This is a genomic window from Streptomyces sp. NPDC033216, from assembly GCF_055577115.1.
The window spans coordinates 1-43,215 of the sequence record NZ_JBVIQK010000038.1 but is presented as its reverse complement, the minus strand read 5'-3'; the positions used below and the strand labels follow the sequence as shown (position 1 = coordinate 43,215).

At 71.7% G+C, this 43,215-nt stretch carries 31 protein-coding genes; 23 read left to right on the top strand and 8 right to left on the bottom strand.

The window, feature by feature from the left end:
* Positions 1-310 precede the first annotated feature (310 nt).
* Together ACZ5Y0_RS34900 and ACZ5Y0_RS34895 are read left to right on the top strand one after the other, a co-directional pair.
* Entirely contained in the window at positions 311-3,355 is a 3,045-nt protein-coding gene (locus ACZ5Y0_RS34900; RefSeq protein ID WP_469132674.1) for a helix-turn-helix transcriptional regulator, read from the top strand.
* Positions 3,356-3,390: 35 nt separating this feature from the next.
* A complete protein-coding gene (locus ACZ5Y0_RS34895) occupies positions 3,391-3,600 on the top strand; it encodes a DUF6191 domain-containing protein (RefSeq protein WP_469132673.1) in 210 nt (69 codons plus the stop codon).
* Positions 3,601-3,627: 27 nt separating this feature from the next.
* Here ACZ5Y0_RS34895 and ACZ5Y0_RS34890 read toward each other — a convergent pair whose 3' ends face one another.
* Both ACZ5Y0_RS34890 and ACZ5Y0_RS34885 read right to left on the bottom strand, forming a co-directional pair.
* Positions 3,628-4,782, bottom strand: coding sequence for a PQQ-dependent sugar dehydrogenase (locus ACZ5Y0_RS34890; protein WP_469132672.1), 1,155 nt, complete (start codon positions 4,780-4,782; stop codon positions 3,628-3,630).
* A 358-nt stretch (positions 4,783-5,140) separates the two neighbouring features.
* Complete coding sequence (locus ACZ5Y0_RS34885; protein ID WP_469132671.1) at positions 5,141-6,139, bottom strand: aldo/keto reductase; 999 nt, start codon at positions 6,137-6,139, stop codon at positions 5,141-5,143.
* Positions 6,140-6,215: 76 nt separating this feature from the next.
* Between ACZ5Y0_RS34885 and ACZ5Y0_RS34880 the strand changes: the two genes are divergently transcribed.
* The 6 genes from ACZ5Y0_RS34880 to serA all read left to right on the top strand — a co-directional run bounded on the left by ACZ5Y0_RS34880 (position 6,216) and on the right by serA (position 16,240).
* Positions 6,216-7,181 (top strand): 2-hydroxyacid dehydrogenase, encoded by a 966-nt coding sequence (locus ACZ5Y0_RS34880; RefSeq protein ID WP_469132670.1) that lies wholly within the window; start codon positions 6,216-6,218, stop codon positions 7,179-7,181.
* A 415-nt stretch (positions 7,182-7,596) separates the two neighbouring features.
* A complete protein-coding gene (locus ACZ5Y0_RS34875) occupies positions 7,597-10,623 on the top strand; it encodes a putative bifunctional diguanylate cyclase/phosphodiesterase (protein WP_469132669.1) in 3,027 nt (1,008 codons plus the stop codon).
* Positions 10,624-10,864: 241 nt separating this feature from the next.
* Positions 10,865-12,718 carry an acetolactate synthase large subunit gene (locus ACZ5Y0_RS34870; RefSeq protein WP_469132668.1) on the top strand — a complete coding sequence of 618 codons (1,854 nt, stop codon included), beginning with the start codon at positions 10,865-10,867 and terminating at the stop codon, positions 12,716-12,718.
* A gap of 20 nt (positions 12,719-12,738) precedes the next feature.
* Positions 12,739-13,266 (top strand): acetolactate synthase small subunit, encoded by a 528-nt coding sequence (ilvN, locus tag ACZ5Y0_RS34865; RefSeq protein WP_469132667.1) that lies wholly within the window; start codon positions 12,739-12,741, stop codon positions 13,264-13,266.
* A gap of 119 nt (positions 13,267-13,385) precedes the next feature.
* On the top strand, positions 13,386-14,384 hold the full coding sequence (gene ilvC / locus ACZ5Y0_RS34860; protein ID WP_467520120.1) for a ketol-acid reductoisomerase: 999 nt from the start codon (positions 13,386-13,388) through the stop codon (positions 14,382-14,384).
* A 266-nt stretch (positions 14,385-14,650) separates the two neighbouring features.
* Positions 14,651-16,240, top strand: coding sequence for a phosphoglycerate dehydrogenase (gene serA / locus ACZ5Y0_RS34855; protein ID WP_469132666.1), 1,590 nt, complete (start codon positions 14,651-14,653; stop codon positions 16,238-16,240).
* A gap of 61 nt (positions 16,241-16,301) precedes the next feature.
* Here serA and ACZ5Y0_RS34850 read toward each other — a convergent pair whose 3' ends face one another.
* A complete protein-coding gene (locus ACZ5Y0_RS34850) occupies positions 16,302-17,837 on the bottom strand; it encodes an MFS transporter (RefSeq protein ID WP_469132665.1) in 1,536 nt (511 codons plus the stop codon).
* Between the two features lie 83 nt (positions 17,838-17,920).
* On the opposite strand from ACZ5Y0_RS34850, the gene ACZ5Y0_RS34845 reads away from it, so the two are divergent.
* The gene (locus ACZ5Y0_RS34845) at positions 17,921-18,499 is read left to right on the top strand and encodes a TetR/AcrR family transcriptional regulator (RefSeq protein WP_469132664.1); all 579 of its coding nucleotides are present in this window, start codon (positions 17,921-17,923) and stop codon (positions 18,497-18,499) included.
* 280 nt (positions 18,500-18,779) lie between these two features.
* Here ACZ5Y0_RS34845 and ACZ5Y0_RS34840 read toward each other — a convergent pair whose 3' ends face one another.
* Entirely contained in the window at positions 18,780-19,967 is a 1,188-nt protein-coding gene (locus ACZ5Y0_RS34840) for a PucR family transcriptional regulator (RefSeq protein WP_469132663.1), read from the bottom strand.
* A gap of 163 nt (positions 19,968-20,130) precedes the next feature.
* On the opposite strand from ACZ5Y0_RS34840, the gene ACZ5Y0_RS34835 reads away from it, so the two are divergent.
* The 11 genes from ACZ5Y0_RS34835 to cimA all read left to right on the top strand — a co-directional run bounded on the left by ACZ5Y0_RS34835 (position 20,131) and on the right by cimA (position 33,017).
* Complete coding sequence (locus ACZ5Y0_RS34835; protein ID WP_469132662.1) at positions 20,131-21,102, top strand: proline dehydrogenase family protein; 972 nt, start codon at positions 20,131-20,133, stop codon at positions 21,100-21,102.
* Between the two features lie 39 nt (positions 21,103-21,141).
* Positions 21,142-22,773, top strand: coding sequence for an L-glutamate gamma-semialdehyde dehydrogenase (gene pruA / locus ACZ5Y0_RS34830; RefSeq protein WP_469132661.1), 1,632 nt, complete (start codon positions 21,142-21,144; stop codon positions 22,771-22,773).
* Between the two features lie 75 nt (positions 22,774-22,848).
* On the top strand, positions 22,849-23,709 hold the full coding sequence (locus tag ACZ5Y0_RS34825) for an alpha/beta fold hydrolase (RefSeq protein WP_469132660.1): 861 nt from the start codon (positions 22,849-22,851) through the stop codon (positions 23,707-23,709).
* Between the two features lie 365 nt (positions 23,710-24,074).
* A complete protein-coding gene (locus ACZ5Y0_RS34820) occupies positions 24,075-24,206 on the top strand; it encodes a hypothetical protein (protein ID WP_469132659.1) in 132 nt (43 codons plus the stop codon).
* A gap of 281 nt (positions 24,207-24,487) precedes the next feature.
* On the top strand, positions 24,488-25,531 hold the full coding sequence (locus ACZ5Y0_RS34815; protein ID WP_469132658.1) for a 3-isopropylmalate dehydrogenase: 1,044 nt from the start codon (positions 24,488-24,490) through the stop codon (positions 25,529-25,531).
* Between the two features lie 245 nt (positions 25,532-25,776).
* Entirely contained in the window at positions 25,777-26,865 is a 1,089-nt protein-coding gene (locus tag ACZ5Y0_RS34810) for a branched-chain amino acid aminotransferase (protein ID WP_469132657.1), read from the top strand.
* Positions 26,866-27,068: 203 nt separating this feature from the next.
* Positions 27,069-27,791 carry an urease subunit gamma gene (gene ureA / locus ACZ5Y0_RS34805; protein WP_469132656.1) on the top strand — a complete coding sequence of 241 codons (723 nt, stop codon included), beginning with the start codon at positions 27,069-27,071 and terminating at the stop codon, positions 27,789-27,791.
* On the top strand, positions 27,788-29,458 hold the full coding sequence (locus tag ACZ5Y0_RS34800) for an urease subunit alpha (protein WP_469132655.1): 1,671 nt from the start codon (positions 27,788-27,790) through the stop codon (positions 29,456-29,458). The genes ureA and ACZ5Y0_RS34800 overlap by 4 nt, the downstream gene beginning before the upstream one ends.
* Before the next feature lie 11 nt (positions 29,459-29,469).
* A complete protein-coding gene (locus ACZ5Y0_RS34795) occupies positions 29,470-30,507 on the top strand; it encodes an agmatine deiminase family protein (RefSeq protein WP_469132654.1) in 1,038 nt (345 codons plus the stop codon).
* A gap of 11 nt (positions 30,508-30,518) precedes the next feature.
* Positions 30,519-31,130: a TetR/AcrR family transcriptional regulator gene (locus ACZ5Y0_RS34790; protein WP_469132653.1), complete on the top strand. Its 612-nt coding sequence runs from the start codon at positions 30,519-30,521 to the stop codon at positions 31,128-31,130.
* Positions 31,131-31,412: 282 nt separating this feature from the next.
* Entirely contained in the window at positions 31,413-33,017 is a 1,605-nt protein-coding gene (cimA, locus tag ACZ5Y0_RS34785; RefSeq protein ID WP_469132652.1) for a citramalate synthase, read from the top strand.
* Between the two features lie 27 nt (positions 33,018-33,044).
* Here the strand turns inward: cimA and ACZ5Y0_RS34780 are convergent, their stop codons facing one another.
* Entirely contained in the window at positions 33,045-34,910 is a 1,866-nt protein-coding gene (locus tag ACZ5Y0_RS34780) for a lectin (RefSeq protein ID WP_469132651.1), read from the bottom strand.
* Positions 34,911-35,037: 127 nt separating this feature from the next.
* On the opposite strand from ACZ5Y0_RS34780, the gene ACZ5Y0_RS34775 reads away from it, so the two are divergent.
* Together ACZ5Y0_RS34775 and ACZ5Y0_RS34770 are read left to right on the top strand one after the other, a co-directional pair.
* Positions 35,038-38,079 (top strand): glycoside hydrolase family 3 N-terminal domain-containing protein, encoded by a 3,042-nt coding sequence (locus tag ACZ5Y0_RS34775; RefSeq protein WP_469132650.1) that lies wholly within the window; start codon positions 35,038-35,040, stop codon positions 38,077-38,079.
* A 45-nt stretch (positions 38,080-38,124) separates the two neighbouring features.
* Positions 38,125-39,504, top strand: a complete 1,380-nt coding sequence (locus ACZ5Y0_RS34770) for a hypothetical protein (protein WP_469132649.1) — start codon at positions 38,125-38,127, stop codon at positions 39,502-39,504.
* Positions 39,505-39,579: 75 nt separating this feature from the next.
* Here ACZ5Y0_RS34770 and ACZ5Y0_RS34765 read toward each other — a convergent pair whose 3' ends face one another.
* From ACZ5Y0_RS34765 to ACZ5Y0_RS34755, 3 genes are all read right to left on the bottom strand, one after another.
* Entirely contained in the window at positions 39,580-40,362 is a 783-nt protein-coding gene (locus ACZ5Y0_RS34765; RefSeq protein WP_469132648.1) for a serine protease, read from the bottom strand.
* Between the two features lie 509 nt (positions 40,363-40,871).
* The gene (locus ACZ5Y0_RS34760; protein ID WP_469132647.1) at positions 40,872-41,507 is read right to left on the bottom strand and encodes a hypothetical protein; all 636 of its coding nucleotides are present in this window, start codon (positions 41,505-41,507) and stop codon (positions 40,872-40,874) included.
* A gap of 387 nt (positions 41,508-41,894) precedes the next feature.
* Complete coding sequence (locus ACZ5Y0_RS34755; protein WP_469132646.1) at positions 41,895-42,503, bottom strand: YceI family protein; 609 nt, start codon at positions 42,501-42,503, stop codon at positions 41,895-41,897.
* 398 nt (positions 42,504-42,901) lie between these two features.
* Between ACZ5Y0_RS34755 and ACZ5Y0_RS34750 the strand changes: the two genes are divergently transcribed.
* Positions 42,902-43,215: carboxyl transferase domain-containing protein (locus tag ACZ5Y0_RS34750; RefSeq protein ID WP_469132645.1), on the top strand; the 314-nt coding region annotated here is incomplete at its 3' end.

The window sequence follows — 43,215 nt, the reverse complement described above, 5'->3', positions numbered from 1 at the left end:
TCGGGCCAGGGGGGGGGAAAGGGGGGAGGGGAGGGGTGGGGGGTCGGGGGGGGGGGGTGGGGGGGGGGGGGGGGGGGGCGGGGGGGGGTTCCCCCCCCCCCCCACGCCCACGACGACCACCGGGGCGGGGACGACGACCACCGGGGCGACGACGACCACCGGGGCGGCGACAACTCACGGGACACCCATCACGATCGGACGGGTGACGCGGACGGGGCCACCGGTCACGGCCGGACCGGCGACGCGCACGGGGCCACCGGTCACGGCCGGGCCGCCGATATCCAGTGGGCCGGCCTCGTACCGCCGTGCGATGCTCGCCCCCGTGGAGAACAGGTCCGTCAGCCCCGTCTTCGTCGGCCGCACCGACGAGTTGGACACCCTGGACAACGCGCTCGCCCGCGCCGCCGCGGGGGAGCCGCAGGCTCTGCTGATCGGCGGCGAGGCCGGGGTCGGAAAGACCCGGCTCGTCGAGGAGTTCGCCACCGCCGCCGACCGCCGGGGAGCCGTCGTCGCGCTCGGCGGCTGTGTCGAGATCGGCGCCGACGGACTGCCCTTCGCCCCGTTCTCCACCGCCCTGCGCGCCCTGCGCCGGGCACTGCCGGACGAGCTGGCCGCCGCCGCGGCCGGCCAGGAGGAGGAACTCGCCCGGCTCTTGCCCGAGTTGGGGGAGACGAGCGGAGGCAGGCACGACGAGGAGAGCATGGCCCGCCTCTTCGAGCTCACCGCCCGCCTCCTGGAGCGCGTCGCCGCCGACCGCACCGTCGTGGTGGCCCTGGAGGACCTGCACTGGGCCGACGCCTCCACCCGCCACCTCCTCTCCTACCTGCTGCGCACCCTGCGCACCGGCCGCCTCGTCGTCCTCGCCACCTACCGCTCCGACGACATCCACCGCCGCCACCCGCTGCGCCCCCTGCTCGCCGAACTCGACCGGCTGCGCACCGTCCACCGCCTAGAACTGGCCCGCCTCACCCGCGAGGAGGTCGGCCGCCAGATCGCCGGCATCCTCGCCGCCGAACCCGACCCGGCCCAGGTCGACGACATCTTCGAACGTTCCGACGGCAACGCCTTCTTCGTCGAGGAACTCGCCGTCGCCGCCCACGAGGGCTGCTGCACCGGCCTCACCGACACCCTGCGCGACCTGCTGCTCGTCCGCGTCGAGACCCTGCCGGAGAGCGCCCAGAAAGTCGCCCGGATCGTTGCCGAGGGCGGCTCCACCGTCGAGTACCGACTGCTCGCCGCCGTCGCGCGGCTGACCGAGGACGACCTCATCGAGGCCCTGCGTGCCGCCGTCGGCGCCAACATCCTGCTCGCCACTCCCGAAGGCGACGGCTACCGCTTCCGCCACTCCCTGGTCCGCGAGGCCGTCGGCGACGACCTGCTGCCCGGCGAACGCTCCCGCCTCAACCGCCGCTACGCCGAGGCCCTGGAGGCCGACCCGACGCTGGTCCCCGCCGACGAGCGCGTCACCCGCCTGGCCAGCTACTGGTACCACGCCCACGACCCGGCCAAGGCCCTGCCCGCCGTCCTGGACGCCTCCGTCACCGCCCGCTCCCGCCATGCCTACAGCGAGCAACTGAGGCTTCTGGAGCGCGCGATGGAACTCTGGGACTCCGCCCCCGAGGACGTACGGAACCGGTTGCGCCCCCTCGACTACGCCGAGGCGTACCCCGCCTGCGGCTGCGACCCCGAGACCACCCCGCTGCGCTTCCTCGACCTCATGGCCGAGGCCGCCGTCGCCGGCCGTCTCTGCGGGGAACGCGAACGCGCCCTGAAGATCACCAAGCGGGCGCTGCGGCTCCTGGAGGACGAGGACGACCCGCTGCGGACGGCCTGGTTCTGGGTGCAGCGCTCCCGGCTGGTGCGCTCGTTGGGCCGGGGCAGCGGCCGGGAGGAACTGACCACCGCACAGGACCTGGTGCGCGGCCTGCCGCCCAGCGAGGTGCACGCCGAGGTGCTCACCCATGTCGCCAACTGGTCCATGCTGCACGCCCCCGGACCCGACGCCTACGCCGCCGCCGAGCACGCCGTGGAGTACGCCCGCATGATCGGCGTCCGCGAGATCGAACTCGACGCGCGCCAGATCCTCGGCGTCCTCATGGTCGACGCAGGCCATGTCGAACCCGGCCTCACAGAGCTGTACGACGTCAAAGACCAGGCCCTCGCGGCGGACATCCCGTCCGTCGCGCTGAACGCCTACGTCAACCTCCCCTCCGAACTCGAGGCGGTCGGCCGCTCGCGCGAGGCCCTGCCGATCCTGGAGGAGGGCATCGCCTACGCGCGACGGCACGGACTGTCCGAGACGGAGGCCTGGATCTGGGGCAACCTCGCGGAGTCCCTCCTACCGCTGGGCAGATGGGACGAGGTGGACCGCGCCTGCGCCGCCGTCGGACGCATCGGCCAGGGCGTGGGCATCCGGGGCGGGCACGCCACCCTGCGCGCCGAACTCGCCCTCCAGCGCGGAGACCTCGCCGAGGCCGGGCGCCGACTGGCCGAGGCGCGGGCGTATTTCAGCTCGCACGACCGCGCGCCCCAGCACGACCTCCCCCTCACCCGCCTCGCCGTCGCCCTCGCCGCGGGCGAGGGCCGGCTCCCGGACGCCCGCGCCCACCTCGCCCGCGCCCTCGACCAGGGCTTCCCGCCCGGTGCCCAGCGGTACGCCTGGCCCCTGCTCCTCATGGGGGCCGCCGTCGAGGGCGACGCCCGCGCCCTGCCCGCCGCCGAACCGGGCCGCGCCGAACTCCTCGAACGCATCCGGGAGGCCGCGAAGAAGATCGTCGCCGTCGTGCCCGTCTGGCAGGCCCATGAACGCTGGCTGCGCGCCGAGCTGCTGCGCGCCGAGGGCCGCGGCGGCCCCGAGGACTGGGCCGAGGCGGTCACCGCCTTCGAGAGGATGGAGCGTCCCTACGACCTCGCCCGCGTCCGGTACCGCCTGGCCGAGGCCCTGCTGACCGAGGGCGGCGAGGACGAACGCGACCGCGCCGCCGAGCTGCTCCGCCTCGCCCACGCCGTCGCCGCCCACCTCGGCGCCCGCCCGCTCGGCGACGCCGTCGCCCGGCTCGCCCAGCGCGCCCGGCTGGCGCTCACACCCGGTTCCCGCCAGGTCCCGGCCGCCACCGACCCGGTCGAGGCCCTCGGTCTCACCAGCCGCGAGCGCGACGTGCTGCGCCTGGTCTCGGCCGGCCGCACCAACCGCCAGATAGCCGAGGCACTCTTCATCTCCCCGAAGACGGCGAGCGTCCACGTCTCCAACATCCTGGCCAAGCTCGGTGTCTCCGGGCGGGGCGAGGCGGCGGCGGTGGCGCACCGGCTGGGACTCTTCCCGGCCGGGTCTCTCCAGGCGCCGCCCGTGGGGTGAGGCGTACGCTGGCGGGAACCGGCAGGGGAGGCGCCGTGTTCAACATGTTCGACGAACTGTTCGCACCCGGCCGCAAGCACACCCGCGACGAGCACAACCGCCTCGAGCTGACCAGGCAGGACGTCGGTGACGCCGACCCCGGTCACGGGCCGATAGACCTGGCGTCCGGGCAGGTCGTCGTCCGAGCGCCCGACCCCATGGACGAGGAGGCCGACGGGGCACCCGCGCGGGAGCCCCGCCACTGACAGCGGCGCCCTCTGGCGCCTGAGCCCTCAGCTCACCTCCAGCTCCAGGATCCGGTCGTCGCCCTCCTTCGGCGTGCCACGCCCGTCCGTGTTGCTCGTCGTCACCCACAGCTTGTCCCCGCCCGCCGCCACCACGGTGCGGAGCCGGCCGTACTCACCTTCCAGGAACGGCTGCGAGTCCGCCGACGCCGTCGTCCCCTTCAGCGGGACGCGCCACAGGCGCTGCCCCCTGAGCCCGGCCATCCACATCGAGCCCTCGGCGTAGGCGACACCGCTGGGCGAGGCGTCGGCGGTGTCCCACTGCGCCACCGGGTTGCGGTACTTCCCGTCGTCGGACCTGCCCTCGGCCTCCGGCCAGCCGTAGTTGCCGCCCGGCACGATCGCGTTCAGCTCGTCCCAGGTGTTCTGGCCGAACTCGGCGGCGAACAGGCGCTGCCTGGCGTCCCAGGCGAGGCCCTGCACATTGCGGTGGCCGTACGAGTACACCGGGGAGTCGGGGAAGGGATTGCCCGGGGCCGGCTCGCCTTCGGGGGTCAGCCGCAGGATCTTGCCGCCCAGGGATCCCTTGTCCTGCGACAGGCCCTGCTGTCCGCTCTCACCGGTGCCCACGTACAGCATCCGGTCCGGGCCGAAGGCGATCCGCCCGCCGTTGTGGATCACGCCCTTGGGGATGCCCCGGAAGACCGTGTCCGGTGCGCCCAGCTGCTCGCCGGCCGGCCGCTCGGCGTCGTACAGCATGCGGACGACGCGGTTGTCGGACGCCGAGGTGAAGTAGGCGTAGACCATGTGGTCCGAGGCGTAGTCCGGGGAGAGGGCGATGCCGAGCAGGCCGCCCTCGCCGGCCGCCGAGACGCCCGGCACCTCGCCCAGCTCGGTCTTCCTGCCGCTGGCCGCGTCGACGAGGGTGATCGTCCCCTCGTCGCGGGAGGCCACGAGCAGGCCGCCCCCGGGAAGCGGCGCGAGGCCCCACGGCGTGTTCATGCCCTCGGCGACGGTGCGCACCACCTTCACGGTGCCTTTCGCCGGCGGGGTCTCCTCGGCCGCCGGTGAGGAGGTCGCGGCCGTGGGACTGGCGGACGGGCTCGGGGCGGCCCCGGGGGAGCCTCCGTCGTCCGAGGAGCAGCCTGTCGTCAGCAGGAACACACTCGCGGCCAGTACGGCCGTCACTGCGCGACGTTGCACGATCTTGGTCCCTTCGACGCGGCGGTCCTGCGGCAGGTTCTCCCTGTCATACACCGCTCGCGCCCCATGAGTTCCCGATCTCCGGAACCCGACTCGGTGCGGTCCTCAAATTCTCCGAGGTCGCGGCTTCCCCGTGGCTCCGGCTTCTTGCAGGTCACGGCTTCTCCGCGGCCCCGGCCTCCCGCAGCCGGGATTCTCCGAGGTTCGGCTTGCCCGTGCCCGGACTCCGCGGTGCCCGGACTCCGCCGTGCCCGGACTCCGCCGTGCCCGGACTCCGCCGTGCCGTGCCCCCGACTCCGCCGCGACCCCGGACACCCCAGGGTTCGGGCTCGCCGGCGCCGGGCGCCACGGTCCTCAGTCAGTCCCACGAGCCCTGGGCCGCCGGTAGCTCCGCCAGCTCCGCCAGATCCCGCCCGGTCAGCCGCAGAACGGCCGACCCCGCGTTCTGCGCGACCCACCGCTCCTGCTTGGTTCCCGGCACCGGTACCACGTGCGGCCCCTGCGCCAGCACCCAGGCCAACGCCACCTGCGCCGCCGTCACGCCCTCGCCGTGCCGGGCGGCCACCCGGCGCAGGCCGGCGACGATCGGCTGGTTCGCGGCCATCATCTCGGCGGTGAAGCGGGGGTGCCGGGCGCGCATGTCATCGGGTTCGAAGCCCTCACCCGGCGTCAGCGTGCCGGTGAGGAAACCATTCCCCAGGGGCATGGCCGCCAGGAAGCCGATACCGCGGGCCTCGCACCACGGCAGCAGCGCGTCCAGCGCCTCCGGCGACCACACCGACAACTCCGCCTCCACCGCGCTCACCGGAAAGACCTGCTGCACCCGCCGCAGCTGCCGGATCGTCGCGTCGTACAGCCGCCCGCCCGCACGGCGCCCGCCCCGCGCCCCCACCGCGCACAGCCCCAACGCCCGCACCTTGCCCGCCCGCACCAGGTCGGCCATCGCTCCCCAGGTCTCCTCGACCGGGACCTCGGGGTCCGCGCGGTGCAACTGGTAGAGGTCGATGACGTCCGTCTGGAGCCGTCGGAGTGAGGCGTCACAGGCCCGTCTCACATACCCCGGACGGCCGTTGGCGACGATGTGCTGCTCGCCGACCAGCAGACCCACCTTCGTCGACACGAAGGCGTCACCGCGCCGCTCCTTCAACACCCGCCCCAGCAAAAGCTCGTTGGTGAACGGGCCGTACATGTCGGCCGTGTCCAGCAGGGATACGCCCAGATCCAGAGCCCGGTGCAACGCCCTCAGCGACTCGTCACCCCGCTGCCGCGACCCGCTGTAGCCCCAACTCATCGGCATGCAACCGAGTCCGACGGCCCCCACCGCGAGCGCCGCCGCGCCGATCGTCCTGCGCTCCACCTGCTCGTGACCCTCCCTCGCCCGGCCCACCAACCTAACCTCTGCACGCGGGCGTGCCTGACATAGCCTCCTGACCATGACTGCTGACGTGTGGCTTCCCGTCCCGCCGGACGAGATCGAAGGGCTTCCCGAGGGGCTCAACCCCCTCTTCTGGGACGGAGGCCCCACCGGGGAACAGGGGTTCCCCGGCGACCCCGCCGACTGTGTCTTCTACGTGGTGCCTTACATGAAGCGGCAGCCCGTGAAGGTGCGTCCGCTGGCGCGGATGCGCAACGTCCGGGTCGTCCAGACGCTCACCGCCGGCGTCGACGACGTCACCGCGCACCTGACCGACCTCCCGCCGGGCGTACGGCTGTGCAATGCGCGCGGGGTGCACGAGGCGAGCACCGCCGAGCTGGCGCTCACCCTCACGCTGGCCTCCCTGCGCGGCGTCCCGAAGTTCGTGCGCGCCCAGCAACAGGGCCACTGGCGGAGCGAGTTCCACCCCGCGCTCGCCGACAAGAACGTCCTCATCGTCGGGTACGGCGCGATCGGCTCGGCGATCGAGGACCGGCTCGTGCCCTTCGAGGTCGCGCGGGTGGCGCGCGTCGCACGCTCCGCGCGCACTACGGAGCGCGGTCCCGTGCGCCCACTCACCGAACTGTCCGCACTGCTGCCCGAGGCGGACGTCGTCATCCTCTCCACGCCCCTGACCGAGACCACCCGCGGGTTGGTGAACGCCGATTTCCTCGCCCGGATGAAGGACGGCGCGCTGCTGGTCAACGTCGCCCGCGGCGCGGTCGTCGACACCAAGGCCCTGCTCACCGAGCTGGAGAGCGGCCGCCTCACCGCCGCCCTGGACGTCACCGACCCCGAACCCCTGCCGCAGGAGCATCCCTTGTGGCAGGCGCCGGGCGTCCTGATCAGCCCGCACGTCGGCGGGCCCACGTCCGCCTTCCTGCCCCGCGCCAAGCGTCTGCTGGTGGACCAGTTGGGACGATTCGTGAACCGTGAGCCCCTGCGCAACGTGATCCTCACGACGGGCGCCACCGGCGAGGCGTGACGGCCCCGGCACCCGCGCGACCCGGTTCGAGCACCCTCCGCAGTCCTTCGCGCGCGGTCCGACCGGCATAGTCGCTGGTCGTCACTGAGCGTAGAGAAGCTATGTCCCTGAGTGACGATCCTGGTGTATCGTCCCGACAGGGGCTGCGCCGTGCACCGTTCGGCGCCGGGGTTGGACGTTTCAGACTGTGAGGGGGGCGACGGGCGATGCACGGCCTACGGACGAACGACCTGACGCGGCGGAGCCGCCGACGACGGCCCTGGTGCACGGCGACGCGCGCGAGCGAGGGCCCCACCGGTCTCGGGAGCCGGCCCGGCGACCGTCACCACCGCGGTCGGAGCGGCCGCCGCGGTCCTACGCGCCCGGCGCACCGGGGCGGGCGGGACGTGGCAGCGGCACGGACCGGGAGGCCCCGGTGAGTTCGCCGCCGACCTCCACGACCCTCCTCGACGGAGCACTGCGGACGCAGGCCCCGACGGGAACGCCGCCGACCAGGCCGCCGTCCCCCGGCGGCCGGAGATCGAACACGGTCCACCAACTCCTGCTGGCGCTGGTGTGCGCGGGGTACGCCGTCGGTTCCGCGCTCGGCTGGGGGTCCGACCTGGTCGCCCGGATCATGGGCGACTTCGGCCTCTCGGCGGCCGCGGGCGCCGCCTCCGTGTCCTGCTTCCTCTACGCGCGCACCCGCCGCGTCAGCCTGCGCCCGGCCTGGCTGCTGTTCTCGTTCTCGTCGGCGATGGCGGCCCTGGGCAACCTTGTCTGGGGGTGGTACGAGGTCGTCCTGGAGCGGCCCGTGCCCAGCCCCAGCTACGCCGACGTGTTCTTCCTCTGCTTCGCGCCACCCGCGATCGTGGGGCTGCTGGTGCTCGCCGCCCGGCCCGTGACCAGGGCCGGCTGGGTCTGCCTCGCGCTCGACGCCTGGCTGATCGCCGGCTCGCTGATCACCCTCGCCTGGAGCCTCGCGCTCGCCCAGGCCGCGGACCTCGACGGACCGAGCGTGGCCCACGCGGCGCTCACCCTGGCGTATCCGCTGCTCGACATCGCCCTGGTCAGCATGGTGCTCGTGCTGCACTTCCGGCGCTCGCCGGTCAACCGCACGGCGGTCAACACCGCCGTCAGCGCTCTCGCGCTGACCGTCATGTGCGACGCCCTGTTCACCTCACCGCTGATGCACAACAACTACCGCTCGGGCCAGCTCCTCGATGCCGGCTGGTTCGCCGGTTCCCTGCTGCTCGCCTACGCCCCCTGGGCCGCCGGCCGGCACCGGCGGGCGCGCGCCACGGGGCACACGCGCGTGGTGCACGAGCATGTGCCCCGGCAGCACACCGGCGTCCGGCCGCCCCAGCCGCCCGTGCGGACGCCCGCGCCCGGAGCCGACCCGAGCCGTTATCCGGCCACCCGCCCCATCACCGGCTCCCTCGCCGCCCTCACGCCGTATCTCGCCGCCGCCGTCTGCACCCTGGGCATCCTCTACAACGTCCTCAACGGCCGCAGCGTCGACCGCGTCGTCCTGCTCACCGGCGGCGCCGTGGTGCTGGCCCTCGTGGTGCGCCAGGGCATCATGCTGCTCGACAACATCACCCTCACCCAGGAACTGGCTCAGAAGGAGAACCACTTCCGCTCCCTGGTGCAGGGCTCCAGCGACGTCATCATGATCGCCGCCCCCAGCGGCGTCCTGCGCTACGTCTCCCCGGCGGCCGCCGGTGTCTACGGACGGTCCGCCGAGGACCTGGTGGGCATCGAGCTGGCCGACCTCATCCATCCGGAGGACCTGGGGTGCGTGGTGCACGAGGTGCGCCGCTTCCTCGCCGCCAGTCCCCAGGAGGAGCCCACCACCCGTATCGAATGCCGCTTCCGCTCCGGCGGGGGCGGCTGGCTCAATGTCGAGTCCACCGTGAACCGGCACCACGGCGGCCTGATCTTCAACAGCAGGGACGTGACCGAGCGGGTGCGCCTCCAGGCACAGCTCCAGCACAACGCCGAGCACGATCCGCTCACCGATCTGCCCAACCGCGCCCTGTTCACGCGACGCGTGCAGCAGGCGCTCTCCGGCCGCCGCAGCTCCGACCGGGGCACCGCCCTGCGCAACACCGCCGTCCTGTTCATCGACCTCGACGGCTTCAAGGCCGTCAACGACACCATCGGCCATCAGGCGGGCGACGAACTCCTCGTCCAGGCCGCCCGCAGGCTCCAGGACGCCGTGCGGCAGGGGGACACCGCCTCCCGGCTCGGCGGTGACGAGTTCGCCGCCCTGATCGTCGGCGACGCCACCCGCGACCGCGGCGCCCACGAGGGTCACATACTGGAACTGGCCGACCGGCTGCGGCTCACCCTCTCCCAGCCCTATCTGATCGACGGCACCGAGGTGCGGGTGGCCGCCTCCATCGGTGTGGCCTTCGCCGAGGCGGGGTTCGGCGCCGGCGAGCTGCTGCGCAACGCCGACCTCGCCATGTACCGCGCCAAGGCGGGCGGCAAGGGCCGGGTCGAGCTGTACAGGCCGCAGATGCAGCAGGACGTCGTACGGAAGGCGGAGCTGGCGACACGGCTGCGGGCCGCTCTGCACGACGGCGAGTTCGCGCTGCTGCACCAGCCCGTGGTGCGGCTGGAGGACGGCCGGATCTCGACGGTCGCGGCCCAGCCCCGCTGGCGGTCCTCCCAGGGGGTGCTGTTCACCCCCGCCGAGTTCCTGCGGGTGGCGGCGGACGAGGGCGACCGGACCGCCGAGCTGGGCCGTTGGGTGCTGGAGCAGGCCGTCGAGCAGGCCGCGGACCGGTCCGCGACCGGGCTGAACGTACCGGTGGTGGTCCAGGTGGGCGCCCGGCGCCTGCTGGACCGCTCGCTGCCGCTGGGCTCCGTCGAGGCACTGCTGACCCGGCACGGGCTGCCGTCCGGGTCGCTGGTGATAGAGCTGTCCGACATCGATGCCAAGGTGTCGCTGGACGACCTGGAGCGCCGGCTCGCCGCGCTGCGGCGCCTCGGTGTCCGGATCGCGCTGGACGGCTTCGGCGGCGGCGTGGCCATCACAGCACTGCGCCGACTCCCCGTGGACGTGCTGAAACTCGACCGCGCCCTGGTCGAGGGGGTCGTGGAGTCCGCGCGGCTGCACAAGATCACCAGTGGGCTGCTGCGGATCGCCGGCGATCTCGGGCTCCAGACCGTGGCCGAGGGCGTGGACCAGCCCGAGCAGGTCCTCGCCCTGCGCGCGATGGGTTGCACGCACGGGCAGGGCATGGCGTTCGCCGGACCGCTCGACGAGTACCGGCTGCGCCGGGCGCTCGGCCGGGGCAGTTGTCCGGTGCCGCACGGCCCCGCCGAACCGGCGTTCGCCGGAGGCGGGACGGGGGTGTACACCGGGGGTGTGTCGGCGGTCCTGAGCGGCGGAAGCCTGGGTGGCGGGACGGCTCTGCGTTCACATGATGAGACCCCCGTCCCACCCACTTGACAGTCGATGCGTGCCGGGGGGAGGGTCAATGCCATGCGCACCCGAATTCTCGTACTTGGACAGCGCGTCGGCTGAGCTGGGACCCACCGGAGACGATCCGGAATCCCGGCGACCACCCCGGCGCGCTCCCCTCGCTTGCCTTTCGGCACGAGGGGTTTTTTGTTGCACCAGCACCTGTCGTCCAGCAGTCGAACACCGCACGAACCTCGCAAAAACCCTCAGCATCGAGAAGAGAATGCCGATGACCGAGCAGGCCACCGGGGCCCATCACCCGCAGCCGCGGCCCCGATCCGGAGGACAGAACTCCGTGTCCGTCGAGCACGTGACGGGTGCGCAGTCCCTCATCCGTTCTCTCGAGGAGGTCGGCGCCGACACGGTATTCGGCATTCCCGGCGGTGCGATCCTTCCCGCGTATGACCCCCTGATGGATTCGACGAGGGTCCGTCACGTCCTGGTCCGCCACGAGCAGGGTGCGGGCCACGCCGCCACCGGCTACGCGCAGGCCACCGGCAAGGTCGGCGTCTGCATGGCCACCTCCGGCCCCGGCGCCACCAACCTGGTCACGCCGATCGCCGACGCCCACATGGACTCGGTGCCGCTGGTCGCGATCACCGGCCAGGTCGCCTCCAAGGCGATCGGCACGGACGCCTTCCAGGAGGCGGACATCGTCGGCATCACCATGCCGATCACCAAGCACAACTTCCTGGTCACCAAGGCCGAGGACATCCCGCGGATCATCGCGCAGGCGTTCCACATCGCCTCCACCGGCCGCCCCGGCCCGGTCCTGGTCGACATCGCCAAGGACGCCCTCCAGGCGCGGACGACCTTCTCCTGGCCGCCCACCATGGACCTGCCCGGCTACCGCCCGGTGACCAAGCCGCACGCCAAGCAGATCCGCGAGGCCGCGAAGCTGATCACCGCCGCGAAGCGGCCGATCCTCTACGTCGGCGGCGGCGTCCTCAAGGCCCGGGCGACCGCAGAGCTGAAGGTCCTCGCCGAGCTGACCGGCGCGCCCGTGACCACCACCCTGATGGGGCTGGGCGCGTTCCCCGACACCCACCCGCAGCACCTGGGCATGCCCGGCATGCACGGCTCGGTGGCCGCCGTCACCGGACTCCAGAAGGCCGACCTGATCGTCGCCCTCGGCGCCCGCTTCGACGACCGCGTCACCGGAAAGCTCGACAGCTTCGCGCCGTACGCCAAGATCGTCCACGCGGACATCGATCCGGCCGAGATCGGCAAGAACCGCGCCGCCGACGTGCCGATCGTGGGTGACGCCCGCGAGGTCCTCGCCGACCTGATCCAGGCCGTGCAGAAGGAGCACGGTGAGACCGGTCCTGGCGACTACAGCGCCTGGTGGAAGGATCTGAGCCGCTGGCGCGAGACCTACCCGCTGGGCTACGACCAGCCCCAGGACGGCTCGCTCTCCCCGCAGCAGGTCATCGAGCGCATCGGGCAACTCGCGCCCGAGGGCACGGTGTTCGCGGCGGGCGTCGGCCAGCACCAGATGTGGGCCGCGCACTTCATCCAGTACGACAAGCCCGCCACCTGGCTGAACTCCGGCGGCGCCGGGACGATGGGCTACGCGGTCCCGGCCGCGATGGGCGCCAAGGCCGGCGTCCCCTCGAAGACGGTCTGGGCGATCGACGGCGACGGCTGCTTCCAGATGACCAATCAGGAACTGACCACCTGCGCCCTCAACAACATCCCGATCAAGGTCGCCATCATCAACAACGGCGCCCTCGGAATGGTCCGCCAGTGGCAGACCCTCTTCTACAACCAGCGCTACTCCAACACGGTGCTGCACAGCGGCCCCGACGCCGACGGCAGGCAGCCGAGCGCCGGCACCCGCGTCCCCGACTTCGTGAAGCTGTCGGAGGCGATGGGCTGCTACGCGATCCGCTGCGAGGACCCCGCCGACCTGGACAAGGTCCTCGAAGAGGCGAACTCCGTCAACGACCGCCCGGTCGTCGTGGACTTCATCGTCCACGAGGACGCGATGGTGTGGCCGATGGTCGCCGCCGGCACCTCCAACGACGAGATCATGGCCGCACGGGACGTCCGCCCCGACTTCGGCGACAACGAAGACGACTGAGCGAGGAAGACCCAAGAGACATGTCCAAGCACACGCTCTCCGTCCTGGTGGAGAACACGCCCGGCATCCTCGCCCGGATCGCCGCCCTGTTCTCCCGCCGCGGCTTCAACATCGACTCGCTCGCGGTCGGCGTCACCGAGCACCCCGAGATCTCGCGCATCACCATCGTGGTGAACGTGATCGAGGAGCTGCCGCTCGAACAGGTCACCAAGCAGCTCAACAAGCTCGTCAACGTGCTGAAGATCGTCGAACTGGAACCCGGATCGGCCGTTCAGCGCGAACTCGTTCTGGTGAAGGTGCGCGCCGACAACGAGACGCGTTCCCAGATCACCGAGATCGTCCAGCTGTTCCGCGCCAAGACCGTGGACGTCTCCCCGGAGGCCGTGACCATCGAGGCCACCGGCGGCAGCGACAAGCTCTCCGCCATGCTCAAGATGCTGGAACCGTACGGCATCAAGGAGCTGGTCCAGTCCGGCACGATCGCGATCGGCCGCGGCTCCCGATCGATCACCGACCGGTCACTGCGCGCACTGGACCGGTCGGCGTAACGACGGAGAACGGGCGGTCGCCGACACCGGCCGCCCGGATACCGAGACCCCGAGACTTCCCTTCCGCCCGCCGTCATACGGTGGGACGCAACACCTGCACACCAAGGAGAGAACCCAAAGTGGCCGAGCTGTTCTACGACGCCGACGCCGACCTGTCCATCATCCAGGGCCGCAAGGTCGCGGTCATCGGTTACGGCAGCCAGGGCCACGCCCACGCCCTGTCGCTGCGCGACTCCGGTGTCGACGTGCGGGTCGGCCTGCACGAGGGCTCCAAGTCCAAGGCCAAGGCCGAGGAGCAGGGTCTGCGCGTGGTGAGCCCGGCGGAGGCCGCCGCCGAGGCCGACCTCATCATGATCCTGATCCCGGACCCGATCCAGGCCCAGGTCTACGAGGAGTCCATCGCCCCGAACCTGAACGACGGCGACGCGCTGTTCTTCGCGCACGGCTTCAACGTCCGCTTCGGTTTCATCAAGGCCCCGGCCGGCGTGGACGTCGCCCTGGTCGCCCCGAAGGGTCCGGGCCACCTGGTCCGCCGCCAGTACGAGGAGGGCCGCGGCGTCCCCGCGATCGCGGCCGTCGAGCAGGACGCCACCGGCAACGCCTTCGCGCTGGCCCTGTCGTACGCAAAGGCCATCGGCGGCACCCGCGCCGGTGTCATCAAGACCACCTTCACCGAGGAGACCGAGACCGACCTCTTCGGCGAGCAGGCCGTGCTGTGCGGTGGCACCTCGGCGCTGGTGAAGGCGGGCTTCGAGACCCTGGTCGAGGCCGGCTACCAGCCGGAGATCGCCTACTTCGAGTGCCTGCACGAGCTGAAGCTGATCGTGGACCTCATGTACGAGGGCGGCCTGGAGAAGATGCGCTGGTCGGTCTCCGAGACCGCCGAGTGGGGCGACTACGTCACCGGCCCGCGCATCATCACGGACGCCACCAAGGCCGAGATGAAGCAGGTCCTCGCCGAGATCCAGGACGGCACCTTCGCCCGGAACTGGATGGACGAGTACCACGGCGGTCTGAAGAAGTACAACGAGTACAAGACGGCCGACTCCGAGCACCTGCTGGAGACCACCGGCAAGCAGCTGCGCAAGCTGATGAGCTGGGTCGACGAGGAGGCGTAGGCCTCACGCCGGGGGCCGGAGCGGATCGCTCCGGCCCCTTCGGCTAACCCGGGGTAACGCCGTGTGTCATGGTGTTGTCCAACCCGTCCGGCCACGGACGGGTGATCCTTCCGCAGAGGCGCAGGACGCTCCTCGCCCCGGCACTACACTGCTGCATTAATACGCGTCAGGCCCACAGCGTCGTGCGTCTTCCACGCGGCTAGCCCCTCCTCCGCCTGCGGCCGTCGGGACGGCCGTCCGCACGCTCTGGACTTGTGAGGACTCACGTGAGCTCGAAACCTGTCGTACTCATCGCTGAAGAGCTGTCGCCCGCGACCGTGGACGCGCTTGGCCCGGACTTCGAGATCCGGCACTGCAACGGAGCGGACCGGGCCGAACTGCTCCCGGCCATCGCCGACGTCGACGCGATCCTGATCCGCTCCGCCACCAAGGTGGACTCCGAGGCGATCGCCGCCGCCAACAAGTTGAAGGTCGTCGCACGAGCCGGTGTCGGCCTGGACAACGTCGACGTCTCCGCCGCCACCAAGGCCGGCGTGATGGTCGTCAACGCCCCCACCTCCAACATCGTGACCGCCGCCGAACTGGCCTGCGGCCTCCTGCTCGCCACGGCCCGCCACATCCCGCAGGCCAACGCCGCGCTGAAGAACGGCGAGTGGAAGCGGAGCAAGTACACCGGCGTGGAGCTGGCCGAGAAGACCCTCGGTGTCGTGGGCCTCGGCCGCATCGGCGCGCTCGTCGCCCAGCGGATGTCCGGCTTCGGTATGAAGGTCGTCGCCTACGACCCGTACGTGCAGCCCGCGCGCGCCGCTCAGATGGGCGTCAAGGTGCTGTCGCTGGACGAGCTGCTCGAGGTCTCCGACTTCATCACCGTCCACCTGCCCAAGACCCCCGAGACGGTCGGGCTGATCGGCGACGAGGCCCTGCGCAAGGTCAAGCCGAGCGTGCGGATCGTCAACGCCGCCCGTGGCGGCATCGTCGACGAGGAGGCGCTGTACTCGGCGCTGAAGGAGGGCCGGGTCGCCGGCGCCGGCCTCGACGTGTACGCGAAGGAGCCCTGCACGGACTCCCCGCTGTTCGAGTTCGACCAGGTCGTCGCCACTCCGCACCTCGGTGCCTCCACCGACGAGGCGCAGGAGAAGGCCGGTATCGCCGTCGCCCGCTCGGTGCGTCTCGCCCTCGCCGGTGAGCTGGTCCCGGACGCGGTGAACGTCCAGGGCGGCGTCATCGCCGAGGACGTCAAGCCCGGCCTGCCCCTCGCGGAGCGCCTCGGCCGCATCTTCACCGCCCTCGCCGGTGAGGTCGCCGTCCGCCTCGACGTCGAGGTCTACGGCGAGATCACCCAGCACGACGTGAAGGTGCTGGAGCTGTCCGCCCTCAAGGGTGTGTTCGAGGACGTCGTCGACGAGACCGTGTCGTACGTCAACGCCCCGCTGTTCGCCCAGGAGCGCGGCGTCGAGGTGCGGCTGACGACCAGCTCGGAGTCGGCCGACCACCGCAACGTCGTCACCGTGCGCGGCACGCTCGGCAACGGCGAGGAGGTGTCGGTCTCCGGCACGCTGGCCGGCCCGAAGCACCTTCAGAAGATCGTGGCGGTCGGCGAGTACGACGTGGATCTCGCCCTGGCCGACCACATGGTCGTGCTGCGGTACGAGGACCGTCCGGGTGTCGTCGGCACCGTCGGGCGCATCTTCGGCGAGGCGGGGATCAACATCGCCGGCATGCAGGTCGCTCGCGCGGCGGTCGGTGGGGAGGCGCTGGCCGTTCTCACGGTGGACGACGCGGTTCCCTCCGGGGTGCTGGGCGAGGTCGGTGTGGAGATCGGCGCGACGTCCGCCCGTGCGGTGAACCTGGTCTGAGTGAGGGCGGCTGGGGGCTGCTGCCCCCAGACCCCCGCACCGGTCCCGAGGGACCTTGTCGTCACACCGCCCCGGACGGGCTGAGACGCTCGTCCGGCGCTTCGCATGCCTGCTCCCGTACGTCGACCCGCCGCAGCGTGACCGCTGCCAGCGCTGCCGCCGCTGTCAACAGCACGGCCCCCGCGACCGCCGCCCCCTGCATTCCGCTGGTGAACGCCTCGCGGGCGGCCGTCGCGAGGCCCGGCACCCGGTCGGCCACCGCCAGCGCGCCGCCCAGGGTCTCCCGTGCCTCGGCGGGAGACGAGGGCGGCATCTCGTGGCGGTAGACCGCCGTACCGATGGAGCCGAGGACCGCCATGCCCAGCGCACCGCCGAACTCGGCGCCGGTCTCCATCAGCGAGGACGCGGTGCCGGCCCGTTCCACGGGGGCGGTGCCCATCGCGAGGTCCATGATCTGGGACATCACCACCACGCTCCCGACGGCGAGCACCGCGCAGGAGACCAGCACCAGCCACATCGAGTCCGTACCGGCGAGCGCCAGCAGACCGAAGCCGGACGCGGCGATCAGGAAACCCGCGGTCACGACGTGGGCGCGATCGGCGCCCCTGTGCACCAGCCCGGTCGCGACCGGTGCCGCCGCGCCGATCGGTACCGAGGGCAGTAGTGCCCACAGGGCCGCCTCCAGTGCGCTCTTGTCGAGCACGGACTGCAGGTACTGGGTGGTGAAGTACGCCGAGCCCATGATGCCGAACGCCGAGACGAGGTTCAGGGCGACCGAGGGGGCGAAGCCCCGGCCACGGAACAGGTCCGGGGGGATCATCGGTGAGGCGGCGTTGCGCTGGCGGTGGACGAAGAGCGCCGCGAACAGCAGACCGAGGGTGATCGAGACGACGTAGCGGACGTTCCAGCCCTCGGAGGGGATCTCCTTCAAGCCGTAGACCACGGGCAGCACGGCGGCCATCGACAGCGGCACGCTCAGCAGGTCGAAGCGGCCGCACCCGGGCTTCTCGGACTCGGGGAGCAGGAGCGGGCCGAGGATCAGCAGCAGGGCCATCGCGGGCAGGTTGACCAGGAAGACCGAGCCCCACCAGAAGTGCTCGACGAGCACCCCGCTCATCACCGAACCGAGCGCGATCCCGGCCGTCATCACGCCGGACCACAGGCCGATCGCCTTCGCGCGCTGGCCGGGGTCGGTGAACATCGTGCGGAGCATGGCCAGCGTCGACGGCATCAGGGTCGCGCCGCCGACGCCGAGGATCGCGCGGGCCGCGATCAGGGTCTCGGCGCTGTTCGCGTACGCCGCCACCAGCGAGGCGGTGCCGAAGGCCACGGCTCCGATCAGGAGCAGCCGGCGGTGGCCGACGCGGTCGCCGAGCGAGCCCATCGTCATCAGCAGGCCGGCCAGCACGAACGCGTAGATGTCGAAGATCCACAGCTGCTGGGTGCCGGTCGGCTCCAGGTCGGCGCTGATCGCGGGGATCGCGAAGTACAGGACGGAGACGTCCATCGAGACCAGCAGCAGCGGCAGCATCAGCACGCCGAGCGCGGTCCATTCGCGGCGGCCGGCCCGCACGTCGCCCATCGGGTTGGTTGTCATGCCGGCGAATGTACGCTCGTCCTATACGTTTGTCTATGACAAGCGTATAGGACGGACGTATGGATCCGGGATAAGGTGGCGTCATGGGACACCGCGAGGATCTGCTCGAAGGCGCCAAGCGCTGCCTGCTGGCGAAAGGGTTCGCGCGCACGACCGCGCGCGACATCGTCAAGGAGTCCGGCACCAACCTGGCCTCGATCGGCTACCACTACGGCTCGAAGGACGCGCTGCTCGCGCAGGCCTACGTGGAGATGGTGGAGGGCATGTCCGTCGCCTTCGAGGGGGCCGAGGGGCTCCGGGGGGAGCCCGGCTCGATCGAGCGGTTCGCCGAGGTGTGGTCGAACATCGTCGGCACCATGCGGGACCCCGGCTCGATGTGGCGGCTCAGCATGGAGATCACGGTCATGGGCGACCAACTGCCCGAGTTGCGGGACCATCTGGCACGGGCCCAGCGGGAGGCCGCGCGCGGCATCGTCACCATCTTCCACGGGGGCCGGGAGGAGGACGTCACGGACGACACGGTGGACACCCTCGGCTCCTTCTACCTGACCCTGATGATGGGCCTCCTGGCGCAGTGGACCTTCGACCCGGAGAGCGCCCCCGAGGCCGAGCAGCTGGCCGAAGGCCTGCGTCGGGTGATCGAGGGCGTCACCCGGAAGTGACCCGCCCCCGGCGCATCCCGATCACCCGGTCGGCGAAGTGCCGTACGAGCACCCGGCCGGGGCGGATGAACAGGCGGCCGGGGCCCGGGTGGTCCCGGAGGACGGCCGGCAGGTTCACGACCCGGGCGCGCCGACGGGTCCGGGGCCGACACCGCTCGTCCCGGACGTGCAGCCGCTGGTCGGAGGCCGGCGCGCCGGCACCGACCGCGAAGGGGGTGCGCCGACCGTGACGCGATGACGATCGTTGTCGACGACGATCCCTCGTGTCGGTGCGGGGGTCTCAGAGCCGCCGCGCCTTGAGGGTCATGTGCAGCAGCAGCCGGTCCTCGCCGTCGTCCAGGTCCAGGCCCGTCAACTGCTCCACCCGCGACAGCCGGTAGTACAGCGTCTGCCGGTGGATGCCCAACTCCGCGGCCGTGCGGCCCGCCTGGCCCGCGCAGTCCAGGTACGCCTCGGCGGTGCGGGCCAGTTCCCGGTGGGCGGGGGCCAGCAGGGCCCGTACGGCCGGGTCGTGGGCGGAGTCGGGGGGCAGCGAGGTCAGCAGACGGTAGGGCCCGATCGACGCCCAGTCGGCGGTCGGACCGAGGCGGGGCTCCGCGAGCGCCGCCCGTGCCGCCCCCGATGCCTCCTGCCAGGCCGCCCCCAGCTCCGCGAGGCCGGCCCGTCCCGCCGCGATCCCGGCGGCACCCGCCCCGCCGGTCCGGTCCAGCAGCCGTGCCGCCGCCGAGGCCGCCGGGGTCAGGGTCTCCGTCGAGCGCAGCCGGACCAGCACCGCGAGGCACTGGCCGCTCAGCCCCCACGGCACGGTGCACAGGGCCTCCGCGCCGGGCAGGGTCCGCAGCGACGGCGCGTCGTCGGGGTCGGCCGACGGCCAGGGCGCGACACACACCACCGTGTGAGGGCCGTCCGCGCGGGCACCGAGCGCGGTGCGCAGCTCCGCCACCGCCATGTCCCGCCGCCAGCCCCGGTCGGCGGCCAGGACCGCCCGCAGCTCGCGGGTCAGGTCGGCGCCGTGCTGGGCCTCGTCCGCGAGCAGCGCGCCGATCCGGCCCGTCACCTCCATCGCGCCCGCCAACTGGTCGTCCGAGGGGCCCGGATCGCCGTCCAGCAGCCAGACGTAGCCGAGGACGACCCCCCGGTGGCGCACCGGGAGGCAGACGCGGCCCCGGTGGACTCCGGCCTCGGGGGTCGGCGGGATACGGACCGGGGCCGTGGCGCGGGTGATGCCGAAGCCCTCGAACCAGGTCCGGACCGCCGGTGTGGAACGCCGGGTCAGGATCGACCGGGTGCGCACCGGGTCCAGCGCGGCGGCGTCCAGCTCGTCCTCGCTGTCGTAGACGCCGAACGCGATCAGCTCGAAGTCACGGTTCTCCAGGGTCGCGGGGACGCCGAGCAGCTCCGAGATCTCGTCGACCAGCTCCTGGTACTCACCCTTGAAATCCGCCGTCACCCGGTCATTCTCCCGCATCACACCCCCCCTTCATACATCTGTCTGAGATACGCGGCATGGATGCGTGACAGCTGTCGATGGCCGAGGATCGGAGGGATCCTTAGGTTTCACGGTGGTTCTCCGTGCCGTTCCCGAATCGTCGGGAAGCGGCCTCGTATGGGTTGGTATGTGGAGGTGCCCCGTGCTGGGTCCCGTGATTCTCGCCGCGTCGCGCAGCGACCGGATGCGACGCCTGATCTCGGCGGCCCCGGTGACGAAGCAGGTCGTGGACCGCTTCATCCCCGGTGAGACGGTGGACGACATCGTCCCGATCATCGAGGAGCTGACCGCCAGGGGCCTGGAGCTGACGATGGACGTCGTCGGCGAGGACATCACCACGCCCGAGCAGGCCGCCGCCGCCCGTGACGCCTACCTGGAGCTGGTGGACCGCCTGAAGGAGCTCCGGCTCGGCGAGCGCGTCGAGATGTCGGTCAAGCTGTCCATGTTCGGCCAGGCCCTCGCGTCGCCCACGACCGCCCCGGCCGACGGGACCGCCCCCGCCTTCCACGGCGGCCACGAGCTGGCCCTCGCCAACGTCCGCCCGGTCGTCGAGGCCGCCGCCGCCATCGGCACGACCGTCACCCTGGACGCCGAGGACCACACCACCCTCGACTCGATGTTCGCCATCCACGAGGAGCTGCGGAAGGACTTCCCGCAGACCGGCTGCGTCATCCAGGCCTACCTCTTCCGCACCGAGGCCGACGCCCGCCGCCTCGCGGGGAGCGGGAGCCGCGTCCGGCTCGTGAAGGGCGCCTACAAGGAGCCCGCCGAGGTCGCCTACCAGCAGAAACACGAGATCGACAAGGCGTACGTCCGCATTCTGCGCACGCTGATGGAGGGCGCGGGATACCCGATGATCGGCTCTCACGACCCGCGCCTGATCTCCATCGCCCAGGAACTGGCCCGCAAAGCGGGCCGCAAGCCCGACGAGTACGAGTTCCAGATGTTGTACGGCATCCGCGGCGACGAGCACCTGCGACTGGCCGCCGAGGGCCACCGCATGCGCGTCTACACCGCCTACGGCACCGACTGGTACGGCTACTTCATGCGGCGGCTGGCGGAGAAGCCGGCGAACCTGCGCTTCTTCCTCCGCTCCATGGTCAGCAAGGGCTGAGCCCGCACCACCCGCTCAAGTCAAGGAGTTACGGATCTCATGGACGCTGTGACCCAGGTCCCCACCCCCGTCAACGAGCCGGTGCACGGCTACGCCCCCGGCTCTCCCGAGCGTGCCCGGCTGGAGGCCAAGCTCAAGGAGCTGGCCGACAACCCGATCGACCTGCCGATGACCATCGGAGGCGAGAAGCGGATGGGCGGCGGCGAGCGCTTCGACGTCGTGCAGCCGCACAACCACAAGGCGCGCCTCGGCACCTACGCCAATGCCACCCGGCAGGACGCGCAGGACGCGATCGACGCGGCCCTCGCCGCCGCGCCCGCCTGGCGTGCGATGGCCTTCGACGACCGCGCCGCGATCATCCTGCGCGCCGCCGAACTGCTGGCCGGCCCCTGGCGCGAGACCCTCGCGGCCTCCACCATGCTCGGCCAGTCCAAGACCGCCCAGCAGGCCGAGATCGACACCCCCTGCGAGCTGGTCGACTTCTGGCGCTTCAACGTCGCCTACGCCCGCCAGATCCTCGCCGAGCAGCCCCCGGCGAACTCCCCGGGCGTGTGGAACCGGCTGGACCACCGCCCGCTGGAGGGCTTCGTCTACGCGATCACGCCGTTCAACTTCACGGCCATCGCGGGCAACCTGCCCACCGCGCCCGCGCTGATGGGCAACGTGGTGGTCTGGAAGCCGTCCCCGACGCAGACCCACGCCGCCGTGCTGCTGATGCGGCTCCTGGAGGAGGCCGGACTGCCCAAGGGCGTCATCAACCTCGTCACCGGCGACGGCATCGAGGTGTCCGAGGTCGCCCTCCAGCACCGGGACCTGGCCGGCATCCACTTCACCGGCTCGACGAAGACCTTCCAGTACCTGTGGAAGACGGTCGGCGCCAACATCGAGAAGTACCGCTCCTACCCGCGACTGGTCGGCGAGACCGGCGGCAAGGACTTCGTCGTCGCCCACCCGAGTGCCGACCCGGCCGTGCTGAAGACCGCCCTCACGCGCGGTGCCTTCGAGTACCAGGGCCAGAAGTGTTCCGCGACCTCGCGCGCGTACATCCCGGCCTCCATCTGGAACTCCGGTTTCAAGGAGGAGTTCGCCGCCGAGGTCGACTACCTCACCATGGGTGACGTGACCGACCTGTCGAACTTCATCGGCGCGGTCATCGACGAGCGGGCCTTCGCCAAGAACAAGGCCGCGATCGACCGCGCGAAGGCGGACCCGACCTGCACGATCGTCGCGGGTGGTACCTACGACGACTCGGTCGGCTACTTCGTGCGCCCCACCGTCGTCGAGTGCACCGACCCGGAGAACGAGGTCTTCACGACGGAGTACTTCGGCCCGTTCCTCGCCGTGCACGTCTACGAGGACGACCGTTACGACGAGATGCTGACCCAGATGGAGTCGGTGTCCGACTACGCCCTCACCGGTTCGGTCATCGCCAACGACCGCGCCGCGGCCGCCTACACGATGGAGAAGCTGCGCTACGCGGCCGGCAACTTCTACATCAACGACAAGTCGACCGGCGCCGTCGTCGGCCAGCAGCCCTTCGGCGGCGGCCGCGCCTCCGGCACCGACGACAAGGCCGGCGCCCCGCAGAACCTGATGCGCTGGACCCTGACCCGCGCCATCAAGGAGACGCTGGTCCCGCCGACCGACTACACCTACCCGCACATGGGCTGACACCCCGCGCACCCGGACGGGCCAGGTCTTCCCCGACCTGGCCCGTCGGCGTGTCCGGGCGGGCAGACTGGCCGTATGACGTGGACCCAGGAGAAGGTGACCGCCGACGACGGGGCACGGCTCTGGACGGCGCGGGCGGGCGGGGGCGAGCCGCTGGTGCTGTGCCACGGTGGGCCGGGCCTGTGGGACATGTTCCACGACGTCGGCGGCGAACTCACCGACCGGGCCACCGTGATCCGCTGGGACCAGCGCGGCTGCGGGCGCTCGCAGCGCAGCGACGGCCCGTGGACGACCGAGCGGTTCGTGGCCGACCTGGACGCCGTACGCGACCACTTCGGCCTGCCGGCCATGGCGCTGCTCGGCCACTCCTGGGGCGCCCAACTGGCGTTGAGGTACGCCCTCGCGCATCCGGAGCGGGTGAGCACGCTGATCTACGTCAGCGGGACGGGCATCGGGCCCGACGCCGACTGGCATCCCGACTATCGTGAGAACTTCCTGGCCCGGCTCGGCGAACATCCGGAACGGCTGCACCGCTGGCGGGAGTTGACCGGCCGCCGACTCTTCACCGACGAGGAGGCGCGGGAGCGCGCCGTGCTCCAGTGGTCCGTCGAGTTCGAGGACCGCGACCGGGCCCTGGCGCACGCCGGGCGGATGGCCGACCCCTGGTTCGGCGTCGCCGCCGGGTGCAGCAAGGTCCTCAACGAGGAACGCAGGCGCCGCTGGGGCACGCCCGAGCTCTTCGCCGCCTGCGCGTCCCTCGACGTACCCGTGCTGATCGTGGACGGGGCACGGGACATCCGCCCGCGCTCGGCCGTGGACTCCCTGGAACGGGCCCTGCCGGCGGTGCGCCGGGTGACGCTGCCGACGGCCGGGCACCTGCCGTGGGCGGAGGATCCCGACGGCTTCCGGGAGGCGGTCGCCGCGGCGATCCACTGACCAGCCGGCCGGGTCCGGCCGGCGGCCGTCACGGTCACTGCCGGCCCGCTCGTCCGGGCGCTGCGCTCGCCGGGTGCCACGATTCCCGCCAAGTGCAGGTCAGCGCGGTGCGACCCGGTACGCCGTCTCAGATAGTAGGAAGTCCGAGTAATTGTGGAGACAGGCGCGGGCTCCTCCCTTAGTTTTGTAGGAGCCGAACGTCTCGCTCGACCCAGCGAATGGCGGTCGTGAGCCGGGCCCGTGCAGGCAACCCCTGCGGCACCGCTCCCCGGCCCCTCTGGTGCCACCCCCCCGCCGTTCAGGCAGTGGGGGAGTCTCGCAACCCCCGCCGCACTCCCTGGTTCCTCGAATGGAGTCGATTTCCCATGGCCGAGACGACCGTCCGCAGCCGAGTCCGCCACGCCTCCCGTACGACCGAGTCCGACCGCAAGAACGCCGCCGCGGCCCTCCAGCGTGCCCTCGACCGCCGTGACAACGGCGGCGAAACCGGCCACTGATCGAACCGGTGCCCGCCGACGGCCGACCGGGTCGCCCCGGCCGCAGTCCAGGCCGCGCCGGGCGGCCCCGTCCAGGCACGCCGGGCCGGACCGGGTCGCCCCAGGGTCCGGGAGCCGCTCCCGGACGGGGCGCGGTGTGGGATCCGCACGGGACGTCCGGCCCCGCGCCGCGCCTCGGGCCGGGCACCCGTCCGGCCCCGCGCCGCGGGCCGGTCACCCCGTCCATGTCCGTATCGCGGACGGTCCATGTCATCCCCTGGGACGGCGAGTAGGGTGCTGGCATGTCTCGCAGCATCAATCTCGCAGTGATCCCCGGTGACGGCATCGGCCAGGAGGTGGTGGCCGAGGGTCTCAAGGTCCTCTCCGCCGTCCTCCCGCAGGAGGTGAAGCTGGAGACCAAGGAGTTCGACTTCGGCGCCCGGCGCTACCACGCCACCGGTGAGACGCTCACCGACGCCGACCTCGACGCGCTGAAGAAGCACGACGCGATCCTGCTCGGCGCGATCGGTGACCCGTCGGTGCCGTCCGGCGTCCTGGAGCGCGGCTTCCTGCTCAAGCTCCGCTTCGCCTTCGACCACCACGTCAACCTGCGTCCCTCGAAGCTGCTGCCGGGTGTCGCCACCCCGCTGGCCGGTGAGCCGCAGATCGACTTCGTGGTCGTCCGCGAGGGCACCGAGGGCCCGTACACCGGCAACGGCGGCACCATCCGCAAGGGCACCGAGCACGAGGTCGCCACCGAGGTCTCCGTGAACACGGCCTTCGGTGTCGAGCGTGTGGTGCGGGACGCCTTCACCCGCGCCCAGGCCCGCCCCCGCAAGAAGCTCGCGCTGATCCACAAGAACAACGTGCTGACCTTCGCCGGTCACCTGTGGACCGACGTCTTCAACAAGGTGGCCGAGGAGTTCCCCGAGGTCACCACCGAGTACATGCACGTCGACGCGGCAACCATCTACCTGGTCACCCAGCCCGAGCGCTTCGACGTCATCGTCACGGACAACCTGTTCGGCGACATCATCACCGACCTCGCCGCGGCCGTCTCCGGCGGCATCGGCGTCGCCGCCAGCGGCAACATCAACCCCGCCGGCGACTTCCCGTCCATGTTCGAGCCCGTGCACGGCTCGGCCCCGGACATCGCGGGCCAGGGCAAGGCCGACCCCACCGCCACGGTCCTGTCCGTCGCCCTCCTGTTGCGCCACCTGGGCTACGAGTCCGAGGCCGCCCGCATCGAGGACGCCGTCTCCGCCGACCTCGCGGAGCGCACCGGCAGGCCGGCCCGCAGCACCACCGAGATCGGCGACGCGCTCGCCGTACGAGTAGCCGGCTGACGCCCGCGCCACCTCGAAACCATTCGAAGCCGCCGGGTCGCATCCGCACCCGGCGGCTTTCGCACGTCCCCGCCGGGTGCAACCATCGACCCCGGGCCGCCTTTTTCCCTGTTTCTTCCACCGCCGAACGCGCGCGATAATCGAACGCGGAGCCGCGGAATGAGGGAATGCTCGGACGTCCTAGCACTGGGCGTACAGGAACGGAAGCGGCCCGTCACTACAACACCGGTGAAGGACAACCACTCATGACGACGCCCACGATCGAGCTCAAGCCCTCCGCCAGCCCGCTCTCCGACGCCGAGCGCACGGCGATCCTGACGAGTCCCGGGTTCGGCCGCCACTTCACCGACCACATGGTGACGATCAAGTGGACCGAGGGCCGCGGCTGGCACGACGGTCAGCTCGTTCCGTACGCGCCGATCCCGCTCGACCCGGCGACCAACGTCCTGCACTACGCCCAGGAGATCTTCGAGGGCCTGAAGGCCTACCGCCGTCCCGACGGCTCGGTGGCCACCTTCCGCCCGGACCAGAACGCCAAGCGCTTCCAGCGCTCCGCCCGCCGTCTCGCCATGCCCGAACTGCCGGTCGAGACGTTCATCGAGGCCTGCGACGCGCTGGTCCGCCAGGACAAGGACTGGGTGCCCGCGCACGGCGGCGAGGAGTCCCTCTACCTGCGCCCGTTCATGATCGCGACCGAGGTCGGCCTGGGCGTGAAGCCCGCCAACGAGTACCTCTTCCTCGTCATCGCCTCCCCCGCGGGTGCCTACTTCGCCGGCGGGGTGAAGCCGGTCTCCATCTGGGTCTCCGAGGACCGCGTCCGCGCCGTCCCCGGTGGCATGGGAGACGCCAAGACGGGGGGCAACTACGCGGCTTCCCTGCTCGCCCAGGCCGAGGCCGCCGCCAAGGGCTGTGACCAGGTCTGCTACCTCGACGCGGTCGAGCACCGGTGGGTCGAGGAACTCGGCGGGATGAACCTGTACTTCGTGTACGGCGACAAGATCGTCACGCCCACCCTCACCGGCTCCATCCTGGAGGGCGTCACCCGTGACTCCCTCCTCCAGGTCGCCCGCGACCTCGGCTTCGAGTCCGAGGAGAGCCGCGTCTCCCTCGAGCAGTGGCAGGGCGACGCCGCGAACGGCACGCTGACGGAGGTCTTCGCCTGCGGCACGGCCGCGGTGATCACCCCCGTCGGCACCGTCAAGCGCGCCGGCGGCGAGTGGCGGCACTCCGGCGGCGAGCCCGGCCCGGTCACCGTGAAGCTGCGCGAGGCGCTCCTCGACATCCAGCGCGGAAAGGCCGAGGACCGGCACGGCTGGATGCACACGATCGGCTAGCCGCCCTCCTCACCGTCAGGGCCGCCTCGGACTCCGCGTCCGGGGCGGCCCCTTTTCGTGCCGCCGGTCGGGCAGCCTTTATTGAGCAACGTTCGATGTGATCAGCCGCTGTCACGCTATCTGGGCTTTCATGGCCTGGGATTCGTGGTTAAGCTCTTTTAGAATGGTGCTCTAAGTCAGAGGATGAGAGGAGGTGTCGTGACGTGAGACTGACCCCGACCGAACGTGACCGACTGCTGCTGTTCGGTGCCGCCGAGCTGGCCCGTGCCCGCCGCGCCCGCGGCCTCAGGCTGAACGTGCCGGAGGCGACCGCGTTGATCGCGGACACCGTGTGCGAGGCGGCCCGTGACGGTGCCCGGCTCGCCGAGGCGATCGAGCGGGCCCGCGCGGTCCTCGGCCCCGACGACGTGCTGCCGGGCGTCGCCGACATCGTCACCGAGGTGCATGTCGAGGCCGTCTTCGAGGACGGCTCCCGGCTCGCGGTGGTCTCCGACCCGGTCGGAGGCGGCCTCGGCGCCGCGGCCCCCGGCGCGCTGCTGCCGGGCCCCCGACACACCGAGCCGGAGGCGGCGGTCCGGGTGACGGTCACCAACACGGCGGGCGTGCCCGTCTCCGTGACCTCGCACTTCCACTTCTTCGAGGCCAATCCCCGCCTCGACTTCGACCGCTCGGCCGCCTACGGCATGCGACTCGCCGTCCCCGCCGGCTCCTCCGTGCGCTTCGGACCGGGCGAACGTGGCGAGGTCGGGCTGGTCCCCATCGGGGGCGACCGGATCGCCATCGGCTTCGCCGGACTGGTCGACGGCCCGCTGGACGCGCCGGGGGCCCGGGAAGAGGCCCTGCGCCGGGCCGCCGCCTGCGGATACCTGGGCGCGGCGACGCCGGGGACGGGGTCGAGGGACGGGACAGAGGGAGAAGAGCTGTGAACCCGTACGAGTACGCCGCCACGCACGGCCCGCGCGCGGGCGACCGCCTCCGGCTCGGCGACTCCGGGCTGGTGATCCGCGTCGAGTCCGACTCCCAGCGCCCCGGCGACGAGTTCCTCGCCGGGTTCGGCAAGACCGCCCGCGACGGACTGCACCTGAAGGCCGCCGCCGTGCGCGAGACCTGCGACGTCGTGATCAGCAACGTCGTCGTGATCGACGCCGCGCTGGGCATCCGCAAGGTGTCCATCGGCATCCGCGAGGGCCGCATCCACTCGATCGGGCGGGCCGGGAACCCCGACACCCTCGACGGGGTCGACGTGGTCGTCGGCACCGGGACCTCGATCGTGTCCGGCGAGGGACTGATCGCCACCGCCGGCGCGGTCGACACGCATGTCCATCTGCTGTCGCCACGGATCATGGAGGCCTCGCTGGCCTCCGGCGTGACCACGGTCATCGGGCAGGAGTTCGGGCCGGTGTGGGGCGTCGGCGTCAACTCGCCCTGGGCGCTGCGGCACGCGTTCGACGCGTTCGACGCCTGGCCGGTCAACATCGGCTTCCTGGGCCGGGGGTCGTCCTCCTCTCCGGCCCCCCTCGTCGAGGCGCTCGCCGAGGGCGGCGCGTCCGGCTTCAAGGTCCACGAGGACATGGGCGCCCACACCCGGGCACTGGACACGGCATTGCGGGTGGCCGAGGAGCACGACGTCCAGGTCGCCCTGCACAGCGACGGACTGAACGAGTGCCTTTCCGTCGAGGACACCCTGCGCGTCCTGGAGGGCCGCACGATCCACGCCTTCCACATCGAGGGCTGCGGCGGCGGACACGTGCCGAACGTGCTGAAGATGGCGGGCGTGCCGAACGTCATCGGATCCTCCACGAACCCCACCCTGCCCTTCGGCCGGGACGCGGTCGCCGAGCACTACGGAATGATCGTCTCCGTCCACGACCTGAAGACCGACCTGCCCGGCGACGCCGCCATGGCCCGCGACCGCATCCGCGCCGGAACCATGGGTGCCGAGGACGTCCTGCACGACCTGGGCGCGATCGGCATCACCTCCTCCGACGCCCAGGGCATGGGCCGGGCCGGCGAGACCGTCCGCCGTACGTTCGCCATGGCCGGGAAGATGAAGGCCGAGTTCGGCGCCCCGGACGAGCACGACAACGAGCGGGTCCTGCGCTACATCGCCAAGCTGACGATCAACCCGGCCGTCGCGCACGGGCTATCGCACGAGGTCGGCTCCCTCGAGAAGGGGAAGCTCGCCGACATCGTGCTGTGGCGTCCCGAGTACTTCGGGGCCAAGCCCCAGCTCGTCCTCAAGGCCGGCTTCCCGGCGTACGGCGTCGTCGGCGATCCCAACGCTGCCACCGACACCTGCGAACCCCTCGTCCTGGGACCGCAGTTCGGCGCGTACGGCGCCACGCCCGCCGACCTCTCGGTGGCCTTCGTCGCGCAGGCCGCGCTGGACCAGGGCAACGACCGGATGCCGACGCGCAGGCGCCGGGTCGCCGTGCGCGGCACCCGCGGCATCGGCCCCGCCGACCTGCGGCTCAACTCCCGTACCGGAGCCGTGGACGTCGACCAGCGCACCGGCCTGGTCACCCTCGACGGAGAACCGCTCCGCTCGGAGCCGGCCGACTCCGTCTCCCTCAACCGCCTCTACTTCCTGTGAGGACCCCCCGGATGAGCAAGGCTGCCGCCGACGGCTTCCGGATGCCCGCCGAATGGACTCCGCACGAGCGCACCTGGATGGCGTGGCCCGGCCCCAACCCCACCTTCGACGACCCGGACGACCTCGCCGCCTCCCGTGTCGCGTGGGCGTCGGTCGCCCGCGCGGTCCGCCGCTTCGAGCCCGTGACGGTGGTGTGCGGGCCGGGGCGGTCCGCGGAGGCACGAGCCCTGCTCGGACCGGGCATCGACACCGTCGAGCGCGAACTCGACGACGCGTGGATGCGCGACATCGGTCCCACCTTCCTCACGAACGGGCGGGAACTGGCCGCCGTGGACTGGACGTTCAACGGCTGGGGCGCCCAGGACTGGGCCCGCTGGGAGCACGACGCGAAGATCGCCGCCTACGTCTCGGACCTCGCGGGGGCGAAGACGTACGCCTCGAGGCTGGTCAACGAGGGCGGGGCGATCCATGTCGACGGCGAGGGGACGGTGCTGCTGACGGAGACCGTGCAGCTCGGTCCGGAGCGCAACATGCACTGGACCCGCGAGGAGGTCGAGACCGAGATCCACGCCCAGCTCGGCACCCGCAAGGCGATCTGGCTGCCGCGCGGCCTGACCGGCGACTATCCCCCGTACGGCTTCGGCACCCTCGGCCACGTCGACATCGTCGCCGCTTTCGCCCGCCCCGGTGTGGTCGTCGCCCACCACCAGCCGGACCCCGCGCACCCGGACCACGAGGTGACCAAGGAGATCGTCGGCCTGCTCAAGGCGCAGACCGACGCACGCGGGCGCCGGCTGGAGGTCGTGGAGATCCCGGCGCCCACCGTCCTGGAGGCCGACGGCCACTGGGCCGACTACTCCTACATCAACCACTACCTGTGCAACGACGGGGTCGTCCTGTGCGGCTTCGACGACCCGCGCGACGAGATCGCCGCAGGGATCTTCCGCCGGCTGTTCCCGGACCGGACGGTGACGCTGGTCGACGCCCGTACGATCTTTGCCGGTGGTGGTGGCATCCACTGCATCACGCAACAACAGCCGAGGATCTAGAGGAGTCCCCCATGGCCGGTGCGGCACGTGAGCGCAGACCCGCCCCGCCCCGCGAGGACGTCCTCGCCGCCGCCATGGAGATGATCGCCGAGCGCGGCCTGGAGAAGCTCACCATGGCGGCGCTCGGGCGCGAGGTCGGGATGAGCAGCGGGCACCTCCTCTACTACTTCCGCTCCAAGGACGAACTGCTCCTCGAGACCCTGGAGTGGAGCGAGGGCCGCCTCGGCGCCGAACGCGGCCGGCTGCTGACCGCTCCGGCCACGGCCCGCGAGCGGCTGGACGCCTACGTCCACCTGTACGTCCCCGACGGCCACCGCGACCCGCACTGGACCCTGTGGCTGGAGGTCTGGAACCGCTCGCAGAGCGCTGCCGCCGATGCGGTCGCCCGCGACCGGCAGGCGGCCATCGAAGGCGCCTGGCACCGCGACCTGGTGGCGCTGGTGGCGGAGGGCGTCTCGCGCGGGGAGTTCCGCCCCGTTGACCCCGACCGGTTCGCCGCCCGGCTGCGGGCACTGCTCGACGGCTTCTCCATCCATGTGGCGATCGGGCTGCGCGGCACCGACCGCGAGCAGGTCATCGGGCATGTGACGGAGTTCGTGACGGACGCCCTGCTCGCATCCTGAGACAGTCGGTGAGCAGGGGGCTGCCCTGTGTCAGACTCCCCTCGTGCTCTCGTTCGCCACGATTATTGGCAGCAGGCGCGCCGGTCCGCAGTGACCGCCACGTACGACCAGGTACGGGCGGCCATCGTCGTCCTCGACCCGCGCGCAGACCTCTCGCACCCGCGAGGGGTTTTTCGTTTTCCTGGCCCACCTTCAGCCGGGAGGCAGGCGCGGGGGACCATGGGGGGACGGTGGAGCCGGTCATTCCGGTAGACCGAGATCCAAAACAGGAGCCTTGAGACCATGACGGAAACCAGCGAGCTCGACGACTCGTTCCACGTCTTCGACACCACCCTGCGCGACGGCGCCCAGCGCGAGGGCATCAACCTCACGGTCGCCGACAAGCTGGCGATCGCACGGCACCTGGACGAGTTCGGCGTCGGCTTCATCGAGGGCGGCTGGCCGGGCGCCAACCCCCGTGACACCGAGTTCTTCGCCCGGGCGCGGCAGGAGATCGACTTTCAGCACGCCAAGCTGGTCGCGTTCGGCGCCACCCGCCGGGCCGGTGCCAAGGCCTCCGATGACCCGCAGGTCAAGGCGCTGCTCGACTCGGGCGCCCCGGTGATCACCCTGGTGGCGAAGTCGCACGACCGGCACGTCGAGCTCGCGCTGCGCACCACGCTGGACGAGAACCTCGAGATGGTCCGCGACACCGTCTCCCACCTGCGCGCCCAGGGCCGGCGGGTCTTCGTCGACTGCGAGCACTTCTTCGACGGCTACCGCGCCAACCCCGAGTACGCGAAGGCGGTCGTGCGGGCGGCCTCGGAGGCGGGCGCGTCGGTCGTGATCCTCTGCGACACCAACGGCGGCATGCTGCCGGCGCAGGTCCAGGCGGTCGTCTCCACGGTCCTGGCCGACACCGGCGCCCGGCTCGGCATCCACGCCCAGGACGACACGGGCTGCGCGGTCGCCAACACCCTCGCCGCGGTGGACGCCGGCGCCACCCACGTGCAGTGCACGGCGAACGGCTACGGCGAGCGGGTCGGCAACGCCAACCTGTTCCCGGTGGTGGCGGCGCTGGAGCTGAAGTACGGCAAGAAGGTGCTGCCCGACGGTCGGCTGCGCGAGATGACCCGGATCTCGCACGCCATCGCCGAGGTCGTCAACCTCACCCCCTCCACCCACCAGCCCTACGTCGGCGTCTCCGCCTTCGCCCACAAGGCCGGCCTGCACGCCTCGGCGATCAAGGTCGACCCGGACCTGTACCAGCACATCGACCCCGAGCGGGTCGGCAACACCATGCGGATGCTGGTCTCCGACATGGCGGGCCGCGCCTCGGTGGAGCTCAAGGGCAAGGAACTGGGCGTCGACCTCGGCGGCGACCGGGAACTCGTCCAGCGGGTGGTCGACCGGGTCAAGGAACGCGAACTCGAGGGTTACACCTACGAGGCGGCCGACGCGTCCTTCGAACTCCTGCTCCGCGCCGAGGTGGAGGGCAAACCTCTCAAGTACTTCGAGGTCGAGTCCTGGCGCGCGATCGTCGAGGACCGCCCCGACGGCAGCCACGCCAACGAGGCCACGGTCAAGCTCTACGCCAAGGGCGAGCGCATCGTCGCCACCGCGGAGGGCAACGGCCCGGTCAACGCCCTCGACCGGTCCCTGCGCGTGGCCCTGGAGAAGATCTATCCCCAGCTCGCCAAGCTGGAGCTGGTGGACTACAAGGTCCGCATCCTGGAGGGCGTGCACGGCACCTCCTCCACGACCCGCGTCCTGATCTCCACGTCCGACGGGACGGGGGAGTGGTCGACGGTGGGAGTGGCGGAGAACGTCATCGCGGCGTCCTGGCAGGCGCTGGAGGACGCGTACACCTACGGACTGCTGAGGGCGGGGGTGACCCCGGCCGAGTAGACCGGAGTCAGGCCGGAGTCACCCCGTTCACCGCAGGTCCCACTTCTGGTTGGCGGCGCCCGTGCAGCTCCATATCTGGGCTCGGGCGCCGTTGACGGAGGAGTTGTCCGTCACGTCGAGGCACTTGTTCGCGGCGGTGTTCACCACGTCCCCGGTGGACGCGGTGTACGTCCACCGCTGCGCGCCCGAGCCGTTGCAGTCGTAGAGCTGGACCTTCGCCCCGTCGGCCGTGGACGCCGAGGTCACGTCCAGGCACTTGCCCAGGGCCTGGAGGGAGCCGTCCGGCTGGACCGTCCAGCGCTGGGCCGCCGTACCGTTGCAGTCGTAGAGCTGTACGGCGGTGCCGTCGACGCTCGAACCGCCCGCCACGTCGAGGCACTTGCCCGCGAGTCCGACGAAGGAGCCCGCGGCGGGGCCGCCGCCCGACTGGGTGCCCGACCAGGTGAACGTCGCCGAGGTCCGCGCGGGCAGCGAGTAGGTGGCGTGCTGCGCGCCCCAGTTGACGGTGATCGTGCGGGCCGAGGTGGAGCCGTTGTAGGCGATCAGGGCTTTCGAGCCGTCCGGGTTGCGCCAGGCCACGTTCGGCACGGCCGTCGACGCCGTCGACGCGATCCGCTGCGCGCCCGGCCGGACGAACTTGGTCAGGTGGCCCATCGTGTAGTACTCGACGGTGTAGTCCACCTGGCCGTGCCGGGAGTCCCCGTTGTGCACGGTGACCAGGCCGTCGCAGGTGCCGCAGCCGCCGTTGTGCGGGCCCCTGTTCTGATCCACGGCCAGCGACCACTTGGTCACCGACTTCGCCCAGTTGCGGGTGTAGTCGATGATGTTCAGCATGTCCTCGCGCTGCTGGTCGGCGATCCAGGTGCCGCCCGAATGCTCGGTGCCGAACGCGTCCAGCTGCGGGTACCGGTCGTGCACGGCCGTCTGCTTGGCGACGTCCCCGCCGTAGCCGTGCCAGGCGATCCCGCCGAAGTTGGGATGCGAGCGGACCGCCGCGTCGTCCACGGTCTGCGCCGCGTAGGCGTCGTAGGTGTCCCAGTTCCAGTCGTGCGCCAGCACCTTCGTCGACAGGCCCGCCGCGGCGAGCTTCGGCAGCAGCTCGCTCTTGGTGAAGTACGCGAGCCCGGACGCGTTCCAGCTCATCGACGGATACCCCGAGCAACAGGTCGGCTCGTTCTGCGCGGTGACGTACGCGACGGGCACGCCCTGATCGCGATAGGCCTGGAGGTACTTCACGAAGTACGACGCGTAGGCGCCGTAGTTCTCGGCCTTCAGCCAGCCGCCGTTGAGCTGACCGCTGTCCTTCATCCAGGCGGGCGCGGTCCACGGCGAGGCCATCACGGTCAGGTCCGGGTTCAGCTGACGCGCCTGCCTGGTCAGCGGCAGCACGTCCGCCAGGTCGTGCGCGATGGAGAACCGTGTGAGCCCCGGATCGGTCTGCCCGGCGGGCAGGTCGTCGTAGGTGTATCCGAACCGGGCCAGGTCCGAGCCGCCCATCGGGTTGCGCAGGAACGACAGCCCGATGCCCTCGGTCGGCGAGAACAGCCTGCGCATGGTCGCGTCCCGCGTGGCCTGGGTGAGGGCGCCGCTGCCGTTCATCAGCCAGGCGGCGGTGTCGGTGAAGGAGGCGCCGCCGCCGGTGAACGTCTGGTAGCGGGTGTTCTCGTCGACGGTGATGTTGTCGCCCGTGCCGCCCGCGCCGGACGTGAAGGCGAACGGGCTCTGCTGCTGGAGGCCGCGAACGACGTGGCGTCCGCCCGCGTCGTCGGTGGTGGTCAGCCAGGCGGTGACCTGCTCGCCGGCCGCCTGCGCGGGGGGCACGGCGGCGCTCAGGCCGACCGTGGTGAGCAGACCGGCCAGCAGCAGCCGGGCCCAGTGGGGGGAACTCCTCATGATGCCTCGCCCTTCCCTGACGGGACGTCTTGACGGGTGTGCGGGCCGCTAGTTAACTCACGACGTGATCTAAGTCATGAGTGAACCGCGAGAGTTCAGAGTGAACCAGAGAGCCGAGGGAAGGTCCATGCCGAGAACCGCCCTGCTCGTCTCAGCCCCGAGAACCGCCCTGTTCGCCTCCGCAGCCCTGCTCGCCACCCTGCTGCCGCTGTCCTCGGCCCGCGCCGCCGACGACCCGGCTCCGCCCGTCGTCGCCGTCGACCGCTTCGAGGGTGAGGTCCCCTTCGCGAACCCGCCCGCCGAGGGCCTGTTCACCTGGGGCAGCGACACCGACGACCCACCCGCCCTGGAACTCGCCGCCCGGCCCGACGCCCCCGAGGGCGAGAAGGTCCTCGGCGGCAGCTACGAGATCAGCGGCTGGGGCGGCTTCACCCACGACTTCGCCTCCGACCGGCCGGCGCACGACTGGTCCGCCCACCAGGGCGTCCGCCTCTGGTGGGAGGGCCACGCCACCGGCAAGAAGATCGCCTTCGAGATCAAGGACGGCGGCGCCGACGGCGAGGCCTCCGAGCTGTGGACGACCTCCTTCACCGACGACTTCACCGGCTGGAAGCGGATCGAGCTGCCGTTCACGGGCTTCGTCTACCGGACGGACCACCAGCCCGTCGGCGGCATCGACCAGATCCTCGGCCTCACCGAGACCTGGGGGTACGCCGTCACGCTCCCGGTGGGTGTCAAGGGCGAGTTCGCGATGGACGGCGTCGAGCTGTACGGACGGGCCGACCAGGCACGTACCGCGACCGTCACCACCGCCGCCGCCGTCGTCCCCGTCGACGAGGGAGCCACGGCCACCGTCCGTCTCACCGTCGCCACCACCGGCGCGGTTCCCCTCGAGGAGCCGGTGACCGTCGCGTACGAGACGGCCGGCGGCACCGCCTCGGCCGCCGACTACACCCCGGCCACCGGCACCCTCACCTTCCCCGCCGGCACCGCCTCCGGCACCAGCCGCGCGATCCGGGTGCCCACCACGAGGGACCGGTCCGCGGAGAACGCCGAGACCGTCCCGGTGAAGCTGGCCGTCACCGGCGCGAAGGCCCCGGCCGAGATGCCGCAGGTCGTCATCGACGCCCACGGACTGCCCTACCTCGACGCCCGGCTGCCCGTGCGCAAGCGGGTCGCGGACCTGCTCTCCCGGATGTCCCTGGAGGAGAAGGCCGGCCAGATGACCCAGGCCGAGCGCGGCGCGCTCACCGCCCCCGGGGACATCGCCGCCTGGGGCCTCGGCTCGCTCCTGTCCGGCGGCGGCTCGACCCCCACGCCCAACACCCCCGAGGCCTGGGCGAAGATGATCGACGCCTTCCAGCTCCGGGCGCAGGCGACCCGACTTCAGATCCCGCTGATCTACGGTGTCGACGCCGTCCACGGGCACAACAACCTGGTGGGCGCCACCGTCATGCCCCACAACATCGGCATCGGCGCGAGCCGCGACCCCCGGCTCGCCCGGCGGACGGCCGCGGTGACCGCCGCCGAGGTCCGCGCCACCGGCGTCCCCTGGGACTTCGCCCCCTGCCTCTGCGTCACCCGCGACGAACGCTGGGGCCGCTCCTACGAGTCCTTCGGCGAGGACCCGGCCCTCGTCGAGTCCCTGGAGACCGTGATCCAGGGTCTTCAGGGCGCCCCCGACGGCAGCGACCTCAAGGACGACGACAAGGTCCTCGCCACCGCCAAGCACTTCGTCGGCGACGGCGGCACCACCTACGGTTCCTCCACCACCGGCGCTTACACCATCGACCAGGGCGTCACCGAGGTCACCCGCAAGCAGCTGGAGGCCGTCCACCTGGCGCCGTACCAGCAGGCCGTCGACCGCGGGGTCGGCTCCGTGATGCCCTCGTACTCCTCGCTCGACATCGCCGGCGACGGACAGGGCCCGGTCAAGATGCACGCCCGCGCCGACATGATCAAAGGCGTCCTCAAGGACCGGATGGGCTTCGACGGATTCGTCATCAGTGACTGGGCGGCGATCGACCAGCTTCCGGGCGACCAGGCGAGCGACGTGCGGACCTCGGTCAACGCGGGCCTCGACATGATCATGGTCCCGTACGCCTACAAGGACTTCCGCACGACTCTCGTCGACGAGGTGCGGGCCGGCCGTGTCAGCGAGCGGCGTGTCGACGACGCCGTCTCCCGCATCCTCACCCAGAAGTTCCGCCTCGGCCTCTTCGAGAAGCCGTACGCCGACACCTCCGGCGCCGCCGCCATCGGCTCCGCCGCGCACCGGAGCGTCGCCCGCCGCGCCGCCGCCGAGTCCCAGGTGCTGCTGAAGAACGCGGGCGGCCTGCTGCCCCTGAGGAAGTCCCAGAAGGTCTACGTCGCCGGCTCCAACGCCGACGACATCGGCAACCAGACCGGAGGCTGGACCATCACCTGGCAGGGCGCGTCCGGCCCCGTCACCCCCGGCACCACCATCCTGGAGGGGATGCGCGAGGCGGGCGGCGACGTCGCGTACTCCAAGGACGCCTCCGCCCCGACGGCCGGGTACGACGTCGGTGTGGTCGTCGTCGGCGAGACCCCGTACGCCGAGGGCGTCGGCGACGTCGGCAACGGCCACGACCTGCGACTCTCCACCGCCGACCGGACCGCCGTCGACACCGTGTGCGCGGCCATGGAGTGCGCGGTGCTGATCGTCTCGGGGCGCCCCCAGATCATCGAGGACCGGCTCGGCGCCATCGACGCCCTGGTGGCCTCCTGGCTGCCGGGCACGGAGGGCGACGGCGTCGCGGACGTCCTGTACGGCAGACGCCCCTTCACCGGACAGCTCCCCGTGACCTGGCCGAAGTCCGAGACCCAGCTCCCGATCAACGTCGGCGACACCTCCTACGACCCGCAGTTCCCCTACGGCTGGGGCCTGACCACGCTGACGAAGGTTCCCTCCGGCGGCACGGCCACGCTGCGTGCCCTCGCCACCGCGGCCGCGGCGGCCGAACGGGCGGGCGCCGACCAGGCCGGCCGGACGCTGGTGAACCGGGCCCGGCTGATCGTCCAGCAGAGGATCGGCCAGTCCGTCACGGCCGCCGTGGCCGCGCCCTTCGCGGACGCCGACCACCTGCTCCTGACCGGCCGCTACGGAGAGGCGGTGCGGAAACTGACCGAGGCGTACCGCAAGAGCTGAGCTTCCACTGCCCTTCTTTGCCCCTGTACGGGGTAGCTTCGAAGTATGAAGGTCGCACTTTCGACCCGAGGCTTCGCGGGACTGCTCCTGGCGCTGGCGCTCGCCGCCCTGACCCTGGTGTCGGCGGGCGCCCGGCCCGCCGCCGCCGAAACGGGTGTGTCGACGATCGCCGCGGCCCTGCGCGAAAGCCCCGTGTACGTCGACCCGGCGGCATCCGCCCAGCTCTCCCAGGCGGACGCGCACGCCCTCCAGAAGAAGATCGAGGACGCCGACAAACCCGTCTTCGTCGCCGTCCTCCCGGCCGGCTACCCGACGGAGAACCTCTTCACCGACCTGCGCACCGCCACCGGCGTGACCGGTCTCTACGCGATCCGCCTCGGCGACCGCTTCGACGCCCGCGCCGACTCCTCCGTCCTGCCGACGGCCGCCGTGCGCAACCTCGTCACCAGCGTCCAGGGCGAGAGCGACGCCAAGGCCCAACTAGACGACTTCACCGACCGTGCCGTCGCCAACATGGGCGGCTCCGCCCCCACGGGCTGGGGCTCCCCGGACGGCGGTGGCGGGGTGTCGACAGCCGGGCTGGTCACCGGGGGCGTGCTGGTCGCGGCCTGTGGCGCCGGCGCGTACACCCTCGTCCGGCGCAAGCGCAGGCGGCACGCGGAGGAACAGCGGGTCGCCCTCGAACGGCTCCGCGTCGTCGTCGACGAGGACATCACCGCCTTCGGCGAGGAACTCGACCGGCTCGACTTCCACCCGTCCGAACCCGGCGCCGACGACGCGATGCGCGGCGACTACGAGCACGCCCTCGACGCCTACGAGAAGGCCAAGTCGTTCATGGCCGACGCGACGAGACCCGAGGACGTGCGCCCGGTCACCGAGGTCCTGGAGGAGGGCCGCTTCGCCCTGGCCCGGCTCGCCGCCCGCCGGGCCGGTGAACCGCTGCCCGAGCGCCGCCCGCCGTGCTTCTTCGATCCGCGCCACGGCCCCTCCGTCGCCGACGCCGCCTGGACCCCGCCCGGCGGGGCCGCCCGCGAGGTCCCGGTCTGCGCGGCGGACCGCACCCGCCTGGCGGACGGCCGCGAGCCGGTGGTCCGCCAGGTGGACACCGACTACGGCCGCCGCCCCTACTGGGAGGCGGGGCCGGCCTACGGCCCCTGGGCGGGCGGCTACTTCGGCGGCGGCCTGCTGCCGGGCCTGCTCGTCGGCACGATGCTCGGCGGCCTGATGGCCGGGCCCGCCTACGCCTCCGACTACGGCGGCGGCTACGGCGACTTCGACGGCGGCTACGAGGGCGGAGACATGTCCGGAGCGGACTTCGACGCCGGCAGCTTCGGCGACTTCGGCGGCGGGGGAGGGGACGTCGGAGGCGGAGGCGGGGACTTCGGAGGCGGCGGCGGGGGCGGGGACTTCGGCGGAGGCTTCTGAAGACCGGCACGCGCACGGGCCCGGCGCTGGGCGCGCCGGGCCCGTGGACGTCGTACGACGGGATGGGGGAGCGGGTCAGAGAGAGGCCGCCGCCGAGGCGATGGCCGAGGCGAACGTGGAGACCTCGCTGTAGACGCCGGGCGCGTTGGGCCGGGCGCAGCCGATGCCCCAGCTGACGATGCCGACCTGGATCCAGGCGTTGGCCGAGTCCCGGCGGAACATCGGGCCGCCGGAGTCGCCCTGGCAGGTGTCGACGCCGCCGGCGGCGTATCCGGCGCAGATCTCGTCGCTCGCGATCAGGCCGCTGTAGCCGCTGTAGGAACGGCAGGTGGCGTCGCTGACGAACGGCACGGTGGCCTTGAGCAGGTACCGCTGCTGGGCGCCGCCCTCGGTGGCCGCACCCCAGCCGGCCACGGTGAAGGTGCCGGTGTTGTACTGCGTGGTCGTGGCGATCTTCAGCGTCGGCAGGTTGATGGGCTGCGCGAGCTTGATGAGCGCCCAGTCCTTGCCGTTGCCGTTGTAGCCGGGGGCCCGGTAGACGTAGGTGGAGCGGACCTGGACCCGGCCGGTGGTGGACTGGAGGTCCACGACGCCGGCCGTGGCGGTGATGCTGGTGTTGGCGCCGGTCGAGCCCACGCAGTGCGCGGCGGTGAGCACGATCTGCTGGGTGTAGAGCGCGCCGCCGCAGCCCATGGAGAGCCGGACCATGAAGGGGAACTCGCCCTGCGCGGCGCGCGTTCCGCCCACGACGGGCGAGGGGGCGGCCTGGGCGGACGAGACGGGCTGAAGGCTGGCGATCGCGAGGGCGGCGGCGCCGACGGCCGCGAGTCTCTTCATCGCGGTGAGGAGCTTCATCAACGTGATGCCTTCCGTGGGGGGTGACCTGGTGTCGGGGAGATCGGGGTGGTGCCCGGGACACGGAATTGACGCGCACATGACAACAGCGGCAACAAAAGAATGCCCATTTGCTGGCATGGGCAGGTCAAATCTGTTGCTGGATTATGAGAACGCCGCAAGCCTTCGCACAAGGGGTGCGATTCGGCCACGCGCGACCGCCTCGACGCCCGGGTCCGCGGCGTCGTCCGGAGGCCCGTCGGTCCCCGGCGGACGGGGGGCGCGGCGGACGCCTCGCAGCGGGACACCGTCCCAGCGGACCTCGCGGCGGCGCTGGGACACAACCCACCGACCCGCGCGGTCCTCGGCGCGCCCTGCGGCGCCGACCGACCGGTGCCTCACCGTGCTCGACGTGCGGCGGACCCGCTCCCGCGACGGCGGACGGCTCGGGCGGCGACCACCGCCGCCGCGTCGCAGGCGGCGGCCGACCGCGGGTGACGCGCCGCCGGCTTCGGCCGCCCGTCGGCGGGCGGTCAGCCCTTCACCGCCGCCTTCGCCAAACGGATCAGCTCGTCGAAGTCGATGGCTCCCGGATCGCCGTGATCGTTCTCGGGCACGTGCATGTGTCCGCACACGCCCTGGAAGGCGTTCCAACGCGCCGCGCTCATCCGCTGCCCGGCCCCGTTCCCGTAGGACCTCGGGTACGCCGGCCACAGCGCCGGGCCACGCAGCGGTACGTCGTGCTGCTCGTGCGCCCACGCCAGGAAGCCGGCGAGTCCGAGGAGCGCCCACCGGGGCGCCTGGGGCCAGTAGACGTGGGCCTTGCCGCTCGTCCGCCACTTGGTGTGCAGCTCGGGGTCGCAGGTGCCGGCCAGCTCCACCTGGCAGACGTTCAGCGTGTTGGTCTGCACGCCGCCGGGCCTGTTGCGCAGGGCGCGGGAGGAGATGTCGATGTCGAAGTGCTGGTACCACGTCAGCTTCTTCGCCCTGAGATCCGGCACCGCCGTGAGGTTCGGTGCGGACGCGCCGCCCTGGTAGCCGGGCAGCGAACGGCCCTCGGTGGTGTGCAGGACGACGACGTTGACCTCCATCCGGTCGCCGCCGAAGTCGTCCTGGTACCAGTGGTCGCGATGCGCCCCGGGGTAGTGCTGCGGTCCGGTCCTGGTCATGGCGTCTCCTCGGTCGAGGTCCCCGGCCGCGTCGGCAGGGGTGCGCCCTGAAAAACGACCGACCCCCACCCCCCGTCGCGCACCCAGCGCCGCCCGCACCTGTGTCCGGACGACGCTGTGCCCCGACCCGACCCGACCCGACCCGACCCGCTCCGCTCCGACCCGACCGACCCGAGATACGTCCAGCCCCGACCCGACCCGACCCGACCCGACCCGACCCGCTCCGCCCCGCTCCGACCCGACCGACCCGACCGACCCGAGATACGTCCAGCCCCGACCCGACCCGACAGGTCCGGCCCCGATCCGACCTGCCCCCGGACATGCCGAGCGCCCGCCCTCCCCAGGGGGAGTGCGGGCGCGCTCGGGGGGCGTGGCGGTGGTGGCGCGTCACGCGTTCTTGATGGCCGAGATGTCGAAGTTCAGCTTGATCCTGTCGGAGACCAGGACGCCGCCGGTCTCCAGCGCCGCGTTCCAGGTCAGGCCCCACTCGGAACGCAGGATCTCCGCCTTGCCCTCGAAGCCGACGCGCTCGTTGCCGAACGGGTCCTTCGCGGCACCGTTGAACTCCAGGTCGATGGCGAGCGGCCTGGTGACGCCGAGGATGGTCAGGTCGCCGGTGATCCGGTAGTCGTCGCCGCCCAGAGCCTCCGCGCCGGTCGAGCGGAAGGTCATCGTCGGAAACTCGTCGGTCCTGAAGAAGTCCGCGGCCTTGAGGTGGCTGTCACGGTCGGCCGACCCGGTGTCGACGCTCGTCATCGCGACGTCGATGGTGGCGGTGGAGTTGGCCGGTTGGGCGCCGTCCAGGTGCAGCGAGCCGGTGAACTCGTTGAACTTGCCCTTGACGTTGGTGACCATCGCGTGCCGGGCGACGAATCCGATGGTCGAGTGCGCCGGGTCGATCGTGTAGTCGCCGGTCAGGGCAACGAGGTCCGGGTTCACGGCGCCGGCCGTGGTCGCGGTGGTCTCGGTGGTGTTCCTGCGGCCGAAGATACCCATGACGTGCTCCTTGGGGACGGATCGATGAACGGGTCGATGAGACGGGCGCTCATGTTGAATGTTCAACGAGAACTCCAACACGGCAGACCGTAGACCTATTCCGTTCAACTTTCAACTTCATGCACGAAAGTGTTCAGGATGATGCCGCACGTCCTCGCGTGAGCCCCCGCCGACGGCCCACCGCACCCCGTCACTCCACTGGACGGCACCCGGCGGGCGATGATGTGAAGTTGATCTCGCCGCGGCTCTTTGTGTGACCCCCACAAGCGGCACCGGCTCTGAGCAGTCGGAATGCCCGCATGCCGGCATGGTTCTGTTCAGGGCTACCAGGAAAACGCGCCGGAGACTGTACGGAGTCGACGTCTCACTTTCCTTGGTGGACTTCGTAAGGTCACTACATGACCGTTTTGGAAGAGACGACCGGTGAGCCGACCGCCGAGCTGACGGACGCGCGTGGGCGGGTCGCCGAGTTGCACGGGATCCGTGCGCAGGCGCTGGCCGGGCCGAGCGAGAAGGCGACTCTGGCGCAGCACGCGAAGGGGAAGCTGACCGCTCGGGAGCGGATCGGGCTGCTGCTGGATCCGGGGTCCTTCCAGGAGGTCGAGCAGTTGCGCCGACACCGGGCGAGCGGTTTCGGTCTGGAGGCGAAGAGGCCGTACACCGACGGTGTCGTCACCGGCTGGGGCACGGTGGAGGGCCGTACGGTCTTCGT

Bases quoted from the DNA above. Each gene is read 5' to 3' on its own strand.
- ilvN (WP_469132667.1), top strand. From the start codon at position 12,739: ATGTCCAAGCACACGCTCTCCGTCCTGGTGGAGAACACGCCCGGCATC.
- ACZ5Y0_RS34815 (WP_469132658.1), top strand. From the start codon at position 24,488: ATGTCTCGCAGCATCAATCTCGCAGTGATCCCCGGTGACGGCATCGGC.
- ACZ5Y0_RS34845 (WP_469132664.1), top strand. From the start codon at position 17,921: ATGGGACACCGCGAGGATCTGCTCGAAGGCGCCAAGCGCTGCCTGCTG.
- ACZ5Y0_RS34900 (WP_469132674.1), top strand. From the start codon at position 311: ATGCTCGCCCCCGTGGAGAACAGGTCCGTCAGCCCCGTCTTCGTCGGC.
- pruA (WP_469132661.1), top strand. From the start codon at position 21,142: ATGGACGCTGTGACCCAGGTCCCCACCCCCGTCAACGAGCCGGTGCAC.
- ACZ5Y0_RS34880 (WP_469132670.1), top strand. From the start codon at position 6,216: ATGACTGCTGACGTGTGGCTTCCCGTCCCGCCGGACGAGATCGAAGGG.
- ACZ5Y0_RS34810 (WP_469132657.1), top strand. From the start codon at position 25,777: ATGACGACGCCCACGATCGAGCTCAAGCCCTCCGCCAGCCCGCTCTCC.
- ACZ5Y0_RS34850 (WP_469132665.1), bottom strand. From the start codon at position 17,837: ATGACAACCAACCCGATGGGCGACGTGCGGGCCGGCCGCCGCGAATGG.
- cimA (WP_469132652.1), top strand. From the start codon at position 31,413: ATGACGGAAACCAGCGAGCTCGACGACTCGTTCCACGTCTTCGACACC.
- ACZ5Y0_RS34820 (WP_469132659.1), top strand. From the start codon at position 24,075: ATGGCCGAGACGACCGTCCGCAGCCGAGTCCGCCACGCCTCCCGTACG.
- ACZ5Y0_RS34790 (WP_469132653.1), top strand. From the start codon at position 30,519: ATGGCCGGTGCGGCACGTGAGCGCAGACCCGCCCCGCCCCGCGAGGAC.
- ACZ5Y0_RS34780 (WP_469132651.1), bottom strand. From the start codon at position 34,910: ATGAGGAGTTCCCCCCACTGGGCCCGGCTGCTGCTGGCCGGTCTGCTC.
- ACZ5Y0_RS34870 (WP_469132668.1), top strand. From the start codon at position 10,865: ATGACCGAGCAGGCCACCGGGGCCCATCACCCGCAGCCGCGGCCCCGA.
- ACZ5Y0_RS34795 (WP_469132654.1), top strand. From the start codon at position 29,470: ATGAGCAAGGCTGCCGCCGACGGCTTCCGGATGCCCGCCGAATGGACT.
- ACZ5Y0_RS34760 (WP_469132647.1), bottom strand. From the start codon at position 41,507: ATGACCAGGACCGGACCGCAGCACTACCCCGGGGCGCATCGCGACCAC.
- ACZ5Y0_RS34755 (WP_469132646.1), bottom strand. From the start codon at position 42,503: ATGGGTATCTTCGGCCGCAGGAACACCACCGAGACCACCGCGACCACG.
- ACZ5Y0_RS34775 (WP_469132650.1), top strand. From the start codon at position 35,038: ATGCCGAGAACCGCCCTGCTCGTCTCAGCCCCGAGAACCGCCCTGTTC.
- ACZ5Y0_RS34840 (WP_469132663.1), bottom strand. From the start codon at position 19,967: ATGCGGGAGAATGACCGGGTGACGGCGGATTTCAAGGGTGAGTACCAG.
- ACZ5Y0_RS34825 (WP_469132660.1), top strand. From the start codon at position 22,849: ATGACGTGGACCCAGGAGAAGGTGACCGCCGACGACGGGGCACGGCTC.
- ACZ5Y0_RS34770 (WP_469132649.1), top strand. From the start codon at position 38,125: ATGAAGGTCGCACTTTCGACCCGAGGCTTCGCGGGACTGCTCCTGGCG.